A 57,671-nucleotide genomic window follows, 5' to 3' on the forward strand; every position below is an offset into this window, starting at 1 on the left:
TGCGCGCCCCGCGCCAGACCGAGCCGATCGCATCTCCTAAGCCCAGCGTGGCACCTACCGACGGATCGACCGGTACGGCGATCTGCATCGCGAGCGAAATAAACCGGCGTTCTGCCAGCGCCGGGTCTTCAGTGCCGAGCGACCAGTTGGCCTCGGCCTTCAGTTCCGCATCGGGAGCATGGTCTGGCTTGTCCCAACCCAATGCATTCTTGGCCGTTTCGAACATCGCGACCGCGTTTTCGGGGCTTGGCGCATTGGCTTGCGCGCGCGCAGCCACGAGCATGTCCGAGGCATTCTCGTGGCCAACCAGATCGCGCAGAGTATCAAGATAGGCTTCGAACCTGGCCTGTTCGATGTCCTCCGCATGCGCCGGAAGGCTGCCTTCGTCGCCAAGGCCAAGGGCGCCTGCGACACTGGGCTGCATGTCCAGCGCATGGCCGCCGTCGTAATCGGCGTCCCACTTCTTGGATGGCCACAACACGCCGGCCACCACGATCCGCGCCGGGTCAACGCCGCGCTGCCCCAGTTCGGTGCAGACATGGCCCCACAAGGTGCCATAGAGTGTTTCGGCATCGCGCAGATCGTTCTGCCACCCGTGCGAAAGCACGACCAGATCGGTGATGCCGGGCGCGGCTACGGCCGATTTCAGATCGGCGAGCGCATCGCTGGACCAGTCCGTCCGGATGTTCGCCCCTTCGTCGAATGGCAGCCACACGAACGGCGATGGGCCCAGCGTTGTCATTGTCCAACTCCTCAGACTGATTGCAGTGCGCGCATGACGTCGATCAGGCCGGCCCCCTGGAACGCCTGCTGGCGGCCAAGATCGCTGGCGCTGCGCTTCAGGATAGCCTTGACGTCCCAGGGCCGCCCCTGGAATTCACGGCGCACGGACAGGAAAGCCGCGATGCAGCCAGATACGTGGGGGGCTGCCATGCTGGTGCCGCTATCCTGCTTGAACGGTGCGTCTCCGGGCTTTGTCGGATCATAGACCGCGCACGATATGATGCGCTCCCCCGGCGCGACCAGATCGGGCTTCATCCGTCCGTCGGCGGTCGGGCCTTTACCCGAGAAGTACGAGACGCCGTAATTGTGCGGCTCGTCGCGGTGGGTCGAGCCCACCGTGATCGCTTCCTCGGCGTTGCCAGGATCGTTGATCGTGCCAAGATGCGCGGCCTGGTCCACCGACAGGTTGAGCGCCTGGATCGGCCCATAGCCGCTGTTCCCGGCGGACACCACTACCGCCACGCCGCTGCGCACCAGGCGATCCACTTCGACGCACAGCGGGCTTCGTCCGGCGGCAAACCAGCGCGCGTCGAATCCGTAACCCAGGCTCAGGTTGAGGCCGTGTATCCGCAACTTGGACCCGTTGTCGTTCACTTGCTGGATATAGCCGATCGCCGCCAGCAGCAGGCCGACATCGCCGCCCGCGCCACCACTGAGGACTTTGAGACTGACGAGCCGGCAAAGCGGAGCGATGCCCGATATCGGCTCCTTCCGGGCAAGATCCGGGTCGGGCACCACTTGCCCATTCGGCTGGCGCTTGGAGCGATTGATGCAAATCTGCGCCACCTTGACCGGCACGCCGCCGTTTGCAGGCACATCGGTTGGCCCACCGATCGTGGTTTCCCCGGCGATAATTCCCGCAACATGCGTGCCATGGCCATCGGTATCACTGAGCGGACTGCCGCCGCCGGTAAAATCGTGGTGGTCAAGGCCATCGGGAAGCTTCAGGGTATCATGCTGCAAGAAGTGCGGATGCCGGCCATCGATGCCGGTGTCGGCCACGGCCCAGACGATGCCTTTGCCGGCGGCGGAGAAGGCGGAACGACCGGCATCGCCCTTCACCGTGCGCACGGACTCAAATACATGGCGGTCGATCGCATGGTTGTGCCACAGTTTGTAGACGAGGGCGATGGGCTCCTTGACGTCAGGCATGGATACCTTGATATCCGCAAGCCTGCCGAGCGTGGCGGCACTGAGCTTCGCCCGCAGATAGTAGGGCGTGTACATCGAATTCTCGAGATCGATTTTGTCCTCGGGTTCGAAGATATCGGGCAATTCCGGGTCATCGGCGCGCGCCAGTCGTGCAATCCATTTATCCATGCCTGGCTCCGCAGCGCGCTGGCGTGCATAGCTCAAGGCGATGAGCCGCCGCGCCTGCCCTGCGCCGAGCGGCATGCGTGCATTGCCCTCGATCAGCACGGGAAGCAGCGGCGCTTCCTGTTCCGCTTTTCGGACGATACCCGGCGAGCGCGTGGATTCAGGCGGCGCCAATAGCGCGAGGAGATCGGGCGCGATGCGCGTGCTGACTAGATTTCTGCCCAGGCCCGTTGAATCGTCGGCCATCATGTCCTCCCTTGTTCGAACCGTCAGGCGGGTTTCATGACATCCGCCACGATGTTCTTGAGCAGCGCATCATATTGCGCCTGCAATGCGGCCTTTTCGGTTTCGCTGGCTGCGGCAGCGATCGCGGCCCGCTTTGCCAGGGCAAGATCGCGGTAATGCAGGTCCGAGACGAGTTGCACGCCTTGCAGCAAGGTATCCGTAGCGGCTTCTCCGCCGTCTCTGACCTGGAAGAAGCGCTGCAGCACGGCTCCGCTCGCCGCCGTCGGCGCGAAGCTGGCCAGTTCCGGTCGTTCCTTCCCGTCGAGATTGAGCACGACATATGGTTCGTCACCGTCATAGACGGTGTCACCGCTGACCAGCCCTCGGCCAGGTACGTATCTGAACTCTTCGGCGCCCAGCGCAGGATCGGCGAGTATCCGGAACGAGGCGGTGGCGATCGGCATGCCGGCATTGTCGAAGTCGATCGAGCCGCTCACCGAAAAGGACGGGTGACCGTCAAACAGCGCTTCGCCGAGGTTGCCTGCCAGCTTCACCACGCCGCCGGCACCCAGCAGATAGCCTGAAAAGGGCAGGAAAATCGGCAGCCCGGCCAATGCGGTAAACGCCGAAGAGACTTTCGCGAACAGTTCATCGGGAAAGTTGTCTACCGCAAACTCGATGCTGACCAGCAGAGAGTCGGTCAGGACGGCCGGCGAATAGGACACGACGGCCGTTCCATCCCTGAATGCGGATGGCAGATTGATGCGTGTCTTCTTGTGGGTTTTGGGCGCAATGAGATTGAGTGCCCGCGAGACGGCAGAAAAGCTGCTGTAGTCACGCAGGCCGGATACCACCGCCACGTCCTTTGAACCGCCAAACAGGCCGGATTTCGGGAAGCGACCAGTATAGACTTCGGAAATCATCACCCGCAGTGGCAGGCCGATTCCGATTGGATGGAAATCCGCAACCGGGGCCGCCGAGTCCAGTGATAGCGTGCGCCCGCCCGCAAGGCCGATTTCGACCGGGGTTGTTAATTCGAGCCCGGAGAAATCTCGCGCGGCCCGGCGAAATTCCGGCTCCGTGATGACCTGCTCGCCGATCAGTCGATAGACTGCCACTGTCCTTCCCCTTCCGGTTTTTTCAGTTATCCCTGGAAAAAGAGCCGCGTTGGTCCGAAAGCTTGCCGGCCCGCGCCAGGACCAGAATCGCCTCGCCGCGCTCTTTGGCGTGAGTCATGGTGGTGGTGGCGCGCTGCGCCAGGTAGGCATCGACGAGCGCGCGTTCCTGCGCGGGTTGCCACGCCGTGCAATCGCGCTGGTCCGCGCTGAGTTGGTTGATTGCCTGCGCAAGTGTCCCAGGCACATGGCCCGGCCGGTTTACGTGCTCATCCAACAGCAACGCCACGCCCAGTTCCGAAGAAAGCCAGTCCGCCACGCGATGCCCCGCAATTTCCCGGTCGAGGAAATGCTTCGTTCGATCCGCCGCCAGCACGGCCTGAGCCAGGCGGACCGAGGGATGATGGCCTGCTCGCCAGAACCGCCAAGCCCACTCTGGAGAGCGAAGCACCCGCTTCTTGTCGCCCGTGTCCAGCGTCTGTCCGCCAAGCGTCAGCAGCCCTGCAGCCTCGCCCGCCATTTGCGCTGGCACCAGGCCATAGCGCCCGAAGCAATCGTCGTAAGTGGCCGGATCGGCCGCGTGGATCCGGCGCAGCAGGACAGCAAGTTCGCCGGGCGCGCCGTCTGCCCCCGCGGTCCACTGGCAGATGCCGACCGAAAGATGGGCATTGTCGTAAGAGTTCACGGCTTCGAATCCGCCTTCGTTCGCGCATGCTGCGGCAACAACGCGAGCAGCGGAACCAGACAGGCCTGGCGGCGGTGTCCCCCCCAACCAGGCGGCGGCGGGCGTAACCCCAGTGTGTAGAAGCCTTGTGAAAGCCGCGAGGCAAAACGTTGGCCCCCGGGGCCGAATGCGATTCCACCACGCACGACCACAGGATGGTTCGCATCGTCGGCGATCGGCAACGACGCGGCGCCCGCCACCGGCAGTGCCGCCATAGCAACGGTTTGCGCCTGTGGTGCCGGACCGGACGCTGGCGCAGATGCGAGAGCGGATGTTGACGCGGTCAGGGGAGGGTTCAGCGCCGCCCAGCTTTTTGGCCCCACGATGCCGTCTGGAACCAGACCTGCTTTGCGTTGCGCGGCGCGGACCGCTTTCTCCGTGCCAGGCCCGAACTTCCCGTCGTCGTCGATCTCCAGCGCGCGCTGGAGGGCTGCAACGAGCGCCCCGCTATCGCCTCGGCGGAGAGTCGGGCGGTCCTGTTCATCCTTTGCCGGAATTGGCGGTTCCGGTGTCTTGCCAGACAGAAACGCCGCCACACTGCTGCGGAAAGTGGGCATGTCGAAACTGGGATCGGGCTTGCGTCCCTTGGGCAGAGCATATTCCTTATGCCCGCAACATTTGCCGGCATCGGCGCCGATATGCGCAAGCAGGGCCGCAACGCCTCGGTGATAGGCGTCCATCTGAATATCCGGCCAGGGATCATTCGCCAGCCCGCTGTTCTCTGCCTCTATTCCGATGAAGCTGGAATTGCCGTATTTGATCCCCTCCCAATAGCCTGCACCGGCATGGTTGGCGCGGCCCGCCGCGATCACGTAGAATGTGCCGTCGCGCCCAAGCCCCAATTGGGCCAGCGGCCCGGGCAGATCGGAGCGCCCGTTGATCAGCGTTTTGAGCGTGGGCATGTTGCCAGGGGCGGCCGTGGCTGTGTGATGGCACATCACCCCTCGCACCGTTCCCATTTCGGCGCGCCCGCGTGAGCGCCAGCCCGGAGTTTCGGCCACTTTGAGCCCGGCGGCTTCCAGCACTGCGGGCATCCAGATGAGGTTGTAGATAGGCAAGACCATATCAGGGCACCTGCGCTGGTTGGGCCACGCCGCCCGAGGCGGCCGGCAGATCGGCATCGTCGGTCGCGTCGTCATCGCCAACGGGGTGATCGCACAGGCAGGCATCGATCGAGGCCTGCTCTGGCGCCGGGTCCGGATCCGGCTCGGCATCGCCGCCGGGAGCGTTGCCGGCACCGTCCAGGGGCTTGGCATTGTTGGCAGGCGCCGCGGCGGCGATGGGTTGTGCCGCTACCGTCCGCGGTGCTTCCGTGCTAGCGCTGGCCTTGGCGAGCAGATCGGGCACGAAGCGTTCGGAAAACCCAGCGACAAAACCGTAGATCAGGGGGAGCAGCCAGCTGCTGTCGCCGGTTCCCTTGCTGGCCAGCGCGGTGTCACCAAACCCCACGGATACGACGTGCGCCGCGACCAGCGCCATGAGCGTGCCACCGGCGATCAGCCCAATGACCATGCGCAGCGCCGCATCCAGCACATTGGCGAGGCGCTGGAGATCGGGCAGCACGGTTCTCCCCCGGATCGCGAGTGTGATCGAGAAGAACGCGCCGACCGCGCCGGCCGCAGACGCGCGCGCCAATTCGGCGCCGGTTTCGCCCCAGTCCAGCACGAGGGTAGCCAGCGCGATCAGCGTCATGGTGATCACGCCGACGCCGAATGCGGCAACGAGGTATTCGAACCGGCCGATCGCAAGTCGCTGGTCCAGAATTTCCTGCCGTATCGCGCGCAGCTCGGTTTCGGCGCCGACACCATCGCCTTCCAGCGCAAGGGCCAGCGCGTTTGCCACGCGACGCGAAAAAGCGTGGGCGCGAAAGCCTCCGCGTTTTGAACGGTTCCAGGTTTCGGTCAGACCCGTGATCTCGCCGCGCAGCGGGTTGAGCCCTATCAGCGATGTCCGCTGCCTATCGGCCAGGGCGCGGTCATCCGCATATTGCACAACCACACGCGTATCTGTTTGGTAAATGGCGTATTCGGGAGGCTTGATCGAATAGATCATGCGAATGTCCGCGCCGGTTGCATCCGACCTTCCAGGTGCCATGTCGGCGATGTTCAAGCATGTCATCAAATCAGCCCTGTTGGGCAGGTATATTCCTGATAAATTGTCATTGCTCGCTCCGATCCAAGAAAAATCGACAGCACCCGTGATGACAAAACGATTCGATTTATGATGAATTGTTCACAATAGGTCGGAGTGGTCAAGTCAAAGATTTATCAACTTGACGACACCATCGCCCCTGAGTTTTACAGGTCGCGTGAACAGCTTTTCGTTGGATATTTACGAGTCGGATAAGATATTCCGCTTTGAAATTTTAAGTTAAACATCTGATTTACTTTGATATGTATATCCTTCACGAGCTTGCTATGTTTTTGCCTCTAGACAGTGCTCGACGAGTCGGCGTTTCCCCGCCGCTACCGGCAATTCCTTCGCCTTGCGGACAGAGTTGCGATAGTCTGAAGCTTTCGCGAAGCATGAGCTTCGGGCCAGGGGTAAGGTGCGATGGCGATCGTTCATCTGGTTTTATTTGCAGAGTGCGTGCCGCTTGAAGCGGCCAGAATTGTCCATAACGAACTCATCGCCGCCCACTCGTTGGGCGACATTTCTTTTGACTTGCTTCGTCTTGCGGAGCAGCGCGTCATCACGGCATCTGATGGCGTCTATCTTGGCGCGATCGCCACGGGTCAGACCGGCAGACGTCCGGTGCTCATGGTTCACCTGTCGGATCAGGCGGCCTTGAAGGCCTATTATGAGGCTCCGGCGCATTCCCGGATTCGGCAGGCCTTTCTGAGCTCGGTTTCGCACGAGATTGCTACGCTCTACGCTGCTGCCGAGCGCGACATTGCCGGTCGGGCGAGGCTCTATGAAGCGATCGAGGCGCATGCGGCGCGTTACATGCAGAGACTGGATCTGTTTCTGGGCGCGGATTCGACAGGGGGCACCAATGGACGAGAGGGACGACGGGGGTAAGTCAGAATCGGAACAAGACGTTGAAAAGCAGCAGCACGGGGGCGATGAGGAACGGCGCCAGCAAAATTTCGACTCGATTACGTTCAGCTATCTGAAGCGGCACTATTTCGATGCCGACGCACTGCGCCGGCGGACAATGGACGAATTCGTCCAGGCCATGCGAACTGGTCGCATGATCGCTTTCACTGGATCGATGACCACCGAAGATCGTGGCTATTCAAGTTGGGACGAATTCGTCGCATCCTGCTTCCAGGCAGCGCGGTCCTCGTTCGAGCGCCACGAAACCAAGGCGCGATCACAAGTGGCCGAACTGCGACAGGTTGTCGAAAAGTTTGAAGAATTTGGCAACGAGGCGCGTCCACCCTTCAGGCTGGACAAGCGAGTCAGCTTCAGCATCATCGGGGAAACGGTCGATGTCGCCGCGCATTATTCTCGGATGGACCATGTAAACCCCAACAAGGAAATTTCGGACAAGGAATTTCTTGTTCGGAAAACGTGGAAAACAGATAAGACCGTTCTTGAGACTCTGTTGCATGACTTGAATATTGATCGCACGATCACGTTGAATTACGATCTCGAGGCCGAACTCGAATACAGTCACCGTGCCCCTCCCCGTGATGGCGACGGTTTGAACGCCCTGGGCGCGCTGGGGAACCTGGACCACGATCCGGCTTCGGGATCGATCATCAAGCGGCTGCCAGGTGCGCGTAGCCTTGTCAGCGATATCTTCAACCGTGAACGCACCGACCGCCTGATAGAATTCGCTGTCGGCTCGGCGGACCACGAATATCACGTGCTTCACCTGCATGGCCGTGCGGATGCATTTGATTCGATGGTCGTCAGCTACCGCGACTACGACAGGCTTTATCGGCGTGGCGGCCTCTCCAAAGCGCCTTTCGAACATGCTCTTCAACTGCTGTTCGCGGGCAACCCGATCCTGTTCGTTGGCATCGGCATGACCGAGGCCGATGTTAACCGCACCCTGCATGATTACGTGGGAAACCACCCTTATCGACGAGTTACCCCTACTTTCCTGCTGTGGAACTCGTATGGTCGGCGGGACGAGGGGGGCAATCCGGTTCCCGGGATTGACCAGGATGCCTGCGACGTCTTCCGCCTCGATATGCTCCATCGACTGGGCGTGCTGACGATCTTTTCGCACGAGCTCGAAGGTGCGGATGAGGGCGAAATCCTTGCCCCCAAAGGCAACAACGAAGAAAGGCGCATGTTCAATGTGAATCGGCTGCGAAATGCCATTGCCTTGCTGGCGCGCGATCTGCAGGCGCGCCGGGACCGACGGATGGCCCGCGTCACGCATTGGCGCTCGATGGCATCCAGAGTACGTCAGGCGAAGGGCTTGATCACCGCCTGGGAGGTTGAATCACACGCTGCAACCGGCTGCTCGGCGCAATTCAAACTTGACGAACTGACGGGAAAACTGTCGCTTGCCATAGGTCCAGCGGGCGTTGGCAAAGGTGGTGAAGCGCGCGGACTGGCCGATGCTTGGCTTCGCGCCCATCCAACAGGCACCGTCCTGTTGCTCAACGCTGATTTCTGCTTCGACACTGATGGTTTGCTCAACCTTGTCGGTGATTTCATCAAAGCCCGGCGAGAGGCGGAGGGGCGCAGGATTCCCGACGGAACCAGCCGCAATGAGACCTTTCGTCTGGATCGGGCGTTCACCCTGGAGCAGCCAGCGCTCATCGTTCTGATTGGTGTCGAGCGGCTTTTTGGCACCAATGGCGAGCCGCTGAGCGCAGAATTCGACGAGATGCTGCGCAGGTATGTGCGATGCTGCGCGGCCCCCGAGCCCGAGAAACGCGCCACGATAGGCATAGTCGTGTTCACCACGCCGCGGGCTGTGCAGTATTTTCAAGGGATCGGTTGGTGCAGCGATTCCGCCATCGAACTCCAACGTCGGCAAGATGCCAAAGGCCCTTCACGGTACATGGCAAGCCTTGGAGAAAATCTGAAGCTATCCTTCAATCCGGTTTCAGGCCTTATCGTGGAAGACAAGAGGCGAACCAGTCTAGCCTGTCTTATTCACCGCGGCGGGTGAGAGGGTTGGCGGGAGTGGCGTAAGCGATTGCTTTGCAGTAGGAAAATGGGTGTCTAGACCAGTCCTTCAGCGAGGCAATTTATGCCACGGACCACACCCGCCGGGAGCGATGATAGCGCACCGGGATTTTCGTTTCCAGCGGTTGGCGGCAAGAAGGTCACAACCGCGTTCGACGGTGGCCGGCTGACCTCTGACGGCGGCGTTCTGCTGCTGGCGCAGGCCGAGCGCGCGATGGGGATCTGCCGGCAGCTTGCTGCGTGCATCGCCGATCCGCGTGACCCGACGCGGGTGATCCATCGCCTCGATGACATTCTGCGTGCCCGTGTGTTCGCGATCACGTGTGGCTATGAGGACGCCGATGATCTCGATGCCCTGCGCGACGATCCGGGCTTCCGCCTGGCGCTGGGCAAGTTGCCGGGATCGGGCGCGGGGCTGGCCAGCCAACCGACGATGAGCCGCTGGGAGAATGCACCGACCACGCGTGAACTGGCCCGGATGATGGTCGCGATGATCGGCGTTTACTGTGCCAGCTATCCGGCCCCACCGGCGGCGGTGACGCTGGATATCGATGACACGTGTGATGTCGTGCACGGCTATCAGCAGCTCTCGTTCTGGAACGGACATCACGGTGAGCGCTGCTTCCTGCCGATCCATGTGTACGATACCGCGAGCGGGCGGCCGGTGGCGATGCTGCTGCGCACTGGCAAGACGCCGTCGGGTGCCGAAGGTGCCGGCCACATCCGGCGCCTGGTGCGTCATATCCGCCAGCACTGGCCCGATACCCACATCACCATCCGCGGCGATGGGCACTACGCCCGTCCCGAGATCATGGCGTTCTGCGAGGCGGCCGGGGTCGATTACGTGTTCGGCTTGCCGACCAACGCCGCGCTGCGGGCCGATCCGGCCATCGTTGCCGTCGCCGATGCCTGCGCGGTCAAGCGGGCCCAGGCCCAACATCCGGTCCTGCGCAACTATGTCGAGACCCGCTACGGCGCCAAAAGCTGGAAGAGCCAACGCCGCGTCGTCGCCCGGATTGAGGCCAGCACGCTGGGCATGGACATCCGCTATGTCGTCACCTCGCTGACAGAAGGCTCGCCCGAGCACATTTACGACACGCTCTATTGCGCGCGCGGCCAAGCCGAAAACCTGATCAAGCGCCACAAGACCCAGTTGGCCAGCGATCGCACCTCGTGCCGCTCGGCCAATGCCAACCAGATGCGCCTCATCCTGCATACCGCCGCCTACTGGCTGATGTGGCGCGTCCAGCAGGCCATCCCCAAGGCCACCTCTCTGGCCACTGCCGAGTTCGCAACGCTGCGCCTGCGGCTGCTCAAGGTCGCCGCCCGCGTCATCGAGACCGCCTCGCGCATCCGTGTCGCCTTCGCGTCAGCATGCCCCGACGCCGGCGTGTTCAAAGCCATCGCCACCAGTCTCCGGCCAGCGCCGACATAGCCAGCGCGGCTGTGCCGCACAAAGCCCGAGCCATCGCCCATCAACCTCGAAAAGCCATCGGTTTTGCTGCGGCGAAAAACGCCGCCGAAACCGCGCGCCCGGATCACGCGGCCACCGACACATCAAACCCGGCACGCCCCAGTGCAGCGGGCTCATGAATAAGCCGGGCTAGAGCTTTCAGCATTCAGAAGAGCATTTTATGCCGCCTTTCTTGAGCCCAGACAATTGGAATCGGATGTTAAGCTTGGCCAGCAAGGACGGATTGCGATCGACATACTGACCGTCATGGCGCAAATCGGCCAGCCGGTGGAACCCGATGTCCTGTTTCTTGCGCCGCGGGTGCAGCGTCGGTTGCGCCTGGAGTCTGCAAGTACGCTCGCGTCCCGTCGCGCACAGTTCAAGGCTGTGATGGAATGGCTGGTCCTCAGGGAACTGGTGATCACGCTTGCGCCCTTTCCGGACTCTTCGGCGTGCCGGATGCCACGCTATGGCCTTCATGCAACATTGTTGTCAGAGTTGCGCGAACGCTCGGGTGTGCCGTTGTCGGAAGCGGTGCTGTCTACCGCTTTCAACATGTCGCTTTACACCGCGCAGCCAACAGATGGGCCCCTGCCCGAAACGTTTCTACACGATGAACTGGGACAACTGATCGATTGGTTGATCGGACTGCACAAGGACGAGCCGTATGACGCCAACTTTGCAATGGATGGAAGCGATGCGCGCATTCGACCCGATGCGATCGCCGCGCTGCGGGGTGCGCTTGCCACCATCAGAGGCTACTATTCGACCACGACATTGCTGGCAATCGACGGCAAGGATCGCACGATAGGTCCCGAACGGGATGGGGCGCTTACTGAACATGCCGAGCGCCTTGAGCGGCTGTTAGCCGCGTTTCGGGAATGCACTGCGGCACTCGCGCGGGAGAAAAGCGACAGAGCCGGCCCGTTTTACCCCGACGAAATCGTGTGGCTCTATAACGAGATCGGCGTGGTCAAGCTCGCGCAAGGGAGTCTTTACGAGGCGCGTTTTGCATTCGACGAAGCCGATCGGTTCAACGTCGATTACGTGGAGTTCGGTGACCGGACCCACAACTGGCGGCGGATCACGCTCAACCAGATCGTCATCGATATCGAACGTGCAAAGCTGGAGACGGCCGAAAAGCGGATCGGACAGATAGAGGCTGGCCTTGGGGCGGCAAAACTCGAGCGTATCAAGGCGCTGATCGCCGTAAAAGGGGCCATCCCCCTTGCTACGGATCAAAGCGTTTCGCACGAGGAGATTCTAGCCGTCGGGCTGGCCACGGGGTATCGCGGCATCTGCGCCCACGTTCTGGGGGAAACGATCGACGCGCTCGAATATTACGATTACGCGCTGGATATACTCCGAAGGCTTGACGAGCGTCGCGCTTATGCCACGTTTCTGCGTCACCGCGCCGCTCTGCTCCGGGAAACAGATGCATCCCCGCAAGCGGATTCCGCGCTTGATCTCGCGGTGTCGGCGGCCGAATCGGCGCGCCAACTGGATCTTGTTCATCAAAGCCGCATCCAGCGTGCCAAGCGGGCGCTCGCCATGCGGGATATTGATGCGTGGGCCCGCGCAAGTCTGCAATTGCATCATGCGCTGGTGTACGCGGACACCACGGATATGTATCGTGTGCGCGTCGAAGCACGTGCCAATCTCGCGACTGCAAGCATGATTACCGGGGATTATGAAGTCGCGCTCGAGCACGCCAGCGATGCACTGACTGTAGCGACACGATATGGATTAAGCCTTCGCAAGATTTCGCTGAGAATTCTGATCGGTCGCATCCTCATGTGCCGCGGTGATCCTCAGTCGGGGCGAGCCCTTATCGCATCTGGTAGCGCCGCCGCTAGCCGGGTTGGCTACCGTCAGGCGATGTCGCGAGCTCAGAGCGCACTCACCGATCAACCAGGGCGGCGGTGAATACGCTGAAGCGACTTGGTCCATTCAACTCAGCCAATTGGGCGCCCCGAAGAAATCAGTAACTTTGACGTAGCAGTATTGAGAAGGATCCGAAATTAGGGAGCCCCATCAAGCGTCCCCGAGCAGAACCCGACGGTCACCGCGTCAGCGGGTGTACCACGCTGAGCACCACCCTTATCTATGAAATCAGTCGACGGAAAGCCGGTCACTACATAGACTTCGCGACAGCAGGGCTGCTGTTCTCTGAGCCGTAATCCCGTGGTCAGCTTGCCAGCCCTTGCACCCTGACTCGAGCCAGATAATGCCGGGGACCGAAGGGTTCTGCACCGCCCGTTGGGCAAGAACTGCACAGGCATCAGATGGACGGACCCTGTGTCGCGCCGGTGTGGCAAATCAGTGGCATCAAGAACCCGAGACTCCCTAGGAAATTTCAAGGGGTATCGCTTAGGGCATCAAGCAGAAGCTAACCCTAGAAATGACGGAATTCAGCGATAAAATGGGCCAAAATGGGAGTTCACTCCTTACTAGACACCTAAAAATACGCAAGCTTGCTTACCTGCCCCCGCTATTACACTTGCCAGCGACGCGTCCGCTGTCCGAAATTTTGAATGCAACTTGCCCACCAGTTCAACTCCGCTCGTTCAAGGACTAGCCACTCGTCCGACGCATTGGCGGGCGCCAATTGCCCTGTAGCGCTTAGCCGTGTATCCCGGCGGCTCAAGTCGATGTAACGTCCTGAGTCACGCCGGACAGCGACGGGGCGACGAAGTAGCCCCAGGCTTCCATCATAGTCCGACGCATGTCGCGCAGATCGGTGCGCAGATAAGCTTGCTCGGTGGAGGTGCCGACTTTGTGAGCCAATGCCATTTCCGCCACCATCGCGGGAACAGTTGGCATCCGTTCTGCAGCCCAATCGCGAAAGCCAGAGCGGAATCCGTGCACGGTAGCGGTCTTGCCCGAATTGGGGTCGGTATAACCGGGTCGCCCAGCCAAGAGTTCGGCTTCATGCGCGGTACGCAAGGCCTTGGTCAACGACATATCCGATAGAGCGCTACCTTTCATGCCGCTGAAAATCAGGCCTGAGCGCTGTCCTTCCTCAGGCATCCAGCGCGTCAGCAGCGCAACGGCGGCATCGGAAAGAGTAACGACGTGCCCCTTGTCCATCTTCATAAGGCTGGCTGGCCGGCTCCAAGTGCGGGCATCAAGGTCGATTTGCTCCCAAGTTGCGTTCCGCACCTCGCCTGACCGCGCGGCCGTCAAAATGGTGAAGAGGACGGCGAAGCGGCTGGCAGTCGCATCCTTGGCCAATTCTCGGGCAACAAAGCCCGGCACCCTCGCGAAGGCCATGGCGGCAAAGTTCTTCCCTTTGTCCTGCTTGGCAAGGCCGGTACGCAATTCGCGAGCGTCGGGCACAGCGTCCTTGCGCCAGCCACGCGCCTTGGCAAAGGCAAGCACCTGTCCGATGCGGCTGCGCACCTTGCGGGCCATGACGGGCTTATCGTTCCAGATTGAGGCGAGCGCGGCGATAACTTCAGCGCTGCCGATTGCGTCGACCTTCAATGCCCCAAGCCTGGGGTTTGCATGTTCTTCCAGCGAGGCCTTGAACGCCTTGGCGGTGCGATCGCTCCAGCCGGACATGAGGGCCTTGTGGGCTTCGATAACAGCTTCGGCAAACGTGGGTACCTTCACGCGCTGTCGATCGCGTTCAACCTTGGGGTCTTTTCCTGCCTTGGCGAGCTTGCGCAGTGCAGCCCCTTTTTCTCGGGCCTGCGCCAGGGACAGGCTTTTGCGGAGCATGAGAGGAACGTCAGAATGTCGAGAATCAACCTTCCCAAAAGCGGTGCTGCCGAGATTGTCGATGTCCGCCGCGCCCAGTCCAATGTCCCGACGCTTACCATCGGCTTGCACGCGCAGCATCCATGACTTGGCCCCGCCCGGCGAGACCAGAAGGAAAAGACCGTCGCCGTCCTGGTAGGCGCGCTTCACCGGCTTACCGGATGGGCCAAATCCGGGCTTGGCATTGCGGATTTTGGCAGCGGTCAATTTCCCCACACTTTTTACCCCACATTTGTCCCCACATAATATTGCGGATTCTAGCAAACGTCAACGGACCAAGCCGGAAGAGCCATTTTCAGTTTCCCTATAAACATTGGCATTTTTTGAACTTTCGCGGAAATTGGTGGATCAAAGTTATAATCCTCGCGGGGCATCCAGTTTACCGAAATCGCTGATTTAACGCCGCGGCCCACCCGCCGTTCGTTCGCGCACGCGGCCGCGTGCTGCCAAGTCCGTTGAGCCCACACTGAGCGCGGCCTGCGGCGACACGGGCGTTAAATCTTGCCAAGCCGGGCCCCGCAACAGATTGTGTCACTTCGTTGCGACAGCCCGCAGGCAAACGCCCGCGTGGTGTCCACGTCGGGGAACACGAGCCCCCAGGTATGATTCTTTTCATGCTTTCAGGTGCATGAAATCTGCTTGCGGATGTATTCGGCGGCCAGGGGAGAAAGCCATTGCGCGCATCGCGTCCGTTTCGATGGTTCGCGGAAATCGGACATGATCCTGCCTTGGCCGTGTCCCAGGCGGTCAACCTGCAACGCCAGGTGCCCTTGCTCTATGGCCTGCTGCTGATCAATTCGGCGGCGGTGGCCATTACCCACCGTCACCAGGCTCCCGCTGCGCTCACCGTCAGCGTGCCCGCCGTACTCTTTGCCGTAACGGTCATCCGCATGGTCCATTGGCTGGGCCAGGCGCGGCGTGGCGCCCCCAGTCCCGAAAAGGCGCGGCGGCAGTTGCGAGCAATTACCATCGTCGCCGGGCCGGTTGCCCTGGCTTACGTTGGCTGGTCGCTGGCCCTGGCGCCCTATGGCGGTCCTTACGAACAGGCGCATGTCGCGCTGTACATCTCCACCACGGTGATCGGCTGCATCTTTTGCCTGATCGTGCTGCCGCAGGCCGCGCTGCTGGTGGCGCTGACAGTGCTGCCCCCGTTCATCATCGTGTGCTTTGCGCGCCAGCAACTGATCTTCGTGACTGTCGGGATCAACGTGGCGCTGGTGCTGGCCGTGTTGCTGCGGGTGCTGTTCAACAGCTTTGCCCATTTCCGCAATCAGGTTTCGGCCGGAACCCTGCTCGCCGAGCAGCACGAAGAGTTGCAGCGCCTCAACGAGGAAAACCGCAAGCTGGCCATGACCGACGCCCTCACCGGGCTGGCCAATCGGCGGCTGTTCCATGCCGATCTCGATCGCTGGACCACCAGCGATGGCGGCAACGGCGCCTTTGCCGTGGGCGTGCTCGATCTCGATCGGTTCAAGCCGATCAATGATACCTATGGCCATCACGTCGGCGATCGCCTGCTTGCCGAAATCGGCGCAAGGCTGCGCCATGCTGCCGGCCCCACGGCGCGGGTCTATCGCCTGGGCGGCGACGAATTCGGGCTGATCGACAGCGACGCCAAGGGCTTTGCCCGCACCTGCGAGCGCTTGCTGCAACAGATCCAGGCGCCGCTGCACGTGGGAGAAATCGTGCTCCATGTGGGCGGATCGCTGGGCGTGGCGCATTTCCCGCAGGCCGGCACCAACGCGGCCGACCTGTTCGACCGCGCCGACTATGCGCTCTATCATGCCAAGCACGTGAACGGCGGCGGCGTGTGCGTGTTCACCGCCGCGCTGGAAACCGCGGTGCGGGCCGACCGGGCGATCGAAGTGGCATTGCAAGCCAGCACGCTGGAAGATGAGCTGAGCATCGTGCTCCAGCCGATCGTCGAGCTTGAGAGCGGCCGGCTCAGCGCGGTGGAAGTGCTGGCACGCTGGACCAGCCCCGTGCTTGGGGAAATCTCCGCCACCGACTTCATCGCCGTGGCCGAACGATCGACCGCGATCCACAGCATCACCCGCGCGGTGATCCGCAAGGGGCTCAAGGCCGCGCAACAGTTGCCCGAATCCGTGGCGCTGTCGTTCAACATCTCGGCCTGCGACCTGACATCGGCCACCACGCTGGCTTTCATCCGCCGCGAGATAGAGCGCGCCGGCATTCATCCAGGGCGGATCTGGCTGGAAGTGACGGAAACGGCAGTGATGGCCAATGCCGAAGTGGCCGCGCAGGCGCTGCAGGCCTTTCGCGACATCGGCGTGCGCATCGCGCTCGACGATTTCGGCACCGGTTATTCCAGCCTGGGCTATGTGCAACGCCTGCCGCTCGACAAGATCAAGATCGATCGCAGCTTTGTCTCGGCGCTGAACGAGCCCGGCGGCGACACCATCGCCAAGGCCATGATCACCTTCTGCCACGCCATCGGCCTTCCCTGCGTAGCGGAAGGGGTGGAAACGACGGCCCAGCGGCGCATGCTGCAGGAAGCCGGGTGCAAACACGCGCAGGGCTATCTGTTCAGCAAGCCGTTGCCGCTCGCCGCGCTGCTTGCGCTATGCGCCGATGATGATGCCCAGCCTTGGGCCGAAAGCCAGGGGAAACGGGGCGCCGCCTGAAGACCAAACCGCCCCTCAAGCGGGGCGTGTGGGCGAGGCGGCCATAACCATCAGAACGGCAGCGCGCGCCCCGCACAGATCAAGGCCAGGGCGCAACCCAGCACCGGCAGGCAAGCAAGCGCGTGCGCAGCAAGGCCTGGCAGGGCGCCAAGCGCCGGCCGGGCAGAGAGGGAGAGAGAGAGGGCGCGTACCATCCCTCTCCCATGATCCCACAAGCCTTAACGGGTCGTAAAAACCGACCTGGCTTTGTGCACGGTTACGCCATCAATCCGATTGCGGCTGCAACCATTCCCACAGCGCCGCCATGCATTCGCGGCCCAGCAGCTTGCTGCGTTCCGCGCTCCAGCCATAGACCGCATCGGGCAAGTCGGCATTGTCCTTGAACGGCATTTCCAGCGTCATCGCCACGCAGCCAAAGCGCTGCGCCACCTGGTTGGTGGACATCGCCAGGTTGCCCTGCCCCGGCCGGCTTTCCGGATAGCCACGCCGCACCTGGAAATCGGGACTGCGCCGGTCAAGGATGGTGCGATAGCGCTGGTATCCCGCCAACTGTTCGGGCGTGAGGCCGGGAATGCCTTCGAACCCGGCCAGGAACACGGCGGGGATCGCCTCGTCGCCATGTACGTCGATGGCAAAGTCCACCCCGGTGGCGTCCATCGCATTGCGGATGGCCAGCACTTCGGGCGAGCGCTGCGCACTCGGTTCATGCCATTCGCGGTTGAGATTGACCCCCACCGCGTTGGTGCGCAAATGCCCGCGCACGCTGCCATCGGGATTGCAATTGGGCACGATGTGGAACGTGCAGGCCTGGCGCAGCGCGCGGCCATGCGGATCGGCCGGATCGGTCAGCGCTTCCAGCGCACCTTCGATCCACCACTCCGCCATCGTCTCGCCCGGATGCTGCCGGGCATAGAGCCACACCTGGCGCGGCCCGGTGCCAAGCGTCAGGCAATCGATCGGCCGCCCGTCGAGCGAGAGCCCCAGCACGCGATGGGAAACGCCCGGGCTGGCTGCGGCCTCGCTCACCAGGTCGTTATGCCGCTCCAGCGAATAGGGTGCGAAATAGGCAAACCATGCCTGGTCGCCTTCGGGCCGGTGCCGGATGCGCAGCGTGCCACCATCACGCCCGCGGTCGAAATTCGATTCGGCGCGGGTCCATTCCTGGCGATCTTCGGAAACGCAGGCGGAATAGCCGGGCCAGCCATCGGGATAGGCCGAAGTGCTGAGGCCGGTAATCGCCAGGTCAAGTTCGCGCCCGGCCACGCCGCTCACGCGGAAATGGAACCACTGGGCAAATTCCGACTGGTTGTCGCGGCGGATCGCCAGGGTGGCACGGGCGCCATCGACAGCCAGGACTTCGATATTGCCGGCATCGAAAGCGGCGTTGATCAGGATCGGGGCGGCAGGGTTTGCGTCTTGCGTCATTTGACCGAGATAGTGTCGCCAGACTTGCCGGGAAAGCCTGCAAACAGCGCATGGGCCATGCGCGGGGCCAGAACATCGGCCGAAGCGGCCGGCGAACCGCTTTTCTCGCTGTTTTCCGCGCGGCCTTCCCACAAAGGCTCGCCAGAGGCGCGATCGCGCAGCACCACGCGCAGCCAGGTGCTGTCCACCCGGCGCGGACCGCCACCGATGTTGAAGCCAAGGCCCAGGCCAACGCTGCTGTGCCGGCCACCGGTGGCCCCGCCCAGCCCCAGGCTGACCGGGCCATTGCCGCCGCCGCGCACTTGCGTGTCGTGCTGCACATCCACTTCGGCCACCACGTCAGCCGCGCCAGGGGTTGCCGCGCCAAAGCCGAGCGCGGCCACTTCGCGCTGCACCGCCAGCAGCCAGGGCTGGTCGGCAAGGCTCTGCGGATCGGCCTGCGGGCTGCCGTTCGGCCCGGCGCTGACGGAAACCACCGCCACCGCGCCATGGCCCAACCGGGCCACGCTATCGGGCTTGGAAAAACGCGTCACTTGGACAGGCGCGGCAAGTGCTGCAACCGGAACCGCAAGCGGGGCGGCCATGAGCATGAGAAACGCCAGGCGGCGCATAGGCCCTTCATCCTTCGTGAAATGCCCGCCGAACGCGGATCTGTTTCGAAGATAGGGATGACGCCCAAGGCACTCAAGGGCAGGGCACAAGCGCCATGGCGATCAGGGATTGTTTTCGCTGGGCGGTGCCATGCCCACCGGCACCATGCCGGCCGGTACATTGCCCGGCGCGCCAGCATCGGCCACCACCACCTGGCCTTCGGGAAAGCGTGCGAACAGCGCCTTGGCCAGCCGCGCGGCCATCTTGCCATCGTCCAGCCCGCCTTCGCCCTCGCGTGCCATGCCTTCGGCGTGGCCTTCCCACAGCACGCGGCCACTGGCCTTGTCGCGAATGCGCACGTCCATGCGGGTGGAAACGATCGCCTTGGCCGGCTTGGTGAAATCCAGCGCCACGCCCAGCGACACGGCCGAGCCGCGGTTGCTCACCGTGGTGCTCATCGCACCGCTTACCGGAGAACGCTTCTGCTCTTCGGGCACCACGACCTGGTGGCTCACTGCCACTTGCGCGATCTGGCCGGCATCGGTGGCCGTCTGCGTGTCGTAACCATGGCCGACCAGGGCATCGATCACGGCCGCTTCATAGACCGGCAGCTTGTCTGGCGTGGGTTGGTCGGCGCCCTGCTCTAGGTCCTCGGCCGGGGCATCGACCCCGGCCACCACGATCTTGCCCTTGCCCAGCAGCGCCATGGCATCGGCACTGCGATAGGACGTCACGTCGATCTTGCTCGATGGTTCTGGCGCGCTCACGCCACGGCGCGGGCCGTCATAGCCGCCCCAACCGCCGCCACCAAAACCGGGGCCATAGCCACCCCACCCGCCCCACGGCTGCGCCTGCGCCGCGATGGGCAAAGTCAGGGCGGCCAAGGCCGGAGCAAGCAGGGCAAGAACACGAACGCGGGCGGGCATGGCAAGGAATTCCCATCAATCTGGCCGAACGGCATGACACCAGTGGGCTGTCGCACGGCTGAACCATCAGGTTAAACGCGCCAGCGCCAAAAACCATGCGCCACGGCGGGCGGACAGCCCGTTACGGATGGAATTGCCCGGTGGCGGATCAATTAGCAAATTCTCTTAAGTGATCATGCTGCTAGTGCGAAAAGGCAGGCCACAAGAAGGTGATTCGCCGTGATGTTCAAGATCCCCGTTCTCGTCACCGGCGGTGCCGGCTACATCGGCAGCCATGCCGTGCTGGCGCTCAAGGATGCCGGCTGGCCCGTCGTGGTGATCGACAATCTGGTCACCGGCTTTCGATTTGCCGTGCCCGATGGCGTGCCGTTCTACCAGGGGGACATCGCCGATGAAGCGCTGCTGGCGCGCATCGTGGCCGAGCAGGGCATCGGCGCGATCATGCACTTCGCCGGGTCGGTGGTGGTGCCCGAATCGGTGGAAAACCCGCTCAAGTATTATGACAACAACACCGCCCGCACGCGCAGCCTGATCGCGTCGGCCGTGCGCGGCGGAGTGCGCCACTTCATCTTTTCGTCCACGGCCGCCACTTACGGCATTCCCGAGGTTTCGCCCGTCACCGAAGACTGCCCGCAGCGGCCGATCAATCCCTATGGCATGTCCAAGCTGATGACCGAGCTCATGCTGGCCGACACGGCCCGCGCGCATCCGCTCAACTTCTGTGCCCTACGCTATTTCAATGTCGCCGGGGCCGATCCCCAGGCGCGCACGGGCCAATCCACCGCCGGGGCGACGCATCTGATCAAGGTGGCGGTGGAAGCCGCCCTGGGCAAGCGTGACAGCGTGGCCGTGTTCGGCACCGATTTCGACACGCCCGATGGCACCGGCGTGCGCGACTATATCCATGTGACCGACCTTGCCGATGCCCATGTTCTGGCACTTGAGGCCTTGATCGAGAATCCGGGGCGCTCGCTCACCATGAACTGCGGCTATGGCCGGGGCTTTTCGGTGCTCGACGTGCTCGACGCCGTTGACCGCGCCACCAACCAGCCGATCAATCGCGTGCTGCAGGGCCGCCGCCCTGGCGACCCCGATTCGCTGATTTCCGACAACGCCCGCATCAAGGCCACCTTGCCGTGGGTGCCGCGCCATGCCGATCTCGACACGATCATCGCCCATGCCCTGGCGTGGGAGCGCAAGCTGGGCGAAATGCAGGGCACGCTGACGCCCACACCGGGCTGAACCGCCAACCATGATTCAGCCGGGCCACGGTTGACTTTCCACAGGTGGGCCACTAACGGCGCACCTTCAGTTTCGCGCCCGGGTCGGATTCGGGCAAAGGGAATAGTCATGAAGATTCGCAACAGCCTGAAGTCGCTCAAGGACCGTCACCGGGACAACCGCGTGATCCGCCGCCGTGGCCGGACCTATGTGATCAACAAGACCCAGCGTCGTTTCAAGGCGCGCCAGGGCTAATCAGCCCTTTCGCGCTGGCGGCCCCGGTCCGGCACACCACCGGCAAGGCTGCAACGCTGCTTCCAGCCCGCTTCCTGGCCCGGTAACCGCACCTGTTGCGGCCCCGGCCCAGGAAGCGGGCTGGTTCCGTTTGTGCGCCACGGGCGTGACGCCCACCTTTGCATGGATGCCCTGCCATGACCGATTCCCCTGCCCAACCAACCGTCGTCGTGTGGGATGTGGGCCGGGTGCTGGTGGAATGGGATCTGGCGTTGCTCTATCGCGATGCCATTCCCGATGCGGCAGCGCGCGCGCGTTTCGTGGCCGAGGTGGTGAGCGAGGAATGGCACGGCCAACACGACGCCGGCGTGCCCTGGTCGGACATGGTGCCTGCGCGCATCGCCCAATTTCCGCAGCATGCCGCCCTGATCGCCCGCTATGCCAGCCACTGGATGGACAGTATTCCAGGCCCCGTCGCCGGCACGCACGATCTTGTCCGCCGCCTGGGCGCGCGCGCCGTGCCGCAATATGCCATCACCAATTTCGGGGTGGATGCCTGGGCGCTGTTTCGCCCCACGTTCCCGATCCTCGACCATTGCCGCGATATCGTGGTGTCGGGGGCGGAACGGCTGATCAAGCCCGATCCGGCCATTTTCGAATTGGCGGCGCAGCGGTTTGGCCAGACGCCGGAAACGATGCTGTTCATCGACGACAACGCCGCCAACATCGCCACGGCCCGCGCGCTGGGCTGGCACACCCACCACTTCACCCAGGGTGCCACCGCGCTGGAGGCTGACCTGGTGGGGTACGGACTGCTCTGATCAGCCGTCCAGTTCGGCCGGCGGCGTCGCGGCCTTGGCGCGCTGCACCAAGAGCTTGTCGATCTTGCGGCCGTCCATGTCGACCACTTCGAAGCGCCAACCCTGCTCGGTGAAATGCTCGCCTTCGGTGGGCAGCTTGCGCAGCACCGAAAGCGCAAAGCCGGCGGCAGTGGCATAGTCGCGGTCTTCGGGCAGATCGATGCCCAGGCGGTCTGCCATGGCATCGGCCGGCAGCGCACCGGCGATCAGCAGCGAACCGTCCTCACGCTCGGTGATCATCGGCCCATCGCCTTCGTCGCCATGGGCCACGAAATTGCCGGCGATCGCGGCCAGCAGGTCGGCCGGCGTGACGATCCCTTCGAGATGGCCATATTCGTCATGGACCAGGGCCAGGGCCACTTCGGCCTGCTGGATCACCCGCAGTGCATCCATCGTATCCAGGCGGTCGGGCACGATGGCCGGCTTCTTCATCAGGCTGGCCAGGTCCGGCTCTGCCCCGCGCAGGCGCGCGGCCAGCACATCGCGCACTTTGACCACGCCGACGATGCGATCGACCGAACCATCGGCCACCAGCAACAGCGAATGCGGGCTGTCCTCGATCGCGGCGTCCAGGTCTGCGGGCACGGCGTCCTGCTCGATCCAGTGCACTTCGATGCGCGGCGTCATCACCTCGCGCACGGGGCGATCGGCCAGGCGCATCACGCTGGCCATCAGCGCGCGCTCTTCTTCCTCGATCACGCCCGAACGCGTCGCTTCGGCAAAGATCATCTGGAGTTCTTCGGCGGTGACTTCCTGATCTCCGCCGCGCGACAGGCCCAGCAGGCGGATGATAAGGCCAGAAGACCGGTTGAGCGCCCAGACGAACGGCGCCGTCGCGCGCGACATAATGACCATGGGCCGCGCTGCCACCACCGCGATCGGCTCGGCCGCATTGAGCGCCAGTTGCTTGGGCACCAGTTCGCCCACCACCAGGCTGAGATACGTGGTGATGGCGATGACGAGGGCAAAGCCCGCCTCGGCAGCATAGGCCTGCGGCACGCCGAGCGCTGCCAGCCGCTCGCCCACCGGCCCGCCCAGGCTGGAACCGGAATAGGCACCGGCCACAATGCCCACCAGGGTGATGCCGATCTGCACGGTCGACAAAAATTTTCCGGGGTCTGCCGCCAGCTCCAACGCCACCTTGGCGCCCCCGCGGCCGCTTTCGGCCAGGACTTTCAGGCGGGCTGGCCGTGCCGAGACAATGGCCAGTTCCGACATGGAAAACAGGCCGTTGAGCACGACAAGGCCCAGGATCACGAGGGCGTCTGGCCACGGAAAAGAGGTCACGCGCATGCCCCTAGCAGATTTGTGCCGCGCCGCGAAGACCTTGCATCGCGCCGGCAGGGCCCCCGCCTATTCGGGAACCATTCAGGCGGGGCTGGTGTATTGGTTTCGTCCGAATTACCGATCATGTCGGGACGCCTGGCATGGCAAAACGCCGGGCGGTGGATGCAAAAGGGGAATTTATCATGAAGTTCAGTCGGGTGCTCGTCTCAAGCATGTGCGCCGTGTCGCTGGTCAGCCTTTCGGCCTGCGTCACCGATCCCAACACCGGCCAGCAGAAGGTATCGCGCACGGCGATCGGCGCCGGCGCTGGCGCACTGGGTGGCCTGCTGCTGGGCGGGCTGATCGGCGGCGGCACCGGCCGCATCGTGGGCGCGGGCATCGGCGGCATCGCCGGCGCGGCCGTGGGTTACACCATGGACAAGCAGATCAAGCAGCTGCGCGAACAGACCGCCGGTTCGGGCGTCGACGTGACGCCGACCGACAATGGCCAGGCCATCCTGGTCAACCTGCCCAACGGCGTCACGTTCGACACCGACAGCACGATGATCAAGCCGGCGTTCCGCGACACGCTCGACCGCGTGGCGCAGTCGCTCACGCAGTATCCCAACTCGCTGATCGACGTATACGGCCACACCGATTCCACGGGTTCGGACGCCTACAACATGACCTTGTCGCAGAACCGCGCCCAGGCCGTGGCCGATTACCTGTCTTCGCGCGGGGTGGCCCCGGCGCGCATCCGTGCGCAAGGCTTCGGCAAGACCCGCCCGGTCGCCTCCAACGCCACCGAGGAAGGCCGCGCCGCCAACCGCCGCGTGGAAATCAAGATCGTGCCCGTCACCCAGGACGACGTGGCCCGCGCCCGCGGCCAGTAAGCGCCGCCACCGCCAACCTAGCAAAAGGGGCGCCATCCGGATCGGGTGGCGCCCCTTTCCGTTTGCCCTGCATACTGGTTGACGCAATGCGGCATGGGCTGGCATCTCGCGCGTCAACAAGGAGAAACTGGCCATGTCCACTTCGCAGATCACCCGCCGCGCGCTCGCCGGGCGAACGCTCAACCCGATCGGCCTTGGCTGCATGTCGCTGAGCTGGGCCTATGGCGAGCGGCCGAGCGATGCCGACGGCATTGCCCTGCTGCACCGCGCCATCGACCTGGGCTACGATCATTTCGACACCGCGCGTCTTTATGGCCATGGCCATAATGAAACCCTCGTGGGCCAGGCCCTCAAGGGCAAGCGCGACAAGGTGTTCCTGGCCAGCAAGATGGGCATTTTCGCCAGCGGCGAAAAGCGCGGGATCGATTGCCATCCCGATACGATCCGGGCCGAGTTGGAAAAGTCGCTCGCCCTGCTCCAGACCGATCACATCGATCTCTACTATATGCACCGGCGCGATTTCAAAGTGCCGATCGAGGATTCGGTGGGCGCGATGGCCGACCTCGTCAAGGAAGGCAAGATCGGCGCCATCGGCCTTTCGGAAATGTCGGCCGACACGCTGCGCCGTGCCGCCGCCGTGCACCCGATTGCCGCGATGCAGACCGAATATTCGCCCTGGACGCGCCAGGCGGAAATCGCCGTGATCGAGGCCTGCCGCGATCTGGGCACCACGTTCGTCGCGTTCTCGCCCGTGGCGCGCGGCGTTCTGGCCAATGGCGTGCGCGATCCCGAGGCGCTGGAAGCCGGAGACATCCGCAAGGCCATGCCACGCTTCATGGGCGACAACTGGCCACGCAACCTGGCGCTGGTCGATGCCTTCAACGCCATTGCCACACGCGAAGGCGTGACCCCGGCGCAGCTTTCGCTGGCGTGGGTGCTGGGCAAGGGCGAGCACATCGTGGCCATCCCCGGCACCGGCAAGATCGCGCACCTGGAAGAAAACATCGCCCGCTGGGATTGGGCGATCCCGGCGCAGGTGACGGCAGAAATCGACGCCCTGATCAACCAGCAGACCGTGGCTGGCCACCGCTATGCCGGCGCCATGCTGCCCACGATCGACACCGAGGATTTCGAGCCGGCCTGATCGCCGCCTCGAACCGGCAACACCGTCAGCCGCGCAGCGCCTTGGCGGTGGTCGGCGCCACCCGCGCACGCGCTTCGGCGTGAATCGCGGGGGCACTGACCAGCACGCCGAACGTGCGCGGATCGGGTTTGTTGAACGCAAGCGCGCTGCCATGGGCATCGGTGACCGTCGCCCCGGCCTCCTGCGCGATGAGGGCGGCGGCGGCGATGTCCCATTCATAGCCCCAGCGCCATGTGGCCAGCAGATCGGCTTCGGCCGAAGCGACCATGGCCATGCGCAAGGCGATGGAATTGGGCTTGGCCACCATGGTCAGGTCCACGCTGCCGGGCGGCAGGTGGTCTGTGGGCATGCGCGCGCCGTGCAACTGTGTGCGCTGGCTCGCCACCAGCGGCACGCCGTTGCGCGTCGCACCATGCCCGGCCTGGGCCAGCCACACTTCGCCGCGTGCCGGCGCCGCCAGCATCGCCACCACCGGGCGCCCGGCGTCGATGAGTGCCACCGAGACCGCCCAGCCGGGCGCACCTCGCACGAAATCGCGCGTGCCGTCCACCGGATCGACCACCCAGCAGCGCTCGCGCGCCAGCCGGGCGGGGTCATCCGCCGTCTCTTCGGAAAGCCAGCCTGCATCGGGCACAAGGTCACCCAGTGCCACGCGCAGGTACGTATCGACCGCGATATCGGCTTCGCACACCGGATTGTTCGGGCCCTTTTCCCACACCTTGGGCACGTGTCCATGACCGGGCCACAGCGCCAGCGCCTTGGCAGCGGCTTCATCCACGATTGCGGCCAGAGTGACGGGATCGATCATATGCCGCCCAGCCTTGGGCGCGCCCAGCCCGATTGGCAAGACGGATTGCCGGTACGGAATGGCGGTGAAGAGCAAGGCTGCAGGCGCGCCGCGGGCTAGCGATTCCGACAGTGCACAGCCGATCGGGCAACGAAGGCCTTTGCAACTGCGAAGACCTGTGCTTATGGCAGCGCGGAAAATCACGGCGCAAGCCATCCCTTCACTCATACGTAAGCGGGGATCCTGCATGAACGTCCACGAATATCAGGCCAAGGAACTGCTGGCGAAATTTGGCGTCGGCATTCCGGCCGGCATCGCCGCCCTCACGGTCGAAGAAGCGGTGGCTGCGGCCAAGCAGCTTCCCGGGCCCCTCTACGTCGTCAAGGCGCAGATCCACGCCGGTGGCCGTGGCAAGGGCAAGTTCAAGGAACTGGGCCCCGATGCCAAGGGCGGCGTGCGCCTGGCCAAGAGCATCGAGGAAGTCGAAGCCTTCGCCCAGGAAATGCTCGGCAACACCCTCGTCACCGTGCAGACCGGTGAAGCGGGCAAGCAGGTCAACCGCCTCTATGTGACCGATGGCGTTGATATCGCCAAGGAATACTACCTCTCGCTGGTCGTCGACCGCGCCACTGGCCGCGTCGCCCTGATCGTCTCGACCGAAGGCGGGATGGACATCGAGGAAGTCGCCCATGCGACTCCCGAAAAGATCACCACGATCACGATCGATCCGGCACAGGGCTTCATGCCGCACCACGGCCGCGCCGTGGGCTTTGCCCTTGGTCTTTCGGGTGACCTCAACAAGCAGGCCGCCAAGATCGCCCAGCAGCTCTACACCGCGTTCGTCGCGCTCGATTGCGACATGCTGGAAATCAACCCGCTGGTGGAAACCAAGGACGGCAAGCTGCTCGTTCTGGACACCAAGATGAGCTTCGATTCGAACGCGCTCTATCGTCACCCCGACGTTGTTGCACTGCGTGACGAAACCGAGGAAGACCCGGCCGAAATCGAAGCCAGCAAGTACGATCTGGCCTACATCAAGCTCGATGGCGACATCGGCTGCATGGTCAACGGCGCCGGTCTCGCCATGGCGACGATGGATATCATCAAGCTCAACGGCATGTTCCCCGCCAACTTCCTCGACGTGGGCGGTGGCGCCAACAAGGAAAAGGTGACGGCCGCGTTCAAGCTGATCCTGTCGGACCCGGCGGTGAAGGGCATTCTCGTCAACATCTTCGGCGGCATCATGAAGTGCGACATCATCGCCGAAGGCATCGTCGCCGCGGCCAAGGAAGTGAACCTGCAGGTTCCCCTCGTCGTGCGCCTCGAAGGCACCAACGTGCAAGCGGGCAAGGATATCCTCGCCAACTCCGGTCTCCCCATCGTTCCGGCCAACGACCTTGGTGATGCTGCCAAGAAGATCGTCGCCGAAGTGCAGAAGGTCGCCTGATCCATGAGCATTCTGGTCAACAAGAACACCAAGGTCATCACCCAGGGCATGACCGGTGCCACCGGCACGTTCCACACGGAACAGGCCCTGGCCTATGGCACGCAGATGGTCGGCGGCGTGACGCCCGGCAAGGGCGGCACCACCCACATCGGGCTGCCCAACTTCAACACCGTGGCCGAAGCCAAGCACGCCACCGGCGCCACCGCTTCGTGCATCTACGTGCCGCCGCCGTTCGCTGCCGATTCGATCCTGGAAGCGATCGACGCGGAAATGGAACTGATCGTGGCGATCACCGAAGGCATCCCGGTGCTCGACATGGTGCGCGTGAAGCGTGCCCTGGCTGGCAGCAAGTCGCGCCTGATCGGCCCGAACTGCCCCGGCGTGCTCACGCCCAACGAATGCAAGATCGGCATCATGCCCGGTTCGATCTTCAAGAAGGGCTCGGTCGGCGTGGTTTCGCGCTCGGGCACGCTCACCTATGAAGCCGTGTTCCAGACCTCGAACATCGGCCTGGGCCAGACCACTGCTGTCGGCATCGGCGGCGACCCGGTCAACGGCACCAACTTCATCGACGTGCTGGAACTGTTCCTGGCCGACGAAGAAACCAAGTCGATCATCATGATCGGTGAAATCGGTGGCGACGCGGAAGAACAGGCCGCACAGTTCCTGATCGACGAAGCCAAGCGCGGCCGCAAGAAGCCGATGGCCGGCTTCATCGCCGGTCGCTCGGCCCCTCCGGGCCGCCGCATGGGCCACGCCGGGGCGATCGTCTCGGGCGGCAAGGGCGATGCGGAAAGCAAGATCGCCGCGATGGAAGCCGCGGGCATCCGCGTCTCCCCCTCGCCGAGCCTGCTGGGCGAAACCTTGGCCGAAGTGCTCAAGGGCTGATCCGCCAATCACGGTTAGCAAAGGGGCCGGAGGGGAAACCTTCCGGCCTTTTTTGTGGGTGCGACGCTTGCCCGCTCGTGTTGCGCTGGCCGCCCTTCGACAGGCTGAGGGCGAACGGGAGTTGGAAGACAATCGTGGAATTCCGTTCGGGCTGAGCCAGTCGAAGCCCCAGTCGGCCAAGCCCAAGGCCGCTAATCCGCCCGCATCGCCAGCCCGCCCAGGCTTTCGGCCTCCAGCACCAGCTCATCGTCCGCCGCCCCTGCCGGCAGGCTCTCGCGCCCGATCATCACCAACACCGGCACGGCCAGCGGGGTTACGCGCTCCAGCTCCACATGGACCAGTTCAGCCGCCGAACGGTCGAGCAGGTCGGCCAGGCGGCCCACGTCGGTCATCCGCGCGCGGGCATCGGCCCAGGCGGCTTCGATCAGGACATGGTCGGGCTCGTACTTGCGCAGCACGTCATAGATCAGGTCGGTCGAGAACGTGACCTGCTTGCCGCTCTTGCGCTTGCCCGGATGCTGGCGCTCCACCAGGCCGGAAATCACCGCCACTTCGCGGAACGCGCGGCGCAGGAGGTGCGAGTTCTGCACCCATTCGACGAATTCATCGGTGAGGATATCGGGCGACAGCAAAGGCGCCGGATCGCGGATCGGGCGCAGGCTCCACACCGCCAGGGCATAGTCGTTGGCGACAAAGCCCAGCGGCCCCAGCCCGCGTTCCTCCATCCGCCGGGTGATCAGCATCCCCAGCGACTGGTTCGCGTTCCACCCCTCGAACGTATAGAACACGCTGTAGGCGCGGCCATGGTGGGGAAAGCTTTCCACCAGCAGTTCGCCCGGCGCCGGCAGGCGGCTGCGCCAATCCTGCATTTCCAGCCATTCGCGCACATCATCGGGGAAACGCGCCCAAGTGCCGCGATTGGCCAGCATCGCCTGCACGCGGGTGGAAAGGTGCGTGGTCAGCGGCATGCGCGCCCCGCCATAGCTGGGGATCTGCCCGGCCTTTTTCGCGGCGCGCACCACCAGTTCCAGATCGCGCACGCCTTCCACTTCCAGGTCCAGCCCGGCAAAGCGGAACGTGTCGCCCGGGCTCAGCTGCGCGCCGAAATGCTCTTCCACTTTGCCGAGCGAGCGGCCGTTGCGAAAGCGCACTTCCAGCATTTCGGAATCGACGATGATCCCCGCATTCAGCCGGTGCCGCGCGGCTTGCTCCGGGTGAGTCAGGCGCCAGGTGCCATTGCGATCCCGCACGATGCGGGCAAAGCGATCATAGGCGCGCAGGGAATAGCCCCCGGTGGCCACGAAATCGAGCACGCGGGCAAAGGCGGCTTCGTCCACCCACGCATAGGCCAGTGCCGAGCGCACTTCGTGCAGCAGCGCCGCTTCTTCGAACGGGCCGGCGCAGGCGCAGCCCATGACATGCTGGGCCAGCACGTCCAAGCCGCCGGGGCGGAAATCCTCGCCATCGCGCTGGCCTTCGTGCACGGCATCGCGCGCGGCCATGGCTTCCAGGTATTCGAAGCGGTTGCCCGGCACCAGCACGGCGCGGCTCGCCTGGTCGAGCCGGTGGTTGGCACGGCCGATGCGCTGCAACAGACGCGACGAACCCTTGGGTGCCCCCATCTGCACCACAAGGTCGATGTCGCCCCAATCCACGCCCAGATCGAGGCTGGCGGTGCAGACCAGCGCGCGCAGTTCCCCGCGCGCCATGGCGCCTTCCACCTTGCGTCGCGCCTCGGCCGAAAGCGAGCCATGGTGAATGCCGATCGGCAGGTTGCCCTCGTTGGCATCCCACAGCAGTTGAAAGATATATTCGGCCAGGAAGCGCGTGTTGGTGAACACCAGGGTGACGCGGTTGGCGCGGATCATCTCGATCAACTGAGGCACGGCCCAGGCGGCTGCATGCCCGCCCCAGGGCACGCGCTCTTCCCGTGGCAACAGGATTTCCACTTCGGGCGGGGCGCCTTCCTCCCCCTCCACCAGCGCAACGCCGTCGATCTCGCCCCACGGGGCCAGCCACGCCCGAAACCCCTCGGGCTCGGCCACGGTGGCCGACAGCGCCGCGCGTTGCAGATCGGGGCTGATGGCTTGCAGGCGCGACAGGGCAAGGGCCAGCAAGTCCCCACGCTTGCCGGTCGCAAAGGCGTGAATCTCGTCGATCACCACCCGCTTCAGCCCGCTGAAAATTTCACAAGCCTCGGGATAGCTGAGCAGCAGCGACAGCGATTCAGGCGTGGTCAGCAGCACGTGCGGCGGCCGCGCGCGCTGCCGCGCCTTGCGATCGGATGGCGTATCGCCGCTGCGCGTTTCCACCCGCAGGTTCAGGCCCATTTCGGCAATCGGCGCCAGCAGGTTGCGCTGCACATCGTGCGCCAGTGCTTTCAAGGGCGAGATATAGAGCGTGTGCAGCCCGTCGGGCGCCGCCTCCCGGCCAAGGCGCGAGGGGCAGAACGCCGCCAGCGTGGGCAGGAACCCGGCCAGCGTCTTGCCCGCGCCGGTATCGGCCACCAGCAGCGCATGCTGCCCGGCATCGGCGGCATCGAGCATTTCGGCCTGGTGCCGCCGCACCCGCCAGCCCCGCCCGGCAAACCAGTGTTCGATTTCGGGCGGGATCGTGGCCATTAGGGTTAGATAGGAAGCCCCAGGCGCCAGGTCCACCTGGCGTCCGGGGCAAAGGCGTCAGTTCTTCTTGCCGGCAACATAGCCCGCCACGGACGTGGTATCGCCCTTGTTGAACGCCATTGAAACCGCCGTTTGTCGCCATCCTTGCCAGGGGGGTGGCTGCGTTCAGAAGTTGCGCAAGATCGCCGTGCGCTCTGGCCCCTTCCATCCCAGTGCCGCCTTGATGAGGGCTGTTTGCACCGCGCAGACAGTGTTGGGCGCCCCATGCCCGTCGAACACGGCCGATACCGCCGCTTGCGACAGCCCGGTGGCCCTGATGATCTGGTCGATCATCGGGCCGGGTATGCGATAGCTGCGACTGTAGCCGCTTGGCGGTTGTGGATCGAGTTCACCGGCGGCGAGCATCGCGCGGGCCAGGGCCTGTTGCCGGCCCAGTGCCGCTTCGGTCAGTTGCACGCCTTTGGGCAAGTCATCCCAGTGATAGACGCTCAGGCAGGTTTCCGGGCCATCGGCCTTGGCTGCGAGCATCATGTCGAGCCGCCACCGGGCCAGCGCTTCGAGCCGGGCTGGCCCGGCGTGCGGGCGCGCCTGGAGGAACCGCTGCGTCAGCACCACTTGCCCCGCGTGGGCCAGTTCCCCCGGATCGGCCAGCATCCGCCGGTTGGCCTTGATCGCGGCCGCCAACTTGGCATCGGCCTTGTAGACTTGGGGATAGGTCATGGCAGGGCCGAACATCTGGTGCAGCACGTCTGCCAACGCCGGATCGGTGACCGGGTCGAAATCGGCACCTGCACTTTGCCCAGGCGTGGCAGGGGCGCCCGCTTCATAGGGTGCCGTCACCGCAGGCGCGCCGACCTGGTGGTTCTGCCCGTAATCACTGATCGCGATGATCATGCGGATAACCCCGATCACGACAATCGCAATCCAGCCGAACTTGGCGCCGAGACCGCCCCCTTGGCCTTCCCACTTGGCCACGAGCACGGGGTTGAAGTGCTGCTCCAGCTCGGGAAAGTTGGTGCGCACGCCGTCGATCAACTGGCGCACCTGCCGCTTGGGCACGACCAGGCCCTTGCGGCTGCCATCACGGGTCAGTTCCACCCACGCCTTGTGCAGGGGATGGCCCTTGTCCTGCACTTTTTCGGTAAAGCGCAGGCCGCGGAGCCGGGCATTGAGAAAGGCGATCGCGGGGCGCTCGTGCAACTGGCCGCGCTCGCTTTCCCAGTTGAACGCTTGCGCCACCGGTTCAAGCAGCGGGGCGCTGCGTGGCCAGGCTTGCGCCAAAACATCGGCCAGCCAGGTTTCGATCGCATTCGATCGCTCCACCTGCCCCTCGTGTGCCTCGGCCAGCACAGTGTCGAGCAACTGCCGCGCTTCTTCCTCCTGCGCGTCAGTCAATGGCGCCTTGTGGCCGGTTTCTGGCAGCAGCAGCACGAACAGCGCATCTTCAGCCGGCCGCACCGTGCGCACCAGGGGCTGCGTGCCCAGGCGCGGGATCAGGAAAGCGACAGCGGGTGAATCCCCGGTCGTGGCAGGGCGGTCCGCCCAGCCGAAGGCCTGCGCTGCACTATCGAGCAAGGGTGCCGAACGCGGCCAGCCGCGCGCCAGGGTTTCGGCCAGCCATTCCTCGGTGCGGCCCCACAGGTCCACCCCGCCAGCATCGGCCTGCGCGATCAACGCTGCCACATGCGCCTGCGCGTCGGCGCGTTCGTCCTCGCTCAGGCCGAATTCGGTGCCCGGCCCTTCCAGCAGCAGGGCGTGGAGCGCGTGATCGGCCCGCGGCTGTTCAGGCCGCGCCAGCCGCACCGGATCGACATCGGAGGCAAACCATTCGACCACGCCCAGCGTGGGCTGCCGCAGCGCGAACTGGGGATCGGACGGGCCGCTGGCGGGCGCAAGCGGCAGCGGCGGCACCAGCGCATCGTGGCGATCGTCCGTTCCGGCCTGCACCAAGCCATCGCCCGCCAGGCCATCGAGCCGGGGGGCGGCGTGGGGCCAGGTGCCAGGCACGAACGCATCCTCTTCCCCCGGCCCCTGCTCCGGCAAGACCTCCGCGATCGGCGCATCGGCGGGCTGCTGGCGCGCCCAGGCGAGCACGGCATCGCGGGCCTCGCGCAAGGCGGAAAAGCCCGCCACATCGGCGTCCACGTCCATCGCACGCAAGGCATCGGCATAGGCGCGGCGGATTGCCCCCTGGTCTGCGGTGGGATCTATCCCCAGCCGGCGCCAGGCGGCGCGTAAGGCACCACTCACAGGTCAGCACTCACAGATCAGCACTCATAGGGGCATCTCGGCGTCCAGGCTATCGAGCCGCATCGCCAGATCGGCGCTGGCCTGCGCAATCACGCGGTGATCCTGGGTTTCCAGCGCGCCCTGGAACGCCAGGATCCAGTGCCCGATCGCCTCGCGCACATCGCCCAGATGGTCTTCCCATAGGCGCTCGGCCCGCGCCAGGAGTGCCTGGTTGGCAGCCTCTTCGCGCGGGTGGACTTTCAGCGCGGCCAGCGCGCGGCGGCGGCGATCGAGCTCTGCCTCGTCCTTGCGGTCTTCCTCGTCGGCCAGCACCACATTGCGGCTTTCGCCCGTCGCTGGAATGGTCACGTCCACTTCCAGAAGCCCCGAGGAATCATAGCTGAAGCGCACATCCACCTGCACTTCGCCCGCTGGCCGAGGCGGCACCGGAATTTCCAGCGCCCCCAGCTTCACGTTGCCCGAAACCTCACGCGCCTCGCCCTGAAAGATGCCGAATTCCACGCGGCGCTGGTTGTCGGCCATGGTCTGGAAATAGTGCACGCGGCTGACCGGCACTGGTGTGTTGCGCTCGATGATCGGGGTGAACAGGCCCGACATCACGTTGCCGCGCCCATCGCGCTCGCTGCGGTCCACGCCAAGGGTGAACGGGCACACATCGGTGATGCGCACTTCTTCCAGCCCGCCATCGCGCGCGATCAACCCGCCCTGGATCGCCGCGCCCAGCGCCACGGCATGATCGGGATGGACGGTGGAATTGGGGAAGCGCCCGAACAGGCGGGTGATTGCCTTGCGCACCACCGGCATGCGCGTGGCGCCGCCCACCAGCACCACTTCGGAAAGGCTGGCCGTGTCGATCTGGCTGTCGCGCAGCGCCCGCACGACGGGATCGCGCAGCCGGCGCAGCAGGGGTTCCGCCGCCGCTTCCAACTCGGCCGCCGTGACCGCCGTGGCCAGGCGCACCCCGTCGACGGTCAGGGCAAATTCCGCCTCGCCCTTGTCGCTCAGCGCGCGGCGGGTGCGCTCGGCCGCCTGGAGCAACAGGGCACGGGCGCGCTCGGGATGCGCCTTGTCGAGCAGCCCTTGGGGATCGAGCCGCGTGCGGACGGCCTGGGCCAGCGCCTCGTTGAAATCGTCGCCGCCCAGGCGGTTGTCCCCGGCCGAGGCGCGCACTTCCACGATGCCGGCAAACATTTCCACGATGGATACGTCGAAGGTCCCCCCGCCCAGGTCGAACACCAGGAACGGTTCGTGCTCTCCGCGGCTGGCGAGGCCGAAAGCCAGGGCAGCTGCCGTTGGCTCGTTGATCAGGCGGCGCACCGAAAGACCCGCCAGTTCGCCGGCCCGGCGCGTGGCCTTGCGCTGCTTGTCGTTGAAATAGGCCGGCACGGTGATCACCGCTTCGGTCGGCACAGTGCCGGTCTGCGCCGCCACATCATCGCGCAAGCTGGCCAGCACCAGCGCCGAAAGCTCTTCGGCGGTGAACGTCTGCCGCGCCAGCTTCAGCTTGCGATCGGTGCCCATAAAGCGCTTGAAGCTGACCTGGGTAGCGCCGTCCTTGGCCGCCATGCGCTCCAGCGCGGCCTGGCCGACCAGCGTGGTGCCATCGGGCAGAACCGACACGGCCGAGGGCGTCAGCATCTGCCCCAGTGCATTGGGCACAAGCTGCGCCGCGTCGCCATCCCACAGCGCCACCGCCGAATTGGTGGTGCCCAGGTCAATTCCGATGATCATGCCGTCGTGCTCGCTCCCATGGGGCCATCATGGCCGGGCGACAGTGCCCATTGCAAGATGCTTCCATGTCCGTTCACGTGCAGTCATCGCGCCAGCAGCCACAGCCCGCCACCCACCACCAGCAAAATCGCCAAGGTGGCAAGCAGGCAACCGGTCCTGCCCCAACGGCGATGAACCGCCTTGCCGCTCTCGCACGCAAGATCGCCAAGCGCGTCCTGCATAAGGTCGCCAATGAAGTCGTGCATCGGTAGCGCCTTGGTTGTGCAGCTTCGCGGACAATCAATGCCCCGCCTGCGGCCCGCGCGCCAGGCCCGACAGCGCCAGTTGCGCATCAACCTGCTGCATCAGCCGGGCCAAGCCGGCCTCGGTCTCGCTTTCGGCCCGCGCCACCAGCGCAGCCTGGGTGTGCGAGGCGCGCAGCAGCCACCAGCCATCGGGCGTGGTCACACGCACGCCGTCGATCGCCACCATATCAGCGCCTTGGGCCTCAAGCCGGGCTTTCACCTCATCCATCGCGGCAAACTTGCGCGCCTCGTCCACGGCAAAGCGCAGTTCGGGCGTGGCCACGGTTTCGGGCATGGCACTGCGCAGATCGCTGACGGAGCGGCCAAGCCGCGCGGCGGCGGCGATGAGGCGGATCGCGGCATAGATGCCATCGTCAAAACCGTACCAATCGTCGGCCAGGAACACGTGCCCGCTCATTTCGCCGGCCAGCAACGCGCCGCTTTCACGCAGGCGGGCCTTCATGTGCGAATGGCCCGATTTCCACATCTCCGCCCGCCCGCCCAGCGCGCGCACGGACTCAAACAGCGCCCGACCGGTCTTGATATCGCCCAGCACCAGCGCGCCGGGATGGCGGGCCAGCAGATCCTGCGCCAGAAGCATCAGCAACTGATCGGCCCAGATGACCCGGCCTTGCCCATCGACCACACCGATGCGATCGGCGTCACCATCAAAAGCCACCCCGAAATCGAGCCCGCCGCGCGCCACCGCCGCGCGCAGGTCGGCCAGGTTTTCCTCCACCGTGGGATCGGGATGATGGTTGGGAAAGGTGCCATCCACCTGGGCAAACAGCACATCGTGCCGCCCAGGCAACCGGGCCACCAATCGCTGCAGCACCGGCCCCGCCGCACCATTGCCCGCGTCCCACGCCATGGCCAGGCCAGCAAGGCTTTCCCGGTCGATGCCATCCAGCCCCTTGAGCAGGCGATCGACATAGGCATCCATTACCGCAACCTGGCGCACGGCGCCCGTGCCGCTGGTCCAATCGCCGGCGGCAGCCTGATCGCCCAGCGCCTGGATCGCCGCGCCGAAGAACGGCTGGCCATCACGCACCAGCTTGAAGCCATTGTGGGTGGGAGGATTGTGGCTGCCCGTCACCTGGATACCTCCCGCCACGCCGGGCAGGGTGATGGCCGCAAAATAGAGCATCGGGGTTGGCCCCATGCCGATGCGCAGCACATCGGCCCCGCTCGCCACCAGGCCTTCGACCAAGGCATGTTCCAGGATCGGCGAACTGACCCGCCCATCCATACCCACGACGACCGCCCCGCCGCCATCGCGCATAACGAGTGTGCCAAATGTGCGCCCGATCGCGCGCGCATCATCGGCACCCAGGCTTTGCCCGAACACGCCACGCACGTCGTACTCACGCATGATCGTGGGATCGAACCGGTGGGTCATCAGGCAGCCCCTACACCACGGCCCAGGGTATCAGCGCCGCTCCACCAGCCGGGCCAGCAGCAGGTCGCGCGCGGCATTGGCTTCGTGCACGGCTTCGTTGCTGCCACCGCGATCGGGATGGACCATGGCCAGCAGGCGGCGGTGCGCCTCGATGATCTGTTCGCGCTTCGCATTCGGCTCCACGCCCAGGAGATTGCGCGCCCGGGATTCTGCCAAGGAACGCGCCTGCGGCTGGCCCAGTTCCCACGGCCAGCGCTGCGTCAGCAGCTTGACCGCCAGGCACACCAGCGCGGCCAGAACCAGCAGCTTGGTCACGCCACGTCCACCATCGGGGTGGATTGCCCGTTTTCCCGGCCGCCATTGGCCGCGCGCTGCGAAGGCAGCGGCAGGTTGAGCCCGGCCACCAGTGTGCGCAACTCCTGGCGCGCGACCAGGTGGCTGGTGCCCAGTTCGCCCAGGTGGCCCTTGTCGAGCAAGGTCAACCCGCTGGGGAACAACTCGCGATAGATCACGCGTTCCGACAGGCCGTTGGAAATGCGAAAGCCGACGCGCTTGGACAGTTCGTTGAGCGCCTGGTCGATACGCTTCTGGTTGCGCGCTTCCACGTGCTGGGTGCGGTTGCGCACCACCACCCAGTCCATCTCGCGCCGGGCCTGCTGGATCGTGGCCATGGCGCGCTTCTTGCGCGCTTCCCAGATCAGCTCGGCATAGAACGACAGGCGGCGCACGCGGAAGGTTTCGGCGTCCACCTGGCCGATCAGATCGAAATCGACGAAGCTGTCGTTCAGCGGGGTGACCAGCGTATCGGCCCCGGTGGCGACATGGCGGGCCAGCGGATCGTCACGGCCCGGCGTGTCGAAGATCAGGAAATCATGGTCTTGCGAAAGATCGGCCACCAGCGCGTCGAGCGCTTCGGGCGTGGTTTCGTTGAACACCACGTGGGTGGCATTGGGCAGCGGGATCTGGCGGCGCCGGGCAGTTTCGTCGCGGTTCTGCAGATAGCGGTGCAACGTGGCCTGGCGGTTGTCCAGGTCGATCGCCGCCACGCGCCCGCCCTGGTAAGCGAGCGCCACGGCGACGTGCACGGCGGTGGTCGATTTGCCGGTGCCGCCCTTTTCGTTGGCGAAAACGATGCGATGGGGACCTGTCGACACGCGGCTCTCTCTCGATCTGGGCGGTTAACCGAACGCTTGAAGACCGGGCACGGCGCGGCTAGGGGAAACCCCGCCGCGCGGCCGGTTGTTGCCACGGCTTAAAGGAGAGGCACCCGGCGTGCAAACCATCTATCGCCTGGAAGACCTGCGCGCGGCCGTAGCTTCATCCAAAATCGGGGAAAAAACCCTGGCCCTGGTGCCCACGATGGGCGCCCTGCACGAAGGGCACCTCACGCTGGTGCGCCGCGCCCGCGATCTGGCCGATGCCGTGGCAGTGTCGATCTTCGTCAATCCGCGCCAGTTCGGGCCGGGCGAAGACTTCGACGCCTATCCCCGCCGGCTGGAAAGCGATGCCGCGCTGCTCGCCGCCGAAGGGGTCGACATGCTCTGGGCACCCAGCCCCGAGGTGATGTACCCGCGGGGCTTTGCCACCACGGTTTCGGTGGCGGGGCTGGACGAACCGCTGTGCGGCGCGGCGCGGCCCGGCCACTTCGATGGCGTGGCCACGGTGGTGTGCAAGCTGTTCAACCAGGTTCAGCCCGATTTCGCGCTGTTCGGGGAAAAGGACTGGCAGCAGTTGGCGATCATCCGCCGCATGGCCCGCGATCTGGACCTGGCGTTTCCCCGCGCCGAGGCGATCATCGGCGTGCCCACCGTGCGCGAGGCCGATGGCCTGGCGCTCAGCAGCCGCAACCAGTACCTGACCGCGCACGAACGGGCCAACGCGGTCGCCCTGCCGCGCGCGATCGAGGCGGCGATTGCCGCGTTGCACGCCGGCGCCGACGCCGATGCCGCACTGGAAGACTTGCGCACGGCCCTGCTGCGTGGCGGCTTTGCGCGGGTGGACTATGCCGACTTGCGCGACGCTGAAACGCTCGATCCGCTCGACGCGCTGGGAGACCGCCCCGCGCGCGTGCTGGTTGCAGCGCACCTGGGCAAGGCGCGGCTGATCGACAACTGGCCCGCGAACTGATGCGTGCTGCGTGACAATCGCAGCGCGCCTTGGCCTGGCCCTTGCGCTGCTTGTGGCGGCGCCTGTGGCGCAGGGCAGGGGCATGGCAGAGCCGGCGCTCGATGCGATCCTTGCCCCCCTTCCCGCCGGGGCCCGCATCGGCCTGCTGGTGGTGGACGAAACCGGTACCGTGGTGGCGCAGCGCAATGCCGATGCCCGGATGGTGCCCGCGTCCACCACCAAGCTGTTCACTACCGCCGCCGCACTGGCCACCCTGCCCGCCACCGATCAGCCCGACACCACCGGCGGCGCCAGCGTGAGCCTGGAAGGGGCCGGTAGCCGGCCCGATGTGGTGCTGCGCGGCCATGGTGATGCGCGCCTGTCTGCCGCACCGGATTGCACGGTGGATTGCCTGGCCACCCTCGCCGATGCGATCGCGGCACGCACCCGCCGGGTGGGGCAGGTGATCGGCGATGACAGCGCCATGGCCGACGAGCGCTGGCCCTCGGGCATGAGCTGGGACAACATGGCGACGCCATCGGGCACGGCCGTTTCTGCACTCACGCTGGATGACAATATCGCGCTGGCAACCGTCATCGCGGGGGCGGAAGGCACGCCCGCAAAGATCGAGGCGCCGGTCGGCCTTGCCGTTACCGGCACGGTGATGAGCGTCCGCGCCGGCCCGGTCGCCGTTGCCCGCAGCACGCTGCCCGGATCGGATCGCTGGCAACTGGGTGGCACGATACCGGCGGGCAGCAATCTGCGCGTGCCCCTCGCCGTGGCCGATCCCGCTGCGCGCGCGGCCGCGGTGCTGCGCGCCATGCTGGTGGCGCGCGGCGTGGCCGTGCGTGGCCCGGCGCTCGCACGCCATCGCCTGGGTACTGCGTCGCCCGAACCAACCACGCTCGCGCGCCTTGTCCCGCCGCCGTTGGCAGACGATGTGGCGCTGACGTTGCGCAACAGCCAGAACCTCCACGCCGAACTGCTGCTGCGCCGCCTGGCGCCAAGTGGCACCGTGGCAGACGGCATCGCGGCGCGCACGGCGGCGCTGGCCCCGGTCGGCCTGGTGCCCGGCAGCGTCAGCCTCTATGACGGTTCGGGCATGTCCACCTACAACCGGGTCACCCCAAGGGCGCTGGTCACGCTGCTGCGCTGGGGCCAGGCGCAGTCCTGGGGCGGCACCTGGATTGGCGGCTTCCCCGTGGCGGGACAGAGCGGGACTTTGAAAAACCGCCTGCGCGGCACGGCGTTGGAAGGCAAGCTGCGCGCCAAGACCGGAACGTTGCTGGGCACCCAGGCCTTGGCCGGCGTCCTGCCCACGGCCGATGGCCACACCCTCGCCTTTGCGGTGCTGGTGGGCGATCTGCCCGAGGGCACCAGCGCCACTGCCGTGGTCGACACGCTGCTGCTGGCGCTGGCCGGGCTATAGGGCAGGCGGGCATTGAGCCTGGGCTGCGCTGCTCTATACACCGGCCATGGCCAGCCTCACGCTCAACGCCCAGCCGCTCGACATTCGCCTGCCTGCTGACACGCCGCTGTTATGGGCCCTGCGCGATGCCGCCAATCTGACCGGTACCAAGTATGGCTGCGGCACCGGCGAATGCGGCGCCTGCACGGTGATGGTCGATGGCCAGGCGATGCCCAGTTGCACCCTGTCGCTGGGAGAAGCCGAAGGGCGCAGCGTGACCACGATCGAGGGCCTGTCGCCCGATCGCAGCCACCCCGTGCAGCAGGCCTTTGCCGCCGAGCAGGCGATCCAGTGTGGGTTCTGCACACCCGGCCTGGTCATGGCGGCGGCAGCGCTGCTTGCCCACAACGCCGATCCGACCGAGGCCGACATCGCCGCCGCCCTGCCCCACGTGTGCCGGTGTGGGGTGCAGCCCCGGCTGGTGCGCGCGGTGCAGCGCGCCGGCCGTATCCTGCGCGGCCAGGAAGCGCCGGTGCGCTTGCCCGCGCCGCGCACCGCCACGACCGGCGGATTCTGATTCCACTCTCATCAGGAGATTTCGATGCACGCCACGATCTGGCACAATCCCGCCTGCGGCACCTCGCGCAACACGCTGGCCCTGTTGCAGGAAGCCGGTGCGCAAGTGACTGTGATCGAATACCTCAAGACGGCGCCCAGGGCTGAAAAGCTGGCGCAGCTCTATCGCGATGCCGGCCTCACCCCGCAACAAGGGCTGCGGCTGCGCGGCACCGATGCCGAGGCGCGCGGGCTTCCCCAAGCGGATGACGCCACCGTGCTGGCTGCCATGGCGGCCGAGCCCAAGCTGATCGAGCGCCCGCTGGTGGAAACGCCCAAGGGCGTGCGACTGTGCCGGCCCAAGGAAAAGGTCTTCGAAATCCTCTGACGGCGGCGTGCCGCCGGTCCATGTGCCGGGGCTGGATCGCCTGAACATAAAGCGGGGCCGCGGCGTTGATCCGTGGCCCCGCCTTGTTTGTCTCGATCATGCTGCGCACAGACAAAGAAAAAGGGGCGGATCGCTCCGCCCCTTGATCGGGTTTTCCGGTGTGGCAACCGGAAGAAACGGGCCCGAAAGCCTTACTGCGCCTTCCCGAAGGTGGCGAAGTTTTCGTTCCCGACGAAGCCGAACTTGGTCACCTTGGATTCGGTGATGTCCTTCAGCAGCCGGTTGGCCGTTTCATAGCTGGCATAGGCGTCCGGCTGGAACTGCAGTTCCGGTTCCGGATTCATCGCCTTGGTCGCCTGGAGCAGCGAGATCAGGTTGCCTTCGGTAATGGTCGAGCCATTCCAGAGGATCTGACCATCCTGCGTCAGGATCAGCTTGTTCTTCACCGGGTCAATGTGAGGCGTGTTCGTAGGCGGGGTCGCCTGCGGCAGGTTCACGTTGACCGAGTGCGTGGCCACGGGGATGGTGATGATGAACATGATGAGGAGCACGAGCATGACGTCGATCAACGGCGTCGTGTTCATTTCCATCATCGGCGCGCCATCGTCCTTGCCGCCGCTCATTGCCATGGTGTGTTACTCCTGTTCGCCGTGCGCGCCCCGAAAGGCGCGCCCCGGGCGGTCTCCGTCAGGCCTTAGCCGTTGGGATCGACCGGGGTGGAGATGAAGCCGACCTTGGGATAGCCCGCAGCCTGCACGTTGTAGATCGCACCAGCGATGCACTTCCACGGAACATTGACGTCGCCACGGATGTGCACTTCGGGGATCTTTTCCGGGTCCATGTTGGCCGCGCCGCCTTCACGCTTCACGATCGCATCGAGGCGCTCGAAAGCCTGCTTGTACAGCTCAGTGTTGTCCACCGGAGTCACGTTGTTGAAATAGACGCGGCATTCACCGTTGCGGGTCGAGCCTTGATAGCCCGGTTCGCGCGGGCTGCGGCCGTTCGCGTCGGTCGAGACAACGGCGAGAAGCAGGTTTTCAACTTTGTCCTGCGTTTCTTCCGAGGGAAGAACCGGAACCTTGAGCTTCTCGACGGTCTGGATCGCGACCGGAACCGCGATGAGGAAGATGATCAGCAGCACCAGCATCACGTCCACGAGCGGCGTGGTGTTGATGTCCGACATCGGGCGTTCTTCTCCGCCAGCGCCGCCTACAGACATTGCCATTGGTTACATCCTATCCGATTGAAGCCGCGGGAGGGGCCAGGGTGTGGGCTGGTAAGGCCGCCCTGGCCATGACCCGCGTTCTGCGGACAAGACCGGTAGCGGTTGCCACCGGTCTTGGGGTGACAGCTTACTTCTTGACCGGAGCAGCAGCCGGAGCAACCGGCTTGGCGGCCGGAGCCGGACCCACGGCAGGCTTCACAGCGCCCTTCGAGGTGATGTTGGCCAGAACGTCGGTCGAGAAGCCCTGGAGCAGCTCGGCGATCTTCTTGTTGCGCGACTGCAGCCAGTTGTAGGCAAGCACGGCCGGCACGGCGACGAGCAGACCCAGCGCGGTCATGATCAGAGCTTCACCGACGGGGCCGGCCACCTTGTCGATCGAGGCCGAACCGGCCAGACCGATGGCGATCAGCGCGCGGTAGATGCCGACCACGGTACCGAACAGACCGATGAACGGCGCGGTGGCGCCCACGGTGGCGAGGAAGGGCAGACCACCGGCGAGACGCGCGTTGATCGAAGCTTCCGAGCGAGCGAGCGAGCCGTGCAGCCAGTCATGGGCTTCGAGCGAGTCGGTCATCTTGGCGTGCTGGTCTTCGGCGGCGATGCCGTCGTCGACGAGCTGGCGCCATGCGCTGTTCTTGTCCAGCTTGGCAGCGCCTTCACGCAGCGAAGGCGCGCGCCAGAAGTTGGCGAGAGCCTTGTACTGGCCCAGGATCTTCGCTTGTTCGAAGTACTTGGTGAACAGGATGAAGAACGAGCCGAACGACATGATGCCCAGGATGGTCACCGTGGCGTACGAAATGAAACCGCCGGCCTGCAGGGCTTCAACGAAGCCGAACTTGTTCTGCGGCGCGGCATTGGCCGCAGCAGCGGCAAGCGTCTGGATAAACATTCGGGTCTTCCTCTCAAGAATTCGATAGCAAGTGCAAAAAGCTGCGCAGGGACGTTGGCCGAACCCGGGGCTGATCCCCAGGATCGATGTCGAGCATCAATCCTTCGGGATCTGCCAGCGCACCGAACTGGAGTACACGCTGCCGACTGGCTGCCCATTTTGGGTGCCGGGCTTGAAACGGGCGCGACGCATCAGATTCTGACAGGTTGCGGCGTCAAGTTCCTGGTTACCCGAAGAGCGCGTGACCGTGCAGTTCGTCGGCTTACCGCCTGCGTCATATTCCAGACGGAAGCCGGTCGTGCCGGTGGCACCTTCACGCAGTGCACGCGAGGGGTAGTCGTTCGGCGTCACCCAATCACCCGGGTTCCCACGCGGCGTACCGGGAACCGGCGGCGGCGGAGGCGGGGGAGGGGGCGGCGCAGCGGGCGCCGGAGGCAGCACGACCGGAGCCGGCGGCGGGGCGACCGGCGGCGGCGTCGTCACAGCCTGAATCGGCGGCGGGGCCAGATTCAGGTTGATCGGCGGCGGCGGCGCAACGATCGGCGGCGGCGGCTGATCAGGCTGCTTCGGGGGCGGCGGCGGCGGCTCCTTCGGCTTTTCCTCTTCGATCTTGACCGCGGTGGTCACGTCCTTGATCTTCTTGAACGCCGAGTAGGCAAGGCCGGTGACCAGCGCATACCCCACGACGACATGAAGAACAGCAACGATGATGAGCGCGGTGATCTTGTTACCGCTCATCTGTTGGTCAGCGTATGCCATTCAGCTCCATTACTCCTGAACGTCCCGGCCAGGCCCGATACATCGCCCAAAGACAACGCCCATCGCGCCCAGAAAGGACCGACGCCCGGAATCACCGTTCCGGCCGACGAGACAATCCAGCGATTTCATTCCACCCTGCCGAACAACCCGGACCGCCGACATCGGACGCAGAGGGCCCGGCGGCGGCATGGTTCGGACTTGGTTTTTTCTTTGCCCGAACGACCGGGAGCTTTAACGCCGAACCCATAAGGGCGCAAATGCTTTATCGGTTAAGCCATGATTCAGCCATGCGTCCCGCAATCGCAAGGAAATCTTAGCAATTTTGCGGCGCAGCGCCGCACGGAAGGAGGAATATGCCCAAATCCGCGCATCCAGTGCGAAAATTTGTCGCTGGCTCGCTGCTGTTTGCAAGCATTTCGATGCCCTTGCAGGCCCAGACACCCCCGGCAATGATTCGCCCGATCGACGGGCCGGCGCTCAGCTATGCCGATCTGGTCGATCTGGCGATGCCCGCCCGCGTGGTGGCCAAGGCGGAAATCACCGTCCAATCCACGATCAAGCCCGGCATCGCCACCGACGTCGCCCCGGGCAAGGTCCGGCTCTATATCGAGGCGCGCACCACCGCGCTGCTGGTGGGCTCGGACATTGGCGAGACGCTGCGCTTCCTGGCCGACGTTCCGCTCGATGCGCGCGGCAAGGTGCCCAAGCTGCGCAAGCTGCCGGTGCTGTTGCTGGGTGAGACGGTGGATGGCCGACCGGGCGAATTCAAGCTGGTGGCGCCCGATGCCATGCTGGCGTGGACGCCCGAACTTGAAGCGCGCCTGCGCCCGATCCTGACCGAACTGGTCAACCGGGACCAGCCGCCGCTGATCACCGGCGTGCGCGAAACCATGCACGTTCCCGGCAATCTGGCCGGGGAGGGGGAAACCCAGGTCTTCCTGACCACGCCCGACGGCAAGCCCGCGTCGCTTTCGATCCTGCGCCGCCCCGGCCAGCCCACCGTCTGGGGGGTGAGCTTTTCCGAGATCGTCGATCAATCGGCCAAGCCGCCCCAGCCTGAAACCCTGGCCTGGTATCGCCTGGCCTGCTCCCTGCCCCCGGCCCTGCCGCCGCGCAGCGTGATCGGCGGCACGGCCGATGATCGGCAGATCGCCAGCGAGGATTATGCCCAGGTGGTGCGTGAACTGGGACCATGCACGCGCAACCGGCCCGCGCACTGATGCCCACGCACTGATACTGGCCTTTTGGGCGGCGCTCGCCTAGGGCACCCCCAGACTTGACGAGAGTGGGAAAACCATGAGCGAACCCTTGCGCATCGCGCTCGCCGGGCTCGGCACCGTTGGCGGTGGCGTGATCCGGCTGATCGAAACCAACGCCGATCTCATTGCCCGCCGGGCCGAGCGGCGGATCGAGATCGTGGCCGTGGCCGCGCGCGATCGCAGCAAGGATCGCGGCGTCGACCTGTCGCGCTATGCCTGGGAAGACGACATGACCGCGATGGCCGCGCGGCCCGACGTGGACGTGGTGGTGGAACTGGTCGGCGGGTCTGACGGCCCGGCGTTGACCCTGGCGCGCAACACGCTGGCCGCGGGCAAGGACCTGGTCACCGCCAACAAGGCGATGATCGCCCACCACGGCCTGGAACTGGCCGCGCTGGCCGAAAAGGCCGACGCCGCGCTCAAGTTCGAAGCGGCGGTCGCCGGTGGCATCCCGGTGATCAAGAGCCTGAAGGAAGGGGTTGCCGCCAACGAGATCAACCGCGTCTATGGTATCCTGAACGGCACCTGCAACTACATCCTTTCCACCATGGAAGACACCGGCCGCGACTTTGCCGACGTGCTGGCCGAAGCCCAGGCCAAGGGCTATGCCGAAGCGGACCCCACGTTCGACATCGATGGCATCGATGCCGCCCACAAGCTGGCGATCCTGTCCAGCGTGGCATTCGGCACCAAGGTGGATTTCAAGAGCGTGACCACCACCGGCATCCGCCGCATCGTGGCTGCCGACATCGCCCAGGCCGATGTGCTGGGCTATTACATCCGCCTGATCGGCATGGCCGATACCGAGCTGGACGCCGCCGGCCAGCGCCGCCTGGTGCAGCGCGTACAACCCCACCTGGTCCACCGCGATCATCCGCTGGCCCACGTTGACGGGGCCACCAACGCCGTGGTCGCCGAAGGCAATTTCGTGGGGCGCCTGCTATTCCAGGGCGCCGGCGCGGGCGATGGCCCCACCGCCAGCGCCGTGGTGGCCGATCTGATCGACATCGCCCGCGGCGACATCGGTGCGCCCTTCTCCATGCCGGTTGCCGAGCTGCGCGAAATGCCGCCCGCGCAGACCGGCCAGCGCATCGGCAGCGCCTATATCCGCTTCAACGTGGCCGATCGCCCCGGCGCCCTGGCGGAAATCACCGCGGCGATGCGCGATGCCGGGGTTTCGATCGAAAGCCTGATCCAGAAGGGAACGCCCGGCCCGGTGGCCGGCGATGCCGATACCGTCCTGGTGCACATGGTGACCCACGACGGACCGGAAAGCGCAATCGACCATGCGCTGCGCCTGCTCGACGGCTCGCCCTGCCTGGCGGAGGCGCCGGTGGTGCTGCCGATTCTGGAAGAATGAGGCAAACCGCCTGATCGCCAATGCAAAAAGGCCGGGAAAGGACACCCTTTCCCGGCCTTTTTGCAGTTCAAGGCGCCCGGATCTCGCCCTTGGCGATGCGGTCCGCATCCGATCCGGCGGGCGGCTCGGGCAGCGCGGTGATATCGAAGTAATACATCGGTGGCGGCACGCTGCCAAAACCCACGCAGGCGCCATTGCCCTTGCACGGTGCCAGTCCAAAGACATTGGGCGCGCGGGGCAGGCCGTCGTTGGTGGATTGGGCGGTGTCGGTCTGGTCGCGCAGGGGCAGGCGCTCCTTCTCGCGCGATTCGGCATCCCGGCACACCACGATCGCGCCATCGGCGCTGCGGCCGGGGCGGCAGCGCGTCGCCTGGCTGCCGGTGATGATGCGCTGGGCGATATTGCCGTCGGTGTCGCTCAACGTGGGCAGGCCTGGGCCGGCCACCTGCGGCACCTTGACGGCCGGGGCCGGATCGGCGGAAGCATCGGTGGCAGGCGCAGCAGCCGAGGCACTCGTGGCATCCTGGGCGCGAACAGCGGGCGCCTGGCCCAGGGCAAGCCAGCCGGCCAGAGCCATGGCAACAATCGGCAAGGGCACTCTCGACAACACGGTAACCTCCCGTCTAGGGGCTGCCCAGACATAGCGTGCATACGTCTGCACAGGCGTCGACCGCGCTGTTTGTCCACCCACAGGAGGCACCGTGACCGCCCAATCTCCCGAGAAGCCCGCAGCTTCCCAAGTTCTCGACCGTGTTCTCGTGCTCGAAATGGTACGTGTCACCGAAGCTGCGGCGATCGGTGCTTCACGCCTGATCGGCCGCGGCGACGAAAAGGCAGCCGACGCTGCCGCTGTAGAGGCCATGCGCGCGGCCTTCAACGAACTTTACATGGATGGCACCGTGGTGATCGGCGAGGGTGAGCGCGACGAGGCGCCCATGCTCTATATCGGCGAGAAGGTTGGCTCTGCCCCCGGCACCGGACCGCGCATCGACATCGCGCTCGATCCGCTGGAAGGCACCACGATCACGGCAAAGGCCGGCCCCAATGCCCTGGCCGTGCTGGCCGTGGCCGAAGAAGGCGGCCTGCTCAACGCGCCCGACGTCTACATGGAAAAGCTGGCGATTGGCCCCGGCTACCCCGCCGGGGTGATCGATCTCAACCGGTCGGTCACCGACAACGTCAAGGCCGTGGCCGCCGCCAAGGGCGTGGAGCCGGGCGATATCGTGGTCTGCGTGCTCGACCGCGCGCGGCATGAAGGCATCATCGGCGAACTGCGCAGCCTGGGCTGCGGCATTCGCCTGATCCCCGATGGCGACGTGGCCGGTGTGATCGCGGTGACCAACGAGGACACCGGCATCGACCTCTACATGGGCACGGGCGGCGCACCCGAAGGCGTGCTGGCCGCCGCCGCGCTGCGCTGCGTGGGCGGGCAGTTCCAGGGACGCCTGCTGTTCCGCAACGAGGACGAACGCGCCCGCGCGCGCAAGTGGGGCATCACCGATCTTGGCAAGATCTACGATCTGCACGAATTGGCCAAGGGCGATTGCATCTTTGCCGCCACCGGGGTGACCGACGGCTCGCTGCTCGATGGCGTCAAGATCCGCAAGAACGGGGTGATGACCACCGACAGCGTGGTGATGCGCGCGTCGTCAGGCACGGTCCGCTGGGTGAAAGGCGAACACCGCCGACCGCGCTGAGCCTGGCGCTTGCCTTGCCCACGATCGCACGCAGGCGGCATATTGCGAAACATTGCAAAATGCCGTTTGCTGGGCAGCGTTGACGAACGCAGCAGGGGGCAAGACACAATGAACCGATCCATCCTGGCCGGGGCCGCTGCCCTGGCCATTTTGCATGGCGCCGTGGCGCAGGCCGCCGATGCCGCGCCGCCCGCGCCGGTGACGGCACCGCCTGCGCCGCTGACCAAGGAACAGCAACGCAATGCAGAGGCTGCAGCAAAAGCGGCCGAGCTGGAGGATTTCCGCAAGAACGGCTCTTGGTACCTGCGTTGCGACGGCAATCCCAACAACCTGACCGGTGGCGAAAGCTTTGCCCGGCTGGTGGGCGCCGTCACGCTGCTGGGCCTGCTGGCCCCCGCGCGCGAGATGGCCGATCCGGCCAAGCGCCAGTTCGGCGCCAAGGGGGTGGAGGCCTGCAGCCAGCTGATCGACGATCCGCAGAAGGGCGAACACAACGTGATCCGCCGCCTGCCCCTGATCCTGGCGCGCGCGGCGCACCGGATCGAAGCCAGGGATTTCGGCGGCGCCGTGGCCGACGTGGGCAAGGCCCGGGCCGAGGCGCAGGCCGCCAACCTGGTCGGCAATCCCTATTTCGACCGATCCATGGGCCTGTCGTTTGACCTGCTGGAAGGCGAGGCGCGGCTGCGACTGGGCGACCCCGAGGGATCGACCGCCGTGCGGATTCGCGGCGCATTGAAGATGCCGTGGTCGTGGTATCCCAAAGTGGCTGCCGACCCCTACCTCGTGGCGGGCATGGCCCTGACGGCTGACGAGCTGCGGTTCTACGACCAGGCCGCGCGGCTCGACACCTTGAGCCTGCTGCGCGCCGCGATTCGCCTGGAGGATGCCGGCCGCTTTGCCGAGGCGGCAGCGCGGCGCGAGACGCTGTTGGCCGATTTTGAGTCGCAACTGGCCGACACGCGCGAATCCGCGGTTTATGCCGGGAGCGCCCTCACGCTGGCCCTGGCCGGCCAGTGGGAGCTGGCGGCCAAGCGGGCCGAGCAAGCGCGCCAGAACCTGGAAGCGCGCCGAGCCGAAGGCAAGGCCGAGGCCGACGCCAGCAACGTGATCGAATTGCTGGACCTTTACGGCGTGGTGGCCGCGTTCCACGCCGGCAAGGTGGCCGAAGCGCGGCGCGTTTTCACCGCGCGCAGTGAATGGACCGCCCCCTCGGCAGGCGCGCTCGAAGGCGTGGCCGCGCTGCTGCTGCCCGGCAGCAAGCCCGAGGAACAGATCGGCATGCTGGCGGAAACCCGGCTGCAGCGCGAAAACCGCCGGCGCGAACGGATGCTGGCCGCCCTGGCCGAGCGCGACAAGAACAACCGCACGCTGTTTTCCTACATCCTGCCCTATGCCTCGGTCAGTGCGTTCGAGGCGCAGAGCAAGCAGGTGTGGAACACCCAGAAATCGAAAATGGCAATCGTGCCCAAGCAGCCGAGGCCCAATGGCCTGGTGGCCTATTTCAACGACGGCGCGCCCCTGACCCAGCCCGATGCCTTGCTGCTGCATGCCGCGCTCACGGCCAAGGCCCAAGGCAAGATGTTCAATATCTTCATCAACGGCCAGAAGCCGTCGATTGCCTGGGTGCGGCTGGGCAGCAAGGACGATGGCCACACGACAGAAGCGCTGCTGATCGATCCCGATCCGGTCATTGCCGAGCTGGGCCAGGTGATCCCCTCACCCGAAGCACTTGCCCAGCGCGCAAAGGCCGGCGCAGCGGCGAAATAGCAGGACAGGCGGCCCCGGTCAGCCCGCCGCCAGAGCCAGGCGGGGGCCGGTGCGGGCCTGTTCCAACATCGAATCGCGGCGCAGGTCTCCCGCCTTGGCGACGTGGGCCGGGCGGTTGGCCACGTCGCGGGTCTGGAACGTGCCGACGAGCTGCGCCAAAGCCTCGGCCTCTGTCGCGAGGCTGCGCGTGGCGGCAGACGATTGTTCGACCATGGCCGCGTTCTGCTGCGTCATGCGGTCCATGTCGCTGACCGCGCGATTCACTTCGCGCAGCTTGTCCGCCTGGGAAATCGCCGCTTCGGCAATGCCTGAAACCAGGCCACCGATCTCGCCCACGCGGGCCACGATGTCACCCAGCCGCTCGCCGGTTTCGCCCACCAGCGTCACACCCTGGCTTACCTGCGCGGTGCTTTCGCCGATCAGTTCCTTGATGTCGCGCGCGGCGTCGGCGCTGCGCTGGGCCAGGGCGCGCACTTCGCTGGCCACGACGGCAAAGCCCTTGCCGGCGTCCCCGGCACGCGCCGCTTCCACCCCGGCGTTGAGCGCGAGCAGGTTGGTCTGGAACGCGATCCCGTCGATCACGCTGATGATCTGGCCGATCTTCTCGGACGAAGCTTCGATCCCGGCCATGGCCGCCACCGCACGGGTCACCACGTCTCCGCCGGCCTCGGCCTCGCGCTGCGCGGCGCCCACCGCGCTTTGCACGTTGGCGGCGCGCTCGGCCGTTTCGCCCACGCTGCTGGTCACGGTATCGAGCGAATGCGCCGTGGTGGCCAGGCTGGCAGCCTGCTGCTCGTTGCGCTGGGCCAGGTCTTCGGACGCGGCGCGGATCTCGGCAATCGCGCGCGACACCTTGTTGGCACCCACGCGCACCGCGCGCAGCGCCTCGGCCATGGCGCCGACGGCCGTGTTGTAATTGTTGCGCAAAGTATCGAGGTCGCCGGGGAACGGGTCTTCCAGGCGCACTTCCAGATTGCGTGCGGCCATCACGTCGAGCCCTTGGGTCAAGGCCCTGACCACCAGTTCCTGATCGCGCCGGCCGGCCTGGCTGCGCTTGGCCGCACCGCGGAACACATCCAGCGCGCGCACGATTTCGCCGATTTCGTCCGGCCGGGTATTGCCATCGATGGGGTAATCGTAATCCCCCTTGGCCATTTCCTGAATGCCGGCCGCCGTGCCCACCAGCGGCGCGATCACTCGGCGGCGCAGCTGGATCCCGGCCCAGACAATCACTGCCAGCACGGCCAGCGCCAACAGCCCGGCCAGCGCCAGCGAACCCAGCACCCGCCGGTATCCTTCATCCAGAAGGCGCCCCCGCTCGGCGTTGGACAGGTCGACCAGCGCATTCACGCGATCGTGCTGGAGGCCATAGGCCTGGGTCAGGGGGCCATCGTGAACCGCGCGCATCGCGGCGCTGTCACCGCGCCGAACGGCCGGCACGAACTGTTCGTCCACCGTCTTCCAGAATTGCACTTCGGCATCCAGCGTGGCGTTTACGGCGCCGCGCATGTCATCGGGCACGGGCGCCGCCTGCCAATAGGCCAGACGCTGTTTGAACTGGGCTTCTTCCTCCTGCAGGGCCTTGATCCCAGGCTCGACATGGCCGGGATCGGTGAGCATCAGCGTGGTGTGCAGGTAAGGCTCCACCACAAAGCAGGGCGGCGGCAGAATATCGGCCAGCAGTTCGTCCTGCAGCAGGCTTTCGTGGTGCATCGGCCCGCCAAAGCGGATTTGACCGACCACGAACGCGGCAAGCGCGATGGCAAGGACGACCAGGCCGATGACAAGCCGTGTCGCTTGCCGGGTTTGCACGCTCAGCATCGAGATCACTCCGGTGGCGGATTTTCACACGTTCCCTAGCGTTGGGATGCTTAATGGGCGGGCAGCCCGGCGTGCGGGCAAATGCGGAGCCGCACGAATCCGTAACAGACTTGATACAATGGCAAACTTGCAAATGACTCGCATTAGGTTAGGAGCGACCTAACAGACCGCCTCGGACGGACACCCCCTTGAGCACGCTTGACCAGATCGACCGCCCCCACAGCCAGGCCGCCGCGCCGGCCAGCGTGCCCGCGCAAGCCCCCGCCCGGGCTCCCGCTCGGCCCCCCGCGCGCGCGGATGCCAAGAAAGCGCGCAAGGCCAGGCAGTTCTGGCTCAAGCAGCTCCACACCTGGCACTGGATCAGCGCGGCGATTGCGCTGGTCGGCATGATGTTGTTCGCGATCACGGGGATCACGCTCAATCACGCGGCGCAGATCAACGCGCAGCCCGTGGTGGTCGATCGCAATGCCACCCTGCCCGGCCCGCTGCTGCGCCAGATCCAACCCGCCCCGGCGGCCAGCGACGCCCCCCTGCCAGATGCCGTGGCCGCCGCCGTGGCCGGGGCCGTGGGCATCGACCCCAAGGGGCGTGCCGGCGAATGGTCTGACGACGAAGTCTATGTCGCCATGCCCGGCCCGGGCACGGATCGCTGGGTCAGCATCAACCGGCAAAGCGGCGCGATCTCTTCGGAAAAGACCGACCGCGGCTGGATTTCCTGGGCCAACGACTTGCACAAGGGCCGCAATACCGGATCGGTGTGGTTCTGGTTCATCGATGTCTTTGCGCTGGCCTGCGTCGTCTTCACGCTGACCGGGCTGATCCTGCTGCAGCTTCATGCCCGCCATCGCCCGGCCACCTGGCCCCTGGTGGCGCTGGGCCTGGTGATACCGGCCGGCATTGCCCTGTTCTTCATCCACTGACGCAAGAAAGAACCGATCGTTCATGCGCAAGTCCCTTGCATTGGCAACCGGTGTGCTGGCCGCACCGCAGCTCGCTTTCGCCGCGCCGGCCGCGCCCGCGGGCGTGATCACCGTCAACGTGCCGCGCCTTGCAGTGGCGGAATACCACCGCCCCTATGTGGCCGGCTGGATCGAGCCCGCCGGCGGCGGCGCCGCGCGCACGCTGTGGGTGTGGTACGATATCAAGAAAGTGGGCCGCGAACCGGGCACCAAGTGGCTGGGCGATCTGCGCAGCTGGTGGCGCAAGGGCGGCCGCTCGCTCTCGCTGCCGGCCGATGGCCTTTCGGGGCAGACCCGCGCGCCCGGCGCCTATCGCATCCCCTTGCCAGCCGGGCTCAAGCCGGGCGCCTACACCTTGTTCGTGGAAGCCGCGCGCGAAACCGGCGGCCGTGAACTGGTGCAAGTGCCGTTTTCCGTCCCCGCCAAGCCTGCCCCGGCGGGCGCCAGTGGCCATGCCGAACTGGGCCAGGTTTCCGTTTCCCTTCGCTGACAGGACTTTGCCGATGAATCGCAAGACTTTCCTGATGGCCGCGCCGCTGATGGCGTTGGCCCTGGCCGGCCCCGCCCAGGCCCACCGCATGTGGCTGCTGCCCTCGATCACCGTGCTGGCCGATACCAACCAGTCGGTCACCGTGGACGCGGCCGTTTCCAACGACCTGTTCTATCCCGATCATTTCCCCCTGGGGGTTGAGCAGGTGAAAGTCTGGGCGCCCGATGGCACCGAAGGCAAAGTGGAAAACGCCGCGCGCCTGCGCACGCGCTCGGTATTCGACGTGGCGATCGACAAGCCCGGCACCTGGAAGATCGGCACTGAAATGGCCAATCTTTCCGGCACGTTCAAAGTGAACGGCGAACTGTGGGGTGTGGGCATGCGCCGGCCGGGGGGCCCTGGTGGTCCGGGTGGCCCGGGTAACTTTGCCGGCCCACGCGGCCCTGGTGGTCCGGGCGGCATGATGCCCGGTGGTCCTGGCGGCCCCGGCGGCCCTGGTGGCCCTGGTGGTCCCGGCGGTCCGGGCGGCGAAGGTGGCCCGCGCGTGCAGATCGCGCCCGATCACATGGTGGCCAGCGTGGCCGACATTCCGGCCAATGCCACCGACGTGAGCCTGACCGAGACGCTCAACCGCAACTTCGTGTTCGTTACCGCCGGCACGCCCACCACGCAGGCCTTTACCCCCACCGGCAAGGGCCTGGAAATGGTGCCCGTCACCCATCCCGACGAACTGGTGACCGACGAGCCCGGCAAGTTCCGCTTCCTGATCGACGGCCAGCCGGCCGCCAAGCTCAAGGTGACGGTCGTTCCCGGTGGCAAGCGCTATCGCGATATCGAAGGGGCGCAGGAACTGACCACAGGCACCGATGGCGTGGTGACGGTCAAGTGGCCGGTTGCCGGCTTCTACTGGCTCAACGCCAGTGTTGCCGATGATCACCCGGCCAACCCGCGCGCCGCGCACCGCCGCACCAGCTACACCACCACGCTGGAAGTGGTGGCGCCCTGACCTTGCCCGGCATGGCGCCCCTGTTGCGACGGATCGCCGTGCCGCCCACAATCGACCCGGCCAATCTGGCCGGGTTCGATCCTCATGCGCCCGTGGCCAGCCTTTCGGGCAAGACCATGGGCACGCAATGGCACGTGCGCCTGGCCATTCCGGCAGGTGCACCGCCCCAGGCCCAATTGCTCGCCCGCATCCAGGCCCGGCTCGATGGCATGGAACGGGCGTTGAGCCATTGGGACGGTCAAAGCCCGCTGATGCGCTTCAATCACGCCAAGCCTGGCACCTGGTGCCGGCTTGCCCCCGATCTGGCCACGGTCCTGGCCCAAGCGCTCAGCGTCGCCCGTGCATCGGCCGGTGCGTTCGATCCCACCATCGGCCGCCTGACCGACGCGTGGAGCCTGGGCCCCAACCGCCACGCGTTTCCGCCCGATGCCGTCGCCCTGGCACGGGCACGCGCCGCCTCGGGCTGGCAGCGCGTGATCCTGGAACAAGGTTGGCTGCGCCAACCAGGCGGCCTGTGGCTCGATCTGTCAGGCGTGGCCAAAGGTCATGCTGCCGATGCCGTAGCCGATCTCCTGGCCCAGGCCGGCTTGAACCATGCCCTGGTCGAAGTGGGCGGCGAATGCGCCGGGCGTGGGCTTCGCCCGGATGGAGACCCATGGTGGGTGGACGTGGAAAGCCCGCCCGGCCTGGCGCTGCCGCCGCTGCGCGTGGCGCTGCACCAATTGAGCATGGCCACTTCGGGCCGTTATCTGGGCGGCCACACCATCGATCCGGCCACGGGCGAGCCTTGTGCTGGATCGCTCGCAGCCACCGTGATCCACGCGCGCGGCGGACTGGCCGACGCATGGGCCAGCGCGCTTCTCGTCAGATCACCAGCCGATGCGCAGGCGATGGCGGCGCACCATGGATTGGCGGCGCGCTTGATCGACGAGAATGGGGCGGAATGGCTCAGCCCCGCATTGACCGCGATGCTCGAATAATCGTGATACGTTAACTATTACATCGAACATCAAATGGGCCGCCGGAGCGTATCTGGCGGCCCATTGTGTGTGTCGGACCGTTCAGAGCTTGACGTTGGCCGTGAGGATCGCGGTACGGCCGGCAGCCTGGCTGGCAAAGTGCGAGTTATAGGCCTTGTCGTAATAACGCTTGTCGAACAGGTTGTTGACATTGGCTTGCAGCGAGAAGCGCGGCGTTACCTGCAACGTGGCATTGGCGTCAAAACGCCAATAGCCAGGCACATAGCGCGCGAGCGTCTTGGTCACGACGCCGCCGCTCACCGCGGCGCCATAGCCGCCATAGACCTTGCTCATGTACAGCGCGTTGGCGCCGAGCGACAGGCTATCGGTGGCCTTGTAGGTGGTGTTCGCGGTAAAGCTGTGGTCGGGCGTGTTGGGGAAACGCTGGCCGGTGCTGGGCGAGGCCACGTAATAGGTTACCCCGCCAGCCGTGACCGACGAATAGCCGCCATCGACAATGGTCGAATCCATGTAGGTATAGCCGCCGAACACGTTCCAGCGGTCGGTGATGTTGCCGCTGGCGGACAGTTCGATCCCCTTGATCCGCTTCTTGCCGACGAACGTGACCGTGCCGTTGGCATCAGTGGCGCGGGCGTTGGTGGTTTCGGTCTGGAATGCGGCCAGGGTCAGCGAAAGCCCTTCGCCCAGCAGGTTCCACTTCGTGCCCACTTCATAGCTGCGCGTGCGCTCCACCTTGAGCGAATCCGTGATCGCCTGGCTGGTGGTGTTGAGCGCGTTGCTTTCGCTGCCATTGGCCAGGTACGATCCCGGCGGCGTGGCGGCGGTGGAGGCAGAGGCATAGATGCTGCCGTTGGGCGCAGGCTTCCACGTCAGGCCGGCTTGCCAGGTCCACAGGTTGTCGATCCGGCTGTACCACGCCCGGCCGCTTTCATCGGCGGCGGTGACGGCCAGGCCGGGGCTGACGCGGGTGACATAGTGGTCATAGCGCAGACCCAGGTTGAGCAGCAGCGCATCGGAAAAGCTGACCGTGTCGAACACCGAAACCGCCTGGGTATTGGTGCGCGCCCTGGTCCAGGTCTTCTCGGCCGAAAGCACGATCGGCGTGGTCACGCCCGATCCATCGGCGGTATAGCTTACCCAAGGATCATAGGGATTGGGGTTGGCCAGGCTGGTGCAGTTGTAGGCCGCGATCGATGCCGTGCCGCAGCGACCGCCCACTGCCGTGGTTCCCGTGGCAATCGCCGTGCCCGTGGCCGCATTGGAGACATAGCTGCCGACATTGGCGGTTTCGCGGCTCACTTCACCGGTCACGGCAAAGCTGTTCTTGATCCCGCCAAGCGTGAACGTGCCGAAGAAATCGGTCTGGTTGATGAATCCGGTCGTGCGGCTGTAGCGCGTGTTGGCCCGCCGCCAGACGTTGCCGTTGAGCACGTTGCCCTGGCTATCGTCTGGCTGGGTCAGCACATAACCCTGGCTGGAAACGCCATAGCGCGTGGTGTTGCGCAAGGTGAGGCCGTTGTCGAACCGGTGCTCCAGGCGGGCGGTGCCGGTGTTGACCAGGGTGTGGCGGAAATCGCGATCGACCAGGCCATAGAACGCCGTGCGCGGCGTGCTAGCCACGGTGGTCTCGCTATAGCCGGCCGGGGCATTGGCGGTGGTATAGAGATAGGGAATGCCCGAATCGGGCAGTTCGTGGCTTTCCAGGTGATAGTAATCCAGCGTCAGGCTGGTGGGGCCAGACAGGCCGAACTTCACCGACGGCGCCACGCCCCAGCGATCCTGCCACACCGCATCGCGGCCGGCCACGTGCTGGTCGTGGTACATTGCAGCCAGGCGCAGGCCCACGTTGCCGATCGGCTGGTTCACATCGGCGGTCAGGCGCCGATATTCGGCCGTCCCGGTGGCAGCAGAGAA

The 57,671-nt window shown here is 65.3% G+C and carries 51 protein-coding genes (2 of these 51 only partly in view); 25 read left to right on the plus strand and 26 right to left on the minus strand.

Annotated elements, in window-relative coordinates; translation table 11 throughout:
* The 6 genes in view from R9J51_RS02630 to R9J51_RS02655 are tightly spaced (at most 22 nt apart) and all read right to left on the minus strand, a layout consistent with a single transcriptional unit that may run on beyond the window.
* Positions 1-742 carry the 5' portion of a hypothetical protein gene (locus R9J51_RS02630; protein WP_179562296.1) on the minus strand. It extends 623 nt beyond the left edge of the window, so 742 of the gene's 1,365 nt are visible here — the first part of the coding sequence; it begins with the start codon at positions 740-742; its stop codon lies beyond the left edge, outside the window.
* Between the two features lie 11 nt (positions 743-753).
* Positions 754-2,349 carry a S8 family peptidase gene (locus R9J51_RS02635; protein WP_179505797.1) on the minus strand — a complete coding sequence of 532 codons (1,596 nt, stop codon included), beginning with the start codon at positions 2,347-2,349 and terminating at the stop codon, positions 754-756.
* Between the two features lie 20 nt (positions 2,350-2,369).
* Positions 2,370-3,443: a hypothetical protein gene (locus R9J51_RS02640; protein ID WP_179505798.1), complete on the minus strand. Its 1,074-nt coding sequence runs from the start codon at positions 3,441-3,443 to the stop codon at positions 2,370-2,372.
* 22 nt (positions 3,444-3,465) lie between these two features.
* The gene (locus R9J51_RS02645; RefSeq protein WP_432787794.1) at positions 3,466-4,125 is read right to left on the minus strand and encodes a hypothetical protein; all 660 of its coding nucleotides are present in this window, start codon (positions 4,123-4,125) and stop codon (positions 3,466-3,468) included.
* Complete coding sequence (locus R9J51_RS02650; RefSeq protein WP_432787795.1) at positions 4,122-5,228, minus strand: peptidoglycan recognition protein family protein; 1,107 nt, start codon at positions 5,226-5,228, stop codon at positions 4,122-4,124. Before R9J51_RS02650 ends, R9J51_RS02645 begins: the two co-directional genes overlap by 4 nt.
* A gap of 1 nt (position 5,229) precedes the next feature.
* Positions 5,230-6,216, minus strand: coding sequence for a hypothetical protein (locus R9J51_RS02655; protein ID WP_218843533.1), 987 nt, complete (start codon positions 6,214-6,216; stop codon positions 5,230-5,232).
* 4 nt (positions 6,217-6,220) lie between these two features.
* Between R9J51_RS02655 and R9J51_RS02660 the strand changes: the two genes are divergently transcribed.
* The 5 genes from R9J51_RS02660 to R9J51_RS02680 all read left to right on the plus strand — a co-directional run bounded on the left by R9J51_RS02660 (position 6,221) and on the right by R9J51_RS02680 (position 12,640).
* On the plus strand, positions 6,221-6,388 hold the full coding sequence (locus tag R9J51_RS02660) for a hypothetical protein (RefSeq protein ID WP_179505800.1): 168 nt from the start codon (positions 6,221-6,223) through the stop codon (positions 6,386-6,388).
* Positions 6,389-6,717: 329 nt separating this feature from the next.
* On the plus strand, positions 6,718-7,185 hold the full coding sequence (locus R9J51_RS02665) for a hypothetical protein (protein WP_179505801.1): 468 nt from the start codon (positions 6,718-6,720) through the stop codon (positions 7,183-7,185).
* Entirely contained in the window at positions 7,160-9,244 is a 2,085-nt protein-coding gene (locus R9J51_RS02670; protein ID WP_179505802.1) for an SIR2 family protein, read from the plus strand. The genes R9J51_RS02665 and R9J51_RS02670 overlap by 26 nt, the downstream gene beginning before the upstream one ends.
* An 81-nt stretch (positions 9,245-9,325) precedes the next feature.
* Positions 9,326-10,696 carry an IS1380 family transposase gene (locus R9J51_RS02675; protein WP_066763960.1) on the plus strand — a complete coding sequence of 457 codons (1,371 nt, stop codon included), beginning with the start codon at positions 9,326-9,328 and terminating at the stop codon, positions 10,694-10,696.
* Positions 10,697-10,921: 225 nt separating this feature from the next.
* On the plus strand, positions 10,922-12,640 hold the full coding sequence (locus R9J51_RS02680) for a hypothetical protein (protein ID WP_218847435.1): 1,719 nt from the start codon (positions 10,922-10,924) through the stop codon (positions 12,638-12,640).
* Between the two features lie 717 nt (positions 12,641-13,357).
* Here the strand turns inward: R9J51_RS02680 and R9J51_RS02685 are convergent.
* Positions 13,358-14,692 (minus strand): tyrosine-type recombinase/integrase, encoded by a 1,335-nt coding sequence (locus R9J51_RS02685; protein WP_432787796.1) that lies wholly within the window; start codon positions 14,690-14,692, stop codon positions 13,358-13,360.
* Between the two features lie 518 nt (positions 14,693-15,210).
* Here R9J51_RS02685 and R9J51_RS02690 point away from each other — a divergent pair.
* Positions 15,211-17,121 carry a putative bifunctional diguanylate cyclase/phosphodiesterase gene (locus R9J51_RS02690; RefSeq protein WP_349237587.1) on the plus strand — a complete coding sequence of 637 codons (1,911 nt, stop codon included), beginning with the start codon at positions 15,211-15,213 and terminating at the stop codon, positions 17,119-17,121.
* 264 nt (positions 17,122-17,385) lie between these two features.
* Here the strand turns inward: R9J51_RS02690 and R9J51_RS02695 are convergent, their stop codons facing one another.
* From R9J51_RS02695 to R9J51_RS02705, 3 genes are all read right to left on the minus strand, one after another.
* Complete coding sequence (locus tag R9J51_RS02695; RefSeq protein WP_179505805.1) at positions 17,386-18,546, minus strand: carboxypeptidase family protein; 1,161 nt, start codon at positions 18,544-18,546, stop codon at positions 17,386-17,388.
* Positions 18,543-19,157 carry a DUF4136 domain-containing protein gene (locus R9J51_RS02700; protein ID WP_169476962.1) on the minus strand — a complete coding sequence of 205 codons (615 nt, stop codon included), beginning with the start codon at positions 19,155-19,157 and terminating at the stop codon, positions 18,543-18,545. Before R9J51_RS02700 ends, R9J51_RS02695 begins: the two co-directional genes overlap by 4 nt.
* 102 nt (positions 19,158-19,259) lie before the next feature.
* On the minus strand, positions 19,260-20,063 hold the full coding sequence (locus R9J51_RS02705; protein WP_179505806.1) for a DUF4136 domain-containing protein: 804 nt from the start codon (positions 20,061-20,063) through the stop codon (positions 19,260-19,262).
* Positions 20,064-20,285: 222 nt separating this feature from the next.
* Between R9J51_RS02705 and galE the strand changes: the two genes are divergently transcribed.
* The 3 genes from galE (at position 20,286) to R9J51_RS02720 (ending at position 22,339) form a co-directional block, all read left to right on the plus strand.
* Complete coding sequence (gene galE / locus R9J51_RS02710; RefSeq protein WP_179506633.1) at positions 20,286-21,305, plus strand: UDP-glucose 4-epimerase GalE; 1,020 nt, start codon at positions 20,286-20,288, stop codon at positions 21,303-21,305.
* Between the two features lie 108 nt (positions 21,306-21,413).
* Positions 21,414-21,539, plus strand: a complete 126-nt coding sequence (ykgO, locus tag R9J51_RS02715; RefSeq protein WP_008069451.1) for a type B 50S ribosomal protein L36 — start codon at positions 21,414-21,416, stop codon at positions 21,537-21,539.
* 176 nt (positions 21,540-21,715) lie between these two features.
* Positions 21,716-22,339 (plus strand): HAD family hydrolase, encoded by a 624-nt coding sequence (locus tag R9J51_RS02720; RefSeq protein ID WP_179505807.1) that lies wholly within the window; start codon positions 21,716-21,718, stop codon positions 22,337-22,339.
* On the opposite strand, the gene R9J51_RS02725 is transcribed toward R9J51_RS02720, so the two are convergent.
* Positions 22,340-23,665, minus strand: a complete 1,326-nt coding sequence (locus tag R9J51_RS02725; protein ID WP_179505808.1) for a hemolysin family protein — start codon at positions 23,663-23,665, stop codon at positions 22,340-22,342.
* Between the two features lie 182 nt (positions 23,666-23,847).
* On the opposite strand from R9J51_RS02725, the gene R9J51_RS02730 reads away from it, so the two are divergent.
* Complete coding sequence (locus R9J51_RS02730; protein WP_168557996.1) at positions 23,848-24,537, plus strand: OmpA family protein; 690 nt, start codon at positions 23,848-23,850, stop codon at positions 24,535-24,537.
* A gap of 133 nt (positions 24,538-24,670) precedes the next feature.
* Complete coding sequence (locus tag R9J51_RS02735) at positions 24,671-25,681, plus strand: aldo/keto reductase (RefSeq protein WP_179505809.1); 1,011 nt, start codon at positions 24,671-24,673, stop codon at positions 25,679-25,681.
* Between the two features lie 25 nt (positions 25,682-25,706).
* Here R9J51_RS02735 and R9J51_RS02740 read toward each other — a convergent pair whose 3' ends face one another.
* Positions 25,707-26,489 carry a 3'(2'),5'-bisphosphate nucleotidase CysQ gene (locus R9J51_RS02740; RefSeq protein WP_179505810.1) on the minus strand — a complete coding sequence of 261 codons (783 nt, stop codon included), beginning with the start codon at positions 26,487-26,489 and terminating at the stop codon, positions 25,707-25,709.
* A gap of 226 nt (positions 26,490-26,715) precedes the next feature.
* Here R9J51_RS02740 and sucC point away from each other — a divergent pair, with 226 nt between their 5' ends.
* The gene (gene sucC, locus R9J51_RS02745; protein WP_168557993.1) at positions 26,716-27,915 is read left to right on the plus strand and encodes an ADP-forming succinate--CoA ligase subunit beta; all 1,200 of its coding nucleotides are present in this window, start codon (positions 26,716-26,718) and stop codon (positions 27,913-27,915) included.
* A 3-nt stretch (positions 27,916-27,918) separates the two neighbouring features.
* Positions 27,919-28,803, plus strand: a complete 885-nt coding sequence (sucD, locus tag R9J51_RS02750) for a succinate--CoA ligase subunit alpha (protein WP_022675716.1) — start codon at positions 27,919-27,921, stop codon at positions 28,801-28,803.
* 191 nt (positions 28,804-28,994) lie between these two features.
* On the opposite strand, the gene R9J51_RS02755 is transcribed toward sucD, so the two are convergent.
* The 7 genes from R9J51_RS02755 to R9J51_RS02785 all read right to left on the minus strand — a co-directional run bounded on the left by R9J51_RS02755 (position 28,995) and on the right by R9J51_RS02785 (position 38,242).
* Positions 28,995-31,424, minus strand: a complete 2,430-nt coding sequence (locus R9J51_RS02755; RefSeq protein WP_179505811.1) for a ligase-associated DNA damage response DEXH box helicase — start codon at positions 31,422-31,424, stop codon at positions 28,995-28,997.
* Positions 31,425-31,589: 165 nt separating this feature from the next.
* On the minus strand, positions 31,590-33,674 hold the full coding sequence (locus R9J51_RS02760; RefSeq protein WP_179505812.1) for a hypothetical protein: 2,085 nt from the start codon (positions 33,672-33,674) through the stop codon (positions 31,590-31,592).
* Positions 33,675-33,698: 24 nt separating this feature from the next.
* Positions 33,699-35,405 carry an Hsp70 family protein gene (locus tag R9J51_RS02765; RefSeq protein ID WP_179505813.1) on the minus strand — a complete coding sequence of 569 codons (1,707 nt, stop codon included), beginning with the start codon at positions 35,403-35,405 and terminating at the stop codon, positions 33,699-33,701.
* 83 nt (positions 35,406-35,488) lie between these two features.
* Positions 35,489-35,650, minus strand: a complete 162-nt coding sequence (locus R9J51_RS02770) for a hypothetical protein (RefSeq protein WP_179505814.1) — start codon at positions 35,648-35,650, stop codon at positions 35,489-35,491.
* 34 nt (positions 35,651-35,684) lie between these two features.
* Positions 35,685-37,088 carry a phosphoglucomutase/phosphomannomutase PgmG gene (gene pgmG, locus R9J51_RS02775; protein ID WP_179505815.1) on the minus strand — a complete coding sequence of 468 codons (1,404 nt, stop codon included), beginning with the start codon at positions 37,086-37,088 and terminating at the stop codon, positions 35,685-35,687.
* Between the two features lie 30 nt (positions 37,089-37,118).
* Entirely contained in the window at positions 37,119-37,403 is a 285-nt protein-coding gene (locus R9J51_RS02780; RefSeq protein WP_179505816.1) for a DnaJ domain-containing protein, read from the minus strand.
* Positions 37,400-38,242, minus strand: coding sequence for a division plane positioning ATPase MipZ (locus R9J51_RS02785; protein WP_168557986.1), 843 nt, complete (start codon positions 38,240-38,242; stop codon positions 37,400-37,402). Before R9J51_RS02785 ends, R9J51_RS02780 begins: the two co-directional genes overlap by 4 nt.
* 118 nt (positions 38,243-38,360) lie before the next feature.
* On the opposite strand from R9J51_RS02785, the gene panC reads away from it, so the two are divergent.
* From panC to R9J51_RS02805, 4 genes are read left to right on the plus strand one after another with little or no spacing between them, the layout of a single operon-like run.
* Positions 38,361-39,215, plus strand: a complete 855-nt coding sequence (gene panC, locus R9J51_RS02790) for a pantoate--beta-alanine ligase (protein WP_179505817.1) — start codon at positions 38,361-38,363, stop codon at positions 39,213-39,215.
* A gap of 10 nt (positions 39,216-39,225) precedes the next feature.
* On the plus strand, positions 39,226-40,623 hold the full coding sequence (gene dacB, locus R9J51_RS02795; RefSeq protein ID WP_432787797.1) for a D-alanyl-D-alanine carboxypeptidase/D-alanyl-D-alanine endopeptidase: 1,398 nt from the start codon (positions 39,226-39,228) through the stop codon (positions 40,621-40,623).
* A gap of 46 nt (positions 40,624-40,669) precedes the next feature.
* Complete coding sequence (locus R9J51_RS02800) at positions 40,670-41,179, plus strand: (2Fe-2S)-binding protein (protein WP_169476971.1); 510 nt, start codon at positions 40,670-40,672, stop codon at positions 41,177-41,179.
* A 24-nt stretch (positions 41,180-41,203) separates the two neighbouring features.
* Positions 41,204-41,545 (plus strand): arsenate reductase family protein, encoded by a 342-nt coding sequence (locus tag R9J51_RS02805; RefSeq protein WP_179505818.1) that lies wholly within the window; start codon positions 41,204-41,206, stop codon positions 41,543-41,545.
* Positions 41,546-41,736: 191 nt separating this feature from the next.
* Here the strand turns inward: R9J51_RS02805 and R9J51_RS02810 are convergent, their stop codons facing one another.
* The 4 genes from R9J51_RS02810 to R9J51_RS02825 all read right to left on the minus strand — a co-directional run bounded on the left by R9J51_RS02810 (position 41,737) and on the right by R9J51_RS02825 (position 44,418).
* Positions 41,737-42,174, minus strand: a complete 438-nt coding sequence (locus tag R9J51_RS02810; RefSeq protein ID WP_168557982.1) for an ExbD/TolR family protein — start codon at positions 42,172-42,174, stop codon at positions 41,737-41,739.
* A 65-nt stretch (positions 42,175-42,239) separates the two neighbouring features.
* Complete coding sequence (locus R9J51_RS02815; protein ID WP_168557981.1) at positions 42,240-42,770, minus strand: ExbD/TolR family protein; 531 nt, start codon at positions 42,768-42,770, stop codon at positions 42,240-42,242.
* A 127-nt stretch (positions 42,771-42,897) separates the two neighbouring features.
* Positions 42,898-43,659 (minus strand): MotA/TolQ/ExbB proton channel family protein, encoded by a 762-nt coding sequence (locus R9J51_RS02820; RefSeq protein ID WP_168557980.1) that lies wholly within the window; start codon positions 43,657-43,659, stop codon positions 42,898-42,900.
* Between the two features lie 96 nt (positions 43,660-43,755).
* Entirely contained in the window at positions 43,756-44,418 is a 663-nt protein-coding gene (locus R9J51_RS02825) for an energy transducer TonB (protein ID WP_168557979.1), read from the minus strand.
* Positions 44,419-44,867: 449 nt separating this feature from the next.
* On the opposite strand from R9J51_RS02825, the gene R9J51_RS02830 reads away from it, so the two are divergent.
* Together R9J51_RS02830 and R9J51_RS02835 are read left to right on the plus strand one after the other, a co-directional pair.
* Positions 44,868-45,638 carry a hypothetical protein gene (locus R9J51_RS02830; protein ID WP_248290623.1) on the plus strand — a complete coding sequence of 257 codons (771 nt, stop codon included), beginning with the start codon at positions 44,868-44,870 and terminating at the stop codon, positions 45,636-45,638.
* A 76-nt stretch (positions 45,639-45,714) separates the two neighbouring features.
* Positions 45,715-47,037, plus strand: a complete 1,323-nt coding sequence (locus tag R9J51_RS02835) for a homoserine dehydrogenase (RefSeq protein ID WP_168557977.1) — start codon at positions 45,715-45,717, stop codon at positions 47,035-47,037.
* Between the two features lie 67 nt (positions 47,038-47,104).
* Here the strand turns inward: R9J51_RS02835 and R9J51_RS02840 are convergent, their stop codons facing one another.
* A complete protein-coding gene (locus R9J51_RS02840) occupies positions 47,105-47,629 on the minus strand; it encodes a hypothetical protein (protein ID WP_168557976.1) in 525 nt (174 codons plus the stop codon).
* A 109-nt stretch (positions 47,630-47,738) separates the two neighbouring features.
* On the opposite strand from R9J51_RS02840, the gene glpX reads away from it, so the two are divergent.
* Entirely contained in the window at positions 47,739-48,734 is a 996-nt protein-coding gene (gene glpX, locus R9J51_RS02845) for a class II fructose-bisphosphatase (RefSeq protein WP_349237585.1), read from the plus strand.
* A gap of 108 nt (positions 48,735-48,842) precedes the next feature.
* A complete protein-coding gene (locus R9J51_RS02850) occupies positions 48,843-50,501 on the plus strand; it encodes a hypothetical protein (protein WP_179505820.1) in 1,659 nt (552 codons plus the stop codon).
* 18 nt (positions 50,502-50,519) lie between these two features.
* Here the strand turns inward: R9J51_RS02850 and R9J51_RS02855 are convergent, their stop codons facing one another.
* On the minus strand, positions 50,520-52,322 hold the full coding sequence (locus tag R9J51_RS02855; protein WP_168557974.1) for a methyl-accepting chemotaxis protein: 1,803 nt from the start codon (positions 52,320-52,322) through the stop codon (positions 50,520-50,522).
* A 245-nt stretch (positions 52,323-52,567) separates the two neighbouring features.
* Here R9J51_RS02855 and R9J51_RS02860 point away from each other — a divergent pair, with 245 nt between their 5' ends.
* Genes R9J51_RS02860 through R9J51_RS02875 form a run of 4 tightly spaced genes read left to right on the plus strand, consistent with a single transcriptional unit; the run spans position 52,568 to position 55,757 of the window.
* Entirely contained in the window at positions 52,568-53,242 is a 675-nt protein-coding gene (locus tag R9J51_RS02860; protein ID WP_168558010.1) for a PepSY-associated TM helix domain-containing protein, read from the plus strand.
* Positions 53,243-53,264: 22 nt separating this feature from the next.
* Positions 53,265-53,771 carry a DUF2271 domain-containing protein gene (locus R9J51_RS02865; RefSeq protein WP_179505821.1) on the plus strand — a complete coding sequence of 169 codons (507 nt, stop codon included), beginning with the start codon at positions 53,265-53,267 and terminating at the stop codon, positions 53,769-53,771.
* A gap of 13 nt (positions 53,772-53,784) precedes the next feature.
* On the plus strand, positions 53,785-54,777 hold the full coding sequence (locus tag R9J51_RS02870; protein WP_179505822.1) for a DUF4198 domain-containing protein: 993 nt from the start codon (positions 53,785-53,787) through the stop codon (positions 54,775-54,777).
* A 23-nt stretch (positions 54,778-54,800) separates the two neighbouring features.
* Positions 54,801-55,757, plus strand: a complete 957-nt coding sequence (locus tag R9J51_RS02875; RefSeq protein WP_432787798.1) for an FAD:protein FMN transferase — start codon at positions 54,801-54,803, stop codon at positions 55,755-55,757.
* An 81-nt stretch (positions 55,758-55,838) separates the two neighbouring features.
* Here the strand turns inward: R9J51_RS02875 and R9J51_RS02880 are convergent, their stop codons facing one another.
* Positions 55,839-57,671, minus strand: partial view of a TonB-dependent receptor gene (locus tag R9J51_RS02880; RefSeq protein ID WP_349237584.1) — the 3' portion only. 567 nt of this gene lie beyond the right edge of the window; only the last 1,833 of its 2,400 coding nucleotides appear in the window; its start codon lies beyond the right edge, outside the window; its stop codon occupies positions 55,839-55,841.

It is taken from the genome of Novosphingobium rhizosphaerae (assembly GCF_050920675.1).
GTDB classification, from domain to species: domain Bacteria; phylum Pseudomonadota; class Alphaproteobacteria; order Sphingomonadales; family Sphingomonadaceae; genus Novosphingobium; species Novosphingobium rhizosphaerae.

What these genes read in the sequence shown, in the direction of transcription:
- R9J51_RS02855 (WP_168557974.1), bottom strand. Translation starts at nt 52,322, where the DNA reads ATGCTGAGCGTGCAAACCCGGCAAGCGACACGGCTTGTCATCGGCCTG.
- R9J51_RS02850 (WP_179505820.1), top strand. Translation starts at nt 48,843, where the DNA reads ATGAACCGATCCATCCTGGCCGGGGCCGCTGCCCTGGCCATTTTGCAT.
- R9J51_RS02705 (WP_179505806.1), bottom strand. Translation starts at nt 20,063, where the DNA reads ATGCCCGCCCGCGTTCGTGTTCTTGCCCTGCTTGCTCCGGCCTTGGCC.
- R9J51_RS02805 (WP_179505818.1), top strand. Translation starts at nt 41,204, where the DNA reads ATGCACGCCACGATCTGGCACAATCCCGCCTGCGGCACCTCGCGCAAC.
- R9J51_RS02635 (WP_179505797.1), bottom strand. Translation starts at nt 2,349, where the DNA reads ATGATGGCCGACGATTCAACGGGCCTGGGCAGAAATCTAGTCAGCACG.
- galE (WP_179506633.1), top strand. Translation starts at nt 20,286, where the DNA reads ATGTTCAAGATCCCCGTTCTCGTCACCGGCGGTGCCGGCTACATCGGC.
- pgmG (WP_179505815.1), bottom strand. Translation starts at nt 37,088, where the DNA reads ATGACCCACCGGTTCGATCCCACGATCATGCGTGAGTACGACGTGCGT.
- R9J51_RS02825 (WP_168557979.1), bottom strand. Translation starts at nt 44,418, where the DNA reads ATGGCATACGCTGACCAACAGATGAGCGGTAACAAGATCACCGCGCTC.
- R9J51_RS02660 (WP_179505800.1), top strand. Translation starts at nt 6,221, where the DNA reads ATGTCCGCGCCGGTTGCATCCGACCTTCCAGGTGCCATGTCGGCGATG.
- R9J51_RS02865 (WP_179505821.1), top strand. Translation starts at nt 53,265, where the DNA reads ATGCGCAAGTCCCTTGCATTGGCAACCGGTGTGCTGGCCGCACCGCAG.
- R9J51_RS02700 (WP_169476962.1), bottom strand. Translation starts at nt 19,157, where the DNA reads ATGCGCCGCCTGGCGTTTCTCATGCTCATGGCCGCCCCGCTTGCGGTT.
- R9J51_RS02820 (WP_168557980.1), bottom strand. Translation starts at nt 43,659, where the DNA reads ATGTTTATCCAGACGCTTGCCGCTGCTGCGGCCAATGCCGCGCCGCAG.
- R9J51_RS02650 (WP_432787795.1), bottom strand. Translation starts at nt 5,228, where the DNA reads ATGGTCTTGCCTATCTACAACCTCATCTGGATGCCCGCAGTGCTGGAA.
- R9J51_RS02755 (WP_179505811.1), bottom strand. Translation starts at nt 31,424, where the DNA reads ATGGCCACGATCCCGCCCGAAATCGAACACTGGTTTGCCGGGCGGGGC.
- R9J51_RS02815 (WP_168557981.1), bottom strand. Translation starts at nt 42,770, where the DNA reads ATGGCAATGTCTGTAGGCGGCGCTGGCGGAGAAGAACGCCCGATGTCG.
- R9J51_RS02695 (WP_179505805.1), bottom strand. Translation starts at nt 18,546, where the DNA reads ATGACGCAAGACGCAAACCCTGCCGCCCCGATCCTGATCAACGCCGCT.
- R9J51_RS02655 (WP_218843533.1), bottom strand. Translation starts at nt 6,216, where the DNA reads ATGATCTATTCGATCAAGCCTCCCGAATACGCCATTTACCAAACAGAT.
- R9J51_RS02770 (WP_179505814.1), bottom strand. Translation starts at nt 35,650, where the DNA reads ATGCACGACTTCATTGGCGACCTTATGCAGGACGCGCTTGGCGATCTT.
- R9J51_RS02740 (WP_179505810.1), bottom strand. Translation starts at nt 26,489, where the DNA reads ATGATCGATCCCGTCACTCTGGCCGCAATCGTGGATGAAGCCGCTGCC.
- R9J51_RS02675 (WP_066763960.1), top strand. Translation starts at nt 9,326, where the DNA reads ATGCCACGGACCACACCCGCCGGGAGCGATGATAGCGCACCGGGATTT.
- R9J51_RS02800 (WP_169476971.1), top strand. Translation starts at nt 40,670, where the DNA reads ATGGCCAGCCTCACGCTCAACGCCCAGCCGCTCGACATTCGCCTGCCT.
- ykgO (WP_008069451.1), top strand. Translation starts at nt 21,414, where the DNA reads ATGAAGATTCGCAACAGCCTGAAGTCGCTCAAGGACCGTCACCGGGAC.
- R9J51_RS02765 (WP_179505813.1), bottom strand. Translation starts at nt 35,405, where the DNA reads ATGATCATCGGAATTGACCTGGGCACCACCAATTCGGCGGTGGCGCTG.
- R9J51_RS02720 (WP_179505807.1), top strand. Translation starts at nt 21,716, where the DNA reads ATGACCGATTCCCCTGCCCAACCAACCGTCGTCGTGTGGGATGTGGGC.
- sucD (WP_022675716.1), top strand. Translation starts at nt 27,919, where the DNA reads ATGAGCATTCTGGTCAACAAGAACACCAAGGTCATCACCCAGGGCATG.
- R9J51_RS02665 (WP_179505801.1), top strand. Translation starts at nt 6,718, where the DNA reads ATGGCGATCGTTCATCTGGTTTTATTTGCAGAGTGCGTGCCGCTTGAA.
- R9J51_RS02730 (WP_168557996.1), top strand. Translation starts at nt 23,848, where the DNA reads ATGAAGTTCAGTCGGGTGCTCGTCTCAAGCATGTGCGCCGTGTCGCTG.
- sucC (WP_168557993.1), top strand. Translation starts at nt 26,716, where the DNA reads ATGAACGTCCACGAATATCAGGCCAAGGAACTGCTGGCGAAATTTGGC.
- R9J51_RS02835 (WP_168557977.1), top strand. Translation starts at nt 45,715, where the DNA reads ATGAGCGAACCCTTGCGCATCGCGCTCGCCGGGCTCGGCACCGTTGGC.
- R9J51_RS02830 (WP_248290623.1), top strand. Translation starts at nt 44,868, where the DNA reads ATGATTCGCCCGATCGACGGGCCGGCGCTCAGCTATGCCGATCTGGTC.
- R9J51_RS02670 (WP_179505802.1), top strand. Translation starts at nt 7,160, where the DNA reads ATGGACGAGAGGGACGACGGGGGTAAGTCAGAATCGGAACAAGACGTT.
- R9J51_RS02735 (WP_179505809.1), top strand. Translation starts at nt 24,671, where the DNA reads ATGTCCACTTCGCAGATCACCCGCCGCGCGCTCGCCGGGCGAACGCTC.
- R9J51_RS02870 (WP_179505822.1), top strand. Translation starts at nt 53,785, where the DNA reads ATGAATCGCAAGACTTTCCTGATGGCCGCGCCGCTGATGGCGTTGGCC.
- R9J51_RS02810 (WP_168557982.1), bottom strand. Translation starts at nt 42,174, where the DNA reads ATGGCAATGAGCGGCGGCAAGGACGATGGCGCGCCGATGATGGAAATG.